The sequence below is a fragment of the Roseateles toxinivorans genome, assembly GCF_004362525.1.
Classification (GTDB): Bacteria; Pseudomonadota; Gammaproteobacteria; order Burkholderiales; family Burkholderiaceae_C; genus Paucibacter; species Paucibacter toxinivorans.
Map to the genome: position 1 here is coordinate 1 of NZ_SNXS01000011.1, position 56,045 is coordinate 56,045.

General features: G+C 67.7%; 52 protein-coding genes (1 of these 52 running past the window's edge). 21 read left to right on the plus strand and 31 right to left on the minus strand.

The window, feature by feature from the left end; all coding sequences use genetic code 11:
* Positions 1-160: 160 nt before the first annotated feature.
* Positions 161-1,402, plus strand: coding sequence for a DEAD/DEAH box helicase (locus tag DES47_RS24655; RefSeq protein WP_133703439.1), 1,242 nt, complete (start codon positions 161-163; stop codon positions 1,400-1,402).
* Positions 1,403-1,417: 15 nt separating this feature from the next.
* Here the strand turns inward: DES47_RS24655 and DES47_RS29050 are convergent, their stop codons facing one another.
* Both DES47_RS29050 and DES47_RS24665 read right to left on the minus strand, forming a co-directional pair.
* Entirely contained in the window at positions 1,418-2,344 is a 927-nt protein-coding gene (locus tag DES47_RS29050; RefSeq protein WP_208115109.1) for a PEP-CTERM sorting domain-containing protein, read from the minus strand.
* Positions 2,345-2,485: 141 nt separating this feature from the next.
* Positions 2,486-3,355 (minus strand): RDD family protein, encoded by an 870-nt coding sequence (locus DES47_RS24665; protein ID WP_133703440.1) that lies wholly within the window; start codon positions 3,353-3,355, stop codon positions 2,486-2,488.
* A 93-nt stretch (positions 3,356-3,448) separates the two neighbouring features.
* Here DES47_RS24665 and DES47_RS24670 point away from each other — a divergent pair, with 93 nt between their 5' ends.
* Entirely contained in the window at positions 3,449-4,411 is a 963-nt protein-coding gene (locus DES47_RS24670; RefSeq protein ID WP_166652155.1) for a TIGR02285 family protein, read from the plus strand.
* Between the two features lie 267 nt (positions 4,412-4,678).
* On the opposite strand, the gene DES47_RS24675 is transcribed toward DES47_RS24670, so the two are convergent.
* Positions 4,679-6,154, minus strand: a complete 1,476-nt coding sequence (locus DES47_RS24675; RefSeq protein WP_133703442.1) for an alpha/beta hydrolase family protein — start codon at positions 6,152-6,154, stop codon at positions 4,679-4,681.
* Between the two features lie 193 nt (positions 6,155-6,347).
* On the opposite strand from DES47_RS24675, the gene DES47_RS24680 reads away from it, so the two are divergent.
* The gene (locus tag DES47_RS24680) at positions 6,348-7,112 is read left to right on the plus strand and encodes an SDR family oxidoreductase (RefSeq protein ID WP_133703443.1); all 765 of its coding nucleotides are present in this window, start codon (positions 6,348-6,350) and stop codon (positions 7,110-7,112) included.
* Positions 7,113-7,124: 12 nt separating this feature from the next.
* Here DES47_RS24680 and DES47_RS24685 read toward each other — a convergent pair whose 3' ends face one another.
* The gene (locus DES47_RS24685) at positions 7,125-7,637 is read right to left on the minus strand and encodes a hypothetical protein (protein ID WP_133703444.1); all 513 of its coding nucleotides are present in this window, start codon (positions 7,635-7,637) and stop codon (positions 7,125-7,127) included.
* Between the two features lie 83 nt (positions 7,638-7,720).
* On the minus strand, positions 7,721-8,317 hold the full coding sequence (locus tag DES47_RS24690; protein ID WP_133703445.1) for a short chain dehydrogenase: 597 nt from the start codon (positions 8,315-8,317) through the stop codon (positions 7,721-7,723).
* Positions 8,318-8,426: 109 nt separating this feature from the next.
* Between DES47_RS24690 and DES47_RS24695 the strand changes: the two genes are divergently transcribed.
* Positions 8,427-9,314, plus strand: a complete 888-nt coding sequence (locus tag DES47_RS24695; RefSeq protein WP_133703446.1) for a LysR family transcriptional regulator — start codon at positions 8,427-8,429, stop codon at positions 9,312-9,314.
* Between the two features lies 1 nt (position 9,315).
* Here DES47_RS24695 and DES47_RS24700 read toward each other — a convergent pair whose 3' ends face one another.
* Positions 9,316-10,611, minus strand: coding sequence for an acetyl-CoA hydrolase/transferase family protein (locus DES47_RS24700; protein ID WP_133703447.1), 1,296 nt, complete (start codon positions 10,609-10,611; stop codon positions 9,316-9,318).
* Positions 10,612-10,726: 115 nt separating this feature from the next.
* Here DES47_RS24700 and DES47_RS24705 point away from each other — a divergent pair, with 115 nt between their 5' ends.
* Complete coding sequence (locus tag DES47_RS24705) at positions 10,727-11,233, plus strand: hypothetical protein (RefSeq protein WP_133703448.1); 507 nt, start codon at positions 10,727-10,729, stop codon at positions 11,231-11,233.
* Between the two features lie 40 nt (positions 11,234-11,273).
* Here DES47_RS24705 and DES47_RS24710 read toward each other — a convergent pair whose 3' ends face one another.
* The 5 genes from DES47_RS24710 to DES47_RS24730 all read right to left on the minus strand — a co-directional run bounded on the left by DES47_RS24710 (position 11,274) and on the right by DES47_RS24730 (position 17,315).
* Positions 11,274-13,643: a putative bifunctional diguanylate cyclase/phosphodiesterase gene (locus tag DES47_RS24710; RefSeq protein WP_133703449.1), complete on the minus strand. Its 2,370-nt coding sequence runs from the start codon at positions 13,641-13,643 to the stop codon at positions 11,274-11,276.
* Positions 13,644-13,796: 153 nt separating this feature from the next.
* Positions 13,797-14,375: a PqiC family protein gene (locus DES47_RS24715; RefSeq protein WP_166652156.1), complete on the minus strand. Its 579-nt coding sequence runs from the start codon at positions 14,373-14,375 to the stop codon at positions 13,797-13,799.
* A gap of 32 nt (positions 14,376-14,407) precedes the next feature.
* The gene (locus DES47_RS24720; RefSeq protein ID WP_133703451.1) at positions 14,408-15,445 is read right to left on the minus strand and encodes an MlaD family protein; all 1,038 of its coding nucleotides are present in this window, start codon (positions 15,443-15,445) and stop codon (positions 14,408-14,410) included.
* Positions 15,442-16,206, minus strand: coding sequence for an ABC transporter ATP-binding protein (locus DES47_RS24725; RefSeq protein WP_133703452.1), 765 nt, complete (start codon positions 16,204-16,206; stop codon positions 15,442-15,444). Before DES47_RS24725 ends, DES47_RS24720 begins: the two co-directional genes overlap by 4 nt.
* A complete protein-coding gene (locus DES47_RS24730) occupies positions 16,206-17,315 on the minus strand; it encodes an MlaE family ABC transporter permease (protein WP_133703453.1) in 1,110 nt (369 codons plus the stop codon). Before DES47_RS24730 ends, DES47_RS24725 begins: the two co-directional genes overlap by 1 nt.
* A 143-nt stretch (positions 17,316-17,458) precedes the next feature.
* Between DES47_RS24730 and DES47_RS29055 the strand changes: the two genes are divergently transcribed.
* The 3 genes from DES47_RS29055 (at position 17,459) to DES47_RS24745 (ending at position 21,468) form a co-directional block, all read left to right on the plus strand.
* Positions 17,459-19,519: an RDD family protein gene (locus DES47_RS29055; protein WP_208115110.1), complete on the plus strand. Its 2,061-nt coding sequence runs from the start codon at positions 17,459-17,461 to the stop codon at positions 19,517-19,519.
* 57 nt (positions 19,520-19,576) lie between these two features.
* A complete protein-coding gene (locus DES47_RS24740; RefSeq protein ID WP_166652157.1) occupies positions 19,577-20,632 on the plus strand; it encodes an alpha/beta hydrolase in 1,056 nt (351 codons plus the stop codon).
* A 326-nt stretch (positions 20,633-20,958) separates the two neighbouring features.
* Positions 20,959-21,468, plus strand: a complete 510-nt coding sequence (locus DES47_RS24745) for a HAMP domain-containing protein (protein WP_243748455.1) — start codon at positions 20,959-20,961, stop codon at positions 21,466-21,468.
* Here the strand turns inward: DES47_RS24745 and DES47_RS24750 are convergent.
* Both DES47_RS24750 and ppk2 read right to left on the minus strand, forming a co-directional pair.
* Positions 21,458-21,931 (minus strand): tellurite resistance TerB family protein, encoded by a 474-nt coding sequence (locus DES47_RS24750; RefSeq protein WP_133703456.1) that lies wholly within the window; start codon positions 21,929-21,931, stop codon positions 21,458-21,460. The two genes, DES47_RS24745 and DES47_RS24750, sit on opposite strands and share 11 nt — an antisense overlap.
* Positions 21,932-22,183: 252 nt before the next feature.
* Positions 22,184-23,344: a polyphosphate kinase 2 gene (ppk2, locus tag DES47_RS24755; RefSeq protein ID WP_133703457.1), complete on the minus strand. Its 1,161-nt coding sequence runs from the start codon at positions 23,342-23,344 to the stop codon at positions 22,184-22,186.
* Positions 23,345-23,509: 165 nt separating this feature from the next.
* Between ppk2 and DES47_RS24760 the strand changes: the two genes are divergently transcribed.
* Together DES47_RS24760 and DES47_RS24765 are read left to right on the plus strand one after the other, a co-directional pair.
* Positions 23,510-24,475: a helix-turn-helix transcriptional regulator gene (locus DES47_RS24760; RefSeq protein WP_133703458.1), complete on the plus strand. Its 966-nt coding sequence runs from the start codon at positions 23,510-23,512 to the stop codon at positions 24,473-24,475.
* 62 nt (positions 24,476-24,537) lie between these two features.
* On the plus strand, positions 24,538-25,107 hold the full coding sequence (locus DES47_RS24765; protein WP_133703459.1) for a hypothetical protein: 570 nt from the start codon (positions 24,538-24,540) through the stop codon (positions 25,105-25,107).
* 30 nt (positions 25,108-25,137) lie between these two features.
* On the opposite strand, the gene DES47_RS24770 is transcribed toward DES47_RS24765, so the two are convergent.
* Positions 25,138-25,647 carry a PEP-CTERM sorting domain-containing protein gene (locus tag DES47_RS24770; RefSeq protein WP_133703460.1) on the minus strand — a complete coding sequence of 170 codons (510 nt, stop codon included), beginning with the start codon at positions 25,645-25,647 and terminating at the stop codon, positions 25,138-25,140.
* A 265-nt stretch (positions 25,648-25,912) separates the two neighbouring features.
* Between DES47_RS24770 and DES47_RS24775 the strand changes: the two genes are divergently transcribed.
* Together DES47_RS24775 and DES47_RS24780 are read left to right on the plus strand one after the other, a co-directional pair.
* Complete coding sequence (locus DES47_RS24775) at positions 25,913-26,311, plus strand: PPC domain-containing DNA-binding protein (RefSeq protein ID WP_133703461.1); 399 nt, start codon at positions 25,913-25,915, stop codon at positions 26,309-26,311.
* A 104-nt stretch (positions 26,312-26,415) separates the two neighbouring features.
* Positions 26,416-27,066, plus strand: a complete 651-nt coding sequence (locus tag DES47_RS24780; protein ID WP_166652158.1) for a DUF642 domain-containing protein — start codon at positions 26,416-26,418, stop codon at positions 27,064-27,066.
* Positions 27,067-27,157: 91 nt separating this feature from the next.
* Here the strand turns inward: DES47_RS24780 and DES47_RS24785 are convergent, their stop codons facing one another.
* From DES47_RS24785 to glpD, 7 genes are all read right to left on the minus strand, one after another.
* A complete protein-coding gene (locus DES47_RS24785) occupies positions 27,158-28,888 on the minus strand; it encodes an ABC transporter substrate-binding protein (protein ID WP_133703463.1) in 1,731 nt (576 codons plus the stop codon).
* A gap of 94 nt (positions 28,889-28,982) precedes the next feature.
* Positions 28,983-29,291 (minus strand): DUF2160 domain-containing protein, encoded by a 309-nt coding sequence (locus DES47_RS24790; protein WP_133703464.1) that lies wholly within the window; start codon positions 29,289-29,291, stop codon positions 28,983-28,985.
* A gap of 59 nt (positions 29,292-29,350) precedes the next feature.
* Positions 29,351-30,163 (minus strand): carbohydrate ABC transporter permease, encoded by an 813-nt coding sequence (locus DES47_RS24795; protein ID WP_133703465.1) that lies wholly within the window; start codon positions 30,161-30,163, stop codon positions 29,351-29,353.
* Positions 30,156-31,046, minus strand: coding sequence for a carbohydrate ABC transporter permease (locus tag DES47_RS24800; protein WP_133703466.1), 891 nt, complete (start codon positions 31,044-31,046; stop codon positions 30,156-30,158). The genes DES47_RS24795 and DES47_RS24800 overlap by 8 nt, the downstream gene beginning before the upstream one ends.
* 91 nt (positions 31,047-31,137) lie before the next feature.
* Positions 31,138-32,214 carry an ABC transporter ATP-binding protein gene (locus DES47_RS24805; protein ID WP_133703467.1) on the minus strand — a complete coding sequence of 359 codons (1,077 nt, stop codon included), beginning with the start codon at positions 32,212-32,214 and terminating at the stop codon, positions 31,138-31,140.
* Positions 32,214-33,287 (minus strand): ABC transporter ATP-binding protein, encoded by a 1,074-nt coding sequence (locus DES47_RS24810; protein ID WP_133703468.1) that lies wholly within the window; start codon positions 33,285-33,287, stop codon positions 32,214-32,216. The genes DES47_RS24805 and DES47_RS24810 overlap by 1 nt, the downstream gene beginning before the upstream one ends.
* Before the next feature lie 19 nt (positions 33,288-33,306).
* Positions 33,307-34,881 (minus strand): glycerol-3-phosphate dehydrogenase, encoded by a 1,575-nt coding sequence (glpD, locus tag DES47_RS24815; protein WP_208115111.1) that lies wholly within the window; start codon positions 34,879-34,881, stop codon positions 33,307-33,309.
* 183 nt (positions 34,882-35,064) lie between these two features.
* Between glpD and DES47_RS24820 the strand changes: the two genes are divergently transcribed.
* Both DES47_RS24820 and glpK read left to right on the plus strand, forming a co-directional pair.
* Positions 35,065-35,829, plus strand: a complete 765-nt coding sequence (locus tag DES47_RS24820; protein ID WP_133703469.1) for a DeoR/GlpR family DNA-binding transcription regulator — start codon at positions 35,065-35,067, stop codon at positions 35,827-35,829.
* A gap of 97 nt (positions 35,830-35,926) precedes the next feature.
* Positions 35,927-37,420 (plus strand): glycerol kinase GlpK, encoded by a 1,494-nt coding sequence (glpK, locus tag DES47_RS24825; RefSeq protein ID WP_133703470.1) that lies wholly within the window; start codon positions 35,927-35,929, stop codon positions 37,418-37,420.
* A 4-nt stretch (positions 37,421-37,424) separates the two neighbouring features.
* Here the strand turns inward: glpK and DES47_RS24830 are convergent, their stop codons facing one another.
* Positions 37,425-40,256: an ATP-binding protein gene (locus tag DES47_RS24830; RefSeq protein ID WP_243748453.1), complete on the minus strand. Its 2,832-nt coding sequence runs from the start codon at positions 40,254-40,256 to the stop codon at positions 37,425-37,427.
* A 118-nt stretch (positions 40,257-40,374) separates the two neighbouring features.
* Between DES47_RS24830 and DES47_RS24835 the strand changes: the two genes are divergently transcribed.
* Positions 40,375-41,199 (plus strand): DUF5694 domain-containing protein, encoded by an 825-nt coding sequence (locus DES47_RS24835; RefSeq protein WP_133703471.1) that lies wholly within the window; start codon positions 40,375-40,377, stop codon positions 41,197-41,199.
* Here DES47_RS24835 and sodC read toward each other — a convergent pair.
* The 4 genes from sodC to DES47_RS24855 form a co-directional block, all read right to left on the minus strand.
* Positions 41,189-41,728, minus strand: coding sequence for a superoxide dismutase family protein (sodC, locus tag DES47_RS24840; RefSeq protein WP_133703472.1), 540 nt, complete (start codon positions 41,726-41,728; stop codon positions 41,189-41,191). The two genes, DES47_RS24835 and sodC, sit on opposite strands and share 11 nt — an antisense overlap.
* Positions 41,729-41,817: 89 nt before the next feature.
* On the minus strand, positions 41,818-43,287 hold the full coding sequence (locus DES47_RS24845) for a M16 family metallopeptidase (RefSeq protein ID WP_133703473.1): 1,470 nt from the start codon (positions 43,285-43,287) through the stop codon (positions 41,818-41,820).
* A complete protein-coding gene (locus DES47_RS24850; protein WP_208115112.1) occupies positions 43,284-44,675 on the minus strand; it encodes a M16 family metallopeptidase in 1,392 nt (463 codons plus the stop codon). Before DES47_RS24850 ends, DES47_RS24845 begins: the two co-directional genes overlap by 4 nt.
* Positions 44,656-45,951 (minus strand): FAD-binding domain-containing protein, encoded by a 1,296-nt coding sequence (locus tag DES47_RS24855; RefSeq protein WP_133703474.1) that lies wholly within the window; start codon positions 45,949-45,951, stop codon positions 44,656-44,658. Before DES47_RS24855 ends, DES47_RS24850 begins: the two co-directional genes overlap by 20 nt.
* 95 nt (positions 45,952-46,046) lie before the next feature.
* On the opposite strand from DES47_RS24855, the gene DES47_RS24860 reads away from it, so the two are divergent.
* The 4 genes from DES47_RS24860 to DES47_RS24875 all read left to right on the plus strand — a co-directional run bounded on the left by DES47_RS24860 (position 46,047) and on the right by DES47_RS24875 (position 49,017).
* Positions 46,047-46,853, plus strand: coding sequence for a hypothetical protein (locus DES47_RS24860; RefSeq protein ID WP_133703475.1), 807 nt, complete (start codon positions 46,047-46,049; stop codon positions 46,851-46,853).
* Between the two features lie 66 nt (positions 46,854-46,919).
* Entirely contained in the window at positions 46,920-47,294 is a 375-nt protein-coding gene (locus DES47_RS24865; RefSeq protein ID WP_133703538.1) for a YciI family protein, read from the plus strand.
* A gap of 104 nt (positions 47,295-47,398) precedes the next feature.
* Positions 47,399-48,010, plus strand: coding sequence for a lysozyme inhibitor LprI family protein (locus tag DES47_RS24870; protein WP_133703476.1), 612 nt, complete (start codon positions 47,399-47,401; stop codon positions 48,008-48,010).
* 80 nt (positions 48,011-48,090) lie between these two features.
* Positions 48,091-49,017, plus strand: coding sequence for a pyridoxal-phosphate dependent enzyme (locus tag DES47_RS24875; protein ID WP_133703477.1), 927 nt, complete (start codon positions 48,091-48,093; stop codon positions 49,015-49,017).
* Here the strand turns inward: DES47_RS24875 and ftrA are convergent.
* Entirely contained in the window at positions 48,995-49,969 is a 975-nt protein-coding gene (ftrA, locus tag DES47_RS24880; RefSeq protein ID WP_133703478.1) for a transcriptional regulator FtrA, read from the minus strand. The genes DES47_RS24875 and ftrA overlap by 23 nt on opposite strands.
* 102 nt (positions 49,970-50,071) lie before the next feature.
* On the opposite strand from ftrA, the gene DES47_RS24885 reads away from it, so the two are divergent.
* Entirely contained in the window at positions 50,072-50,473 is a 402-nt protein-coding gene (locus tag DES47_RS24885) for a rhodanese-like domain-containing protein (RefSeq protein ID WP_133703479.1), read from the plus strand.
* A 64-nt stretch (positions 50,474-50,537) separates the two neighbouring features.
* The gene (locus tag DES47_RS24890; RefSeq protein WP_133703480.1) at positions 50,538-50,732 is read left to right on the plus strand and encodes a YgaP family membrane protein; all 195 of its coding nucleotides are present in this window, start codon (positions 50,538-50,540) and stop codon (positions 50,730-50,732) included.
* Here the strand turns inward: DES47_RS24890 and DES47_RS24895 are convergent, their stop codons facing one another.
* The 4 genes from DES47_RS24895 to DES47_RS24910 all read right to left on the minus strand — a co-directional run.
* Positions 50,733-51,821 (minus strand): acyltransferase family protein, encoded by a 1,089-nt coding sequence (locus DES47_RS24895; protein WP_133703481.1) that lies wholly within the window; start codon positions 51,819-51,821, stop codon positions 50,733-50,735.
* Positions 51,822-51,918: 97 nt separating this feature from the next.
* The gene (locus DES47_RS24900; RefSeq protein ID WP_133703482.1) at positions 51,919-53,634 is read right to left on the minus strand and encodes a class I adenylate-forming enzyme family protein; all 1,716 of its coding nucleotides are present in this window, start codon (positions 53,632-53,634) and stop codon (positions 51,919-51,921) included.
* Positions 53,631-54,866 (minus strand): acetyl-CoA acetyltransferase, encoded by a 1,236-nt coding sequence (locus DES47_RS24905; RefSeq protein ID WP_133703483.1) that lies wholly within the window; start codon positions 54,864-54,866, stop codon positions 53,631-53,633. The genes DES47_RS24900 and DES47_RS24905 overlap by 4 nt, the downstream gene beginning before the upstream one ends.
* Positions 54,863-56,045, minus strand: partial view of a carotenoid oxygenase family protein gene (locus tag DES47_RS24910; RefSeq protein WP_133703484.1) — the 3' portion only. It continues 299 nt past the right edge of the window; the window shows 1,183 of its 1,482 coding nt (coding positions 300-1,482); the start codon falls outside the window, past its right edge — the gene reads right to left on this strand; the stop codon is at positions 54,863-54,865. Before DES47_RS24910 ends, DES47_RS24905 begins: the two co-directional genes overlap by 4 nt.

The window sequence follows — 56,045 nt, forward strand, 5'->3', positions numbered from 1 at the left end:
CGGCAAAACCAAGTGCCGCTAGCGCAGCGGGCTTCAACATTCCACTTCAGGTCGGGGCCAGCACCGATGACTGCGCTTTGTGCAGACCTTCCCTAGGTCCGTCCTCCGGGTTTGCGACAATCCACGGTTTGCCGCGCCCTGCGGCCCCTATGGAACAGTCATGTCATTCGCTTCCCTTGGTTTGACCTCGGCCCTGCTGCGTGCCGTGGGCGAGCATGGCTACCAGGAGCCCACGCCCGTTCAGACCGAGGCCATTCCGCCGGCCCTGCGTGGCGCCGATGTGCTGGCCAGCGCCCAGACCGGCACCGGCAAGACGGCCGCCTTCGGCCTGCCGCTGCTGCAGCGCTTTGTCCAGCAGGGCCGGCTGGAGGGCGCGCGCCGCACCCAGGCCTTGATACTGGTGCCGACGCGCGAGCTGGCCCTGCAGGTCGGCGAGTTCCTGACTGACGTCGGCCGCTTTCTGCTCAACCGGCCGAAGGTGGCGGTGGTGTTCGGCGGCGTCTCGATCAATCCGCAGATGATGGCCCTGCGCGGTGGCGCCGATGTGGTGGTGGCCACGCCGGGCCGGCTGCTGGACCTGGTCGATCACAACGCGCTGAGCCTGGGCGCCGTCAGCCTGCTGGTGCTGGACGAAGCCGACAAACTCTTGAATCTGGGCTTTGCCGACGAGTGGGCGCGCATCCAGGCGCTGCTGCCGGCGCGGCGCCAGAACCTGTTCTTCTCGGCCACCTTCCCGCCCGAGGTGCAGGCGCTGGCACAGACCCTGCTGCTTGATCCAGTCCGTATCGACATCGCCCCCGAACCAGTGGCCGAGATCGTGCAGCGCGCCATCGAGGTGGACGTACCGCGCCGCACCCAGCTGCTGCGCCATCTGATCGAGAGCCAGAATTGGACCCAGGTGCTGGTGTTCGTGGCTACGAAATACGCCAGCGGGCTCGTGGCCGACAAGCTGGGCCGCGCCGGCATACAGGCCGCCAGCCTGCATGGCGACCTGAGCCAGGGCGGGCGGGTGGACGCACTGGAGGACTTCAAGGCCGGCCAGGTGCGCGTGCTGGTGGCCACCGACGTGGCCGCGCGGGGCCTGGACATCTCCAAGCTGCCGGTGGTCGTCAACTACGACCTGCCGCGCGCTGCGGCCGACTACACCCACCGCATCGGCCGCACCGGCCGCGCGGGCCAGGCCGGCCTGGCGGTGAGCTTCATCAGCGCCGGCACCGAGGGGCATTTCCGCCTGATCGAGAAGCGCCAGCAGCAGCGCGTGCCGCGCGAGCAGATCGCCGGCTTCGAGCCGGTGGAAGTCGCCACGCCGGACCAGGCGGTGGGCGGCGTCAAGGGAGCTCGCAAGAGCAAGAAGGACAAGCTGCGCGAGGCGGCCGCAGCCGCTCCAGCTCGCAAGTCCTGACCCCCCGAGGGTTGGTCAGGCGCGGGTCTTGCTGCCGCGGCGCAGCGCCGCCAGGCCCAGCAGACCGGCCAGCATCAGCGCATAGCTGCCGGGCTCGGGCACCGGCGCCGCGGCCACCATGGCGATGCCGCCATTGAAGCTCAGGCCATTGCTGCCCACCGGCAGGTCGGGGTCGCCGATGCGCGGGGGCAGCGGCTGAATGACGATGTTCTCGCCACCGGTGCGCGTCACCAGCGACCAGGCGGTCTGGTCCGGGCCCAGCACCTTGCCGGCCTCGGCCTCGAAGCTGAAGCCCTTGCCGTAGCAGGCCTCGTGCCACAGGCTCAGGCCGCACTCGGAGCCGCCGTAGCCGGGGTAGGTGTACTCCTGCGTCATGTAGTCGGAGAGCTGGTCGCGTGTCAACCATTCCCCCTGAGGCCGGATACCGCTCTGCTCCATATGGCTGATCAGGTCGCCGCCGGGCGCCAGGCTGTCATCGACATACCACTGCATCACGCGGTAGGGATTGTCGAAGCGGCTGTCGCCGGTGGTGTTGGTCCAGCTCGATGGGTTGGCCGCCGTGTCGATGAAACGGTAGGACCAGCCCTGGGGCGACTGGATCGTCTCCTGCTTGATTGCGCCATAGGCATAGGCGCTGAGGATGGGCACCTCGTAGGTCTTGATGAAAGGCGTGTCGGTGCGCCAGTCATGGCGGATCACCTGCGGGTTGCCGCCCAGGTCGGTATAGCTTTCCTGAAGGGCGGCGGTGCCCAGATTGATGACCGCATACTGGAACAGCTTGGTCGTGGCCGAGATGTCCTCGGTGAACCAGACGGTGGCGTACTCCTGCGTGTAGGCCCCGGCGTTCGGAAACGGCTCGGTGACGGCAACGGCGGCATGGCTCTGCGAAGCAGCGACGGCGGCCAAGGTGGCCAGCAGTGTGCGGCTGAAGATCGAATGCATGTAACTCCCTGATTGAATGTCTCGCGCACCCGACAAACCGGGTGAGGCGCGAGGATTCTGCAGGGCCGGGCGGCCTTCGCCTATCCCCTGTATGAGGTTAGTGGCACGTCAATCAATTCGCAGCCAGGCGATTTCAGGGGGTCAGGTCTCGTCATTGGCCGCCGCGTCCAGCGCCAGCCGGCGCGGGTCGCGGGTGTTGATGACCACGGTGTGGGCGGTCTTGTCCTGCAGGGTCTGGCGGTTGGCGTCCCAGAAGATCTGCACAAAACCCATCATGCCGGTGGCGATGCCGGCGGCATAGCCGCCGTAGCGCTTGACGCAGGTCATCAGGGTCAGCGGCTTGCCGGTCAGCTCGACCACCTGCAGGCCCAGCAGGCGCTTGCCAGGCGTCTGGCCGGGCCAGGCCAGCGGCAGCAGAGAGAAATAGGCCAGGGCCCAGGCGTAGCTGAGGCCAAAGGCATCCAGCAGTTTGCGCACCTCTTCACGCAGGCTGAAGGCCTTGGGCTTGCGGGCCTGGGCCAACTGGGCTTCCAGCTCGGCGATGCGCCGCCGCTGACCATCGTCCCTGGCCCCGGCCGAGGCTGCAGATGCGGCGAGCGGGGCTTCGATATCGTCCGCCTCGTCTGCGTCACCGACCGGGGCGCTGGCGGCCGTGCGTGCCTTGCTGGGTGCCGCGACGCGTTGATGCAGATCGTCCCAGAGCTGCTGCGCCGCCAGCGCCAGCAGCAGCGCGATGGCCACCCACACGGCCAGGCGCCGACGGGCCACCGGCTGGCCGCGCCGCAAGCGCGGCCACATCAGCAGCACGAAGGCGACCAGAAGGAAGACATTGCCCAGCTCGGAGACCAGCGCCAGCAGGCCCAGATCGATGGTCATCGCCAGCGCCCGCTGGCGCGGCGTGGCCAACGGCAGGCCCAGCAGCTGCGGGGCGACGTTGAGGTCGTCGGGCGTGATCCAGGCACGCGGATCGTGGGCGGGAGCCGAGGCGGGGGTAGTAGGGGTGGGTAGCACGGCGACGGGCCAGCAGCAGCGAGGGGCCCTACTTTAGACTCGTGGACTAGACCGTGGGCAATGCCATGGCCCCGCCCCGTCACCGAGGATCGCATGAGCTGCTGCCCCCTGCCCGCCCCGCGCGAGAAATACGCTCCGTCGTCACGCCGACTGCTGCTGCTCGCGGGCCTGGCCCTGGCGCTGGCCCTGCCGCTTGCCGGCCCGGTCAAGGCCAGGCCCGGTGATGCGCCGGACAAGCTGATCGAGTGGAATGTGTCGGACTGGCCGCCCTTCTTCGTGTTCCGGCAGGGCCAGCTGCCGGTGACGGCCCAGGACCTGGGTGGTGGCGCCATCGACGGCTTTCTGCGCTTGGTGATCACGCGCCTGCCGCAGTACCAGCACCGCTTTGTATCCATGACCGGGGCCCGCGCCGAGGTCGAGCGCAAGGCCGGCCGTGGCCTGTGCTCGCCGAGCTCGATGCGCACGGCGGAGCGGCTGAAGGAGCGCTTCTTCACCCCGGCCATGCCCACGCTGCCGCTGCAGCTGGTGCTCAGGCGCGACCGGCTGCCCTTGATTGCCGGCGGCAAGGGCTCGGTCTCGCTGCAGCAGCTGACGCGCCGCGACGATGTGCAGGGCCTGGTGATGAGCAACCGCCAGTACGGCCAGGCGCTGGCCCAGTGGGTCAAGCCCGCGCCCGACTCGAACGTCCGAAGCCTGGTGGCGCCACGGGCCGGCAATCTGCTGGCCATGCTGGCGGCCGGCCGCATGGACTACACGCTGGAGTACCCGATGATTGTGGAATACCACCAACGCCAGCAGGGGCGGACCGGCGATCTCGTCACCCTGCCGATCGACGAACTGGGCGAGCCGCCGCTGGGCTACTTCTCCTGCACCCGCAACGCCTGGGGCAAGGCGGTGATCGCCGATATCGACGGCGCGCTGCGCCAGGTGGCGCGCCTGCCCGAGGCGCGCCAGGTCTATGGCCCCTGGATGAGCGAGGCGCTGCGCGCCGGCCATCAGGACCGCATCGACCGCTTCTTCGATCAGCGGGCACGCGGCGGGCCGATGATCGAGTAGGGGCTCAGGGCGCATGGCGCACAAGCGGGTGGCAACGACTTAAGTTCAAGGCGCTGGCGGTCGCCCTCCTGATACGTGACGGCATTGCCGTCGGCAGCCATCTGAGCCAGGCCAAGGCCCAGCGCACCGACCTGATCTGCCAGGACGGCCGGATGGTGCGCGGCGACGGCAGCCTGCTCGACTGGATGTTCGAGGATGCTCACTTCATCTGCACCGATTGGCGGACCTTGCAGGCCGCCGATCAGGCGCAGCTGAAATGACGCGCGTTCAGGGACAGGCCGGGTACTTGGCCTGGAAGCCCGCACGGGTGGCCGGCGCGGTGTAGTCCTCCAGGCTGGGCGTGTTGTTGGTGAACTTGCAGCCGTAGGTCGGGGCGGCCACGATGGCCGCGGTCACCACATCATCGCCCTCCGGCTTGGCCCCGCCGGCCTCCCACTTGACCATGGCGTCGAAGGCCGAGGTCGCCTCGGCCGCGGTGAAGGCGCAATGGCCGACATCGCGGATGGCTCGCTGCACCAGCCACTTGTCCGTGCCCTTGGCCTTGGCGCGCTCGTAGAACACCTGCTCCATCTTGAAGGGCACGAACAGGTCACCCAGCGTGTGGATGCTGACCACCGGCACGTCGAAGTCGGCGCCGGTGACGGGGATGAAGCGCAGGCCGTCGCGGCGGCGGCGGTTGGCGTCGGCCGTCGGCGAGATCTTGAAGATGCCGGCGTTGAAGGCAGCGTCAACGGCGGTGGCGCTGTCACTGCTGCCGTCGATCTTGTAGACCAGGGCCGTGGTGTCCAGGATGTTGTGGTTCAGGATGCCGCTGATCGTGCCGTCGCCGCCGAGTGACGACCAGATGCTGCCCTGGTGGCTTGCACTGGCCCAACCTTCCGCATAGAAGGGTCGCGGGCCGCCGCTGAGGTGCATGACGGCCGTCTTCAGCTTGTCACCCTGGGCATTCGAGACGGTCGGGAAGGTGGACCACAACGCCGCCTGAATCGTCGGCGCGATGGTGGCGAAATCATTGGACGGGAAGCGTGTCATCGGCACGCCGGCCAGGGCCTGCGCCACCACCTGGTAGCCGGCAAAGTAGTTGAACAGCTCGTTGTCGCCCACCACGCCGCACATCGGCACGGCGCCGGCATAGCGGACCTTGTTGTTGGCGAAGCTGCGCGCCTCGATATCGATGGCGGCAGCAGTGATATGGCCACCCATGGACACGCCGGTGATGAAGTACTTGCTGGGCGTGGCCAGCGTGCGGCCCTTGGCGGCGGCGATGCTGACGAAGTTCAGCGCCAGCGCATTGGTGTCTTCGACGCCGGCGCGCACGTCGTAGTAGTTCTTCGTGTAGCTGGACGCGGCCCAGGCATAGCCATTGGCCAGCAGATAGCGCCGCATGATGGGGTTGCCCACCGTCAGATTCGGCCCGGTGCCGGCATAGCCATGGGCCCACATCACCAGCTTGCCGTTCCAGCCGGTCTGCGGCACCTCGATGCGGTAGGCCGCGCCGTTGAGCACGCCGGTCCAGCGATCGGTCTCGACGGCGGCACCGGGCAGGGCCGCGAACGTGGCCTCGACCACCGGAGTGAAGACGCGGGCATCCTGCGGGCGCGTCTCCTCGGGTACCGGTGGAGCCGGCGGAGCGACGACCGGCGGAGCGGGACGGTCATCACTGCCGCCGCCGCAGGCGGCAAGGGTGGCCAGGAACAGCGAACCCAGGGCCAGACGGCCCCGTTGCGAGAGCGAGTCGTTCATGCTTGTCTCCTTGAGCGGCTGCGTGGCCACTGCGGTTGTTGGTCGCCCAGACTAATTCCGCACGCCTGTGCGCAACGTCACCTAGGTGACTTGAAACCGTCCGTGAAAACCAGAAGCTGGCACCTTGGCGACTGTGTCGCCGCCCGGTGCCGCCGATACTGAAATCTACTCCCCGATCGCTCAGGACACATCAATGAACACGCTCTTCTCGCTTCAAGGCCGCATCGCCCTGGTCACCGGCGGCTCGCGCGGCATCGGCCGCATGATTGCCGCGGGCTTTCTGCAGCAGGGCGCCAGGGTCTATATCTCGGCGCGCAAGGCCGAGGCCTGCGACGCCACCGCCGCCGAGCTGTCGGGCTTGGGCGAGTGCATCTCGCTGCCGGCCGATGTGTCCACGGCCGAGGGCGTGGCGGCCCTGGTCGGTGCGCTGGCGGCCCGCGAGAGCCGGCTCGACATCCTGGTCAACAACGCCGGTGCCGCCTGGGGCGCGCCGTTTGACGAGTTCCCCGAGAAGGGCTGGGACAAGGTGGTGGACCTGAACATGAAGACGCCCTTCTTCCTGACCCAGGCGCTGCACGGGATGCTCAAGGCGGGCGCCGCCGCGCGACCGGCCAAGGTGATCAATATTGCCTCGATCGACGGCCAGACGGTCAATCCGCTGGAGACCTATTCCTATGCTGCGAGCAAGGCCGGCCTGATCCATCTGAGCAAGCGCATGGCGCTGCGCCTGATCGAAGACGGCATCGTCGTCAACGCGATCTGCCCCGGGGCCTTTGCCAGCGAAATGAACAAGGACGCCCGCGACCATGGCGAGGCCGTGGCCGCCCGCATACCGGCCAGGCGGGTCGGTGTCGATGACGATATGGCGGCGGCCGCCATCTACCTGGCTTCCCGCGCGGGCGACTACGTGGTGGGCACGACCCTGACGGTGGACGGCGGCGTGAACCTGGTGCGCTGAGGCTCTCCGGCCCTACTCGGTGTCCTTGCCCCATGGCAGGGCCGCCGAGACCTTGCGCTCGGCACCCTTGCGGGTGCGCAGCACCGCCTCGAAGGCCTGGTTGGCGCCATTGACCAGGCTGGTCAGGAGGCCGGCCAGATCGTCCTGGCTCAGCGTGTCGGCGTCGCGGCGGAACTGCTTGATGGCCAGGGCCAGCCGTTCACGCGGTATCGGCACATGGGTGGCCGCGACCACGAACATGGTGCTGAACAGGTCGGGGAACATCGCACTCAGCGCCTTGATGCGCTGCAGCGACTGGGCCGGCGTGTTGCGCGCACCAGGGGCGATCCAGCCCACATCGTCGGGGCCGCTGTCCATGCGCGCCTGCAGGCAGTGGATATGGGCCAGCAGGTACTCGCAGTCGCCGGCCTGGGCGGCCTGCTCGGCGGCCGAGGCACTGCCCCCTTCGGCGGCATAACGTTGCTGCGCCAGCATGGCCAGCGCAGCTTCGAGTTCCGGCAAGCTGGGTGCCTGCGAATCGGCCATATGACCACCTGCGGAAGTGCTGCTATTCAGGCAGCTTCGGCCTTCGGCAGGAATTCTTGACCGGTTCCTGCCGCCAGGCATGCTCACAGCACCCGGAACACCCGCCCGGTCTGGGCGCCCTCGACGCTGCGCTGGTAGGCCAGGCCCACGCGTGCTGCCGGCACTGTCTCGAAACCCTGGAAATAGGGACCGTAGGTGGACACCGACTCGGTCAGCAGGGTCGGGCTGACGGCATTGATGCGGATGCCGCGCGGCAGTTCGATCGCTGCGGCCGCGACAAAGGCCTCAATCGCCCCGTTCACCGCCGTGGCGCTTGCGCCGAAGCGTATCGGGTCCGTGGCCAGCACGCCGCTGGTCAGGGTGATGGAGCCGCCATCGTTCAAATGGCGATGGCCCAGCGTGGCCAGTTGCACCTGGCCCAGCAGCTTGTCCTGCAGGCCCAGGTTGAACTGCTCGGCCGTCATCTCGGTCAGCGGGCCGAAATGCACATTGCCGGCGGTGCAGATGATGGCGTCCACCCGGCCGACCTCCGCCAGCAGGGCCGCCACGCTGCCCGGCCGGGCCAGATCGACGCGGTGCTGGCCGCTGTTGCGCCCGGCGGTGATCAGTTCATGCGCGCCCAGTGCGCCGGTGGCAGCCTGGCCCAGGGTGCCGCTGGCGCCGATCAACAGAATCCTCATGGTGTTTCCCTCAGTGAATGAATGACAGAGACACCATTGTTTTGAAAACCTTCAAACTCATAAAGTAGCGATACATTCATGGACTACAAAGCATAGGTTCGCAATCAACATGGACAAGCTACGCTGCATGGAGGTCATGGTGGCCGTGGTCGAGGCCGGCAGCTTTGCCGGGGCGGCGCGGCAGTTGAATATCTCGGCGGTAATGGTGGGCAAGCACATCCAGCAGCTGGAGGCTCATCTGGGTGCGCGCCTGCTGGCCCGCAGCACGCGCAGCCGGCACAGCCTCAGCGAGGTCGGCGCAGCGTTCTACGAGGACAGCAAGCGGGTGCTGGAGCAGGTGCGATGGGCCGAGTCGGCCGTGGAGCGCAGCCGCGCGGCGCCCCAGGGTCTGCTGCGCATCAGCGCACCGATCACGCTGGGCGGCCAGCTGATTGCGCCGCTGGTCGCGCAATACCTGCTGCAGCACGAGCAGGTGCGGGTGGACCTGCAGCTCAGCGACAGCGTGGTCGATCTGGCCGGCGACGGCATCGACGCCGCCGTGCGCATCGGCCAGGTCGTCGACGAGGGCCTGGTGGCGCGGCCGCTGAAGCCGTACCGCATGGTGATTGCCGCCGCCCCCGCCTACCTGGCCCGGCACGGCCAGCCCAGGCGAGCAGCCGAGCTGGCGCAGCACAGCTGCCTGAGCCATTCGGTCTGGCAGCGCCGCAACGAATGGACCCTGTTCGATGGCCAGGAGGCGCTGCGCTGGCCGGAGGTGGCGCGCTTCAGCTGCAACCAGGGCGACGGCCTGCGCACCGCGGCGCTGCAGGGCCTGGGGCTGATCATGCAGCCCGAGGTGCTGCTGGCCGACGACCTGGCCGCCGGCCGCCTGGTGGCGGTGCTGCAGGGCAGCTCACCGCCGCCGCGGCCGGTGCACCTGCTCTATGCCGCCGACCGCCGCCAGCTGCCCAAGCTGAGCCGCTTCATCGAGCATCTGGTCGGCGCGCTGGGCAGCTGACTCACAGCAGGTTGATGCGCCGGGCCGCCTCGCGCAGCTCGGCACGAAAATCTGGGTGGGCAATCGAGATCATCTCCAGCGCCCGCTGCTTGCCCGACTTGCCGCGCAGCTGAGCCACGCCGAACTCGCTGACCACATAGTTGATGTCGTTCTTGCCGGTGGTCTGGTGGGTGCCGGGCGTCAGGGTCGGCACGATGCGGCTGATGGTGTCGTCCTTGGCCGTGGCCGGCAGCACGATGAAGGCCTTGCCACCGCGCGAGCGGTTGGCGGCGCGCACAAAGTCCACCTGGCCGCCAGTGCCCGAGTAGGGCGCGGGGCCCAGGCTTTCGGAGCCGCACTGGCCCAGCAGGTCGATCTGCAGGGTCGCGTTGATGGCCATCAGCTTGTCGTTCCGGCCGGCCAGATAGGGGTCATTGGTAAAGTCCACCGGATGCATCTCCAGGCCCGGGTTGCGGTCCATATAGCGATACAGCTTTTGCGACCCCAGCGCGAAGGTGGCGATGCACTTGCCGGGCAGATAGCTCTTCCTGCGATTGGTCACCGCGCCGGCCTCGATCAGGGTCAGGATGCCGTCGCCAATCATCTCGGTGTGTATGCCCAGGTCCTGCTTGTGCACCAGCTGCATCACCACCGCGTCGGGAATGCCGCCGTAGCCGATCTGCAAGGTGGAGCCGTCATCGATCATGTCGGCCACGTATTTGCCTATGGCCTGCTGCACCGGCCCGATCTTGGGCAGGCCGACCTCCATCACCGGCTCGCTGCTCTCCACCAGGGCCGCAACCTGGGAGATATGCACATGACAGGCACCAAAGGCAAAGGGCACATTGGGGTTGACCTCCAAGACCACGGCCCGCGCCTTGGCGACCGCCGCCATCGTGTAGTCGGCGCCCAGGCTCAGCGAGAAATAGCCATGGGCATCCATCGGTGACGCCATCGCGAACACCACATCGGCGGCGACCTGTCCACGCTCGATCAGTGCCGGGATCTCGGAGAAGTAGTTGGGGATGAAGTCCACCCAGCCGGCCTGGCCGCCGGGACGCGAGGCGGCGCCGTAGAAAAAGGCGACATGGCGCACATGATCGACCGTCTCGGGGTCAAAGTAGCCGAACTTGCGAACAGCCAGGATCTGCCCGACCTTGACGTCATGAAACCGCCGCCGCTGCTCGGACAGCTCCGTCAACAGGGTCGGAGGCTCACCAACGCCGGTGGGCACGATGATGAAGTCGCCGTCGCGGACCTGGGTGATCGCGTCCGCGGCGCTGACGAGTTTCTGGCGGTACTGCTGCTGGGCTGACATGGGCGAATCTCCTGATGGGCTTTGGACCAGTGTGGCAGCCCTGCCTGACCAGAGCTTGACCGCCGCGTTTGCCGGAGAATGACCGGGTCGCGCCCATCGATCCAAGGAGTAAGCCATGCACCGTCGGTCCGCATTGATTCTTTCCCTGGCCTTGTCCTTGGGACTCGGCGCCTGCGCCCATCTGGGCCGCGACCCGCAGCTGTCACCCGCACTCAGCACCGGCGACGACGTGGTCGCGCGCTACGGCCCGCCGGCAAGGATCTGGACGAACGCGGACGGCGGCCGCACGCTGGAGTACTCGCAGCAGCCCTGGGGCACCAGCTGCTATATGGTCCGGCTCGGGCCGGACGGCAGGATGATCAGCATCGAGGACACCCTGCTCTATGCCAGCCGCTTCAGCATTGAGCCCGGCATGACACCCGAGCAGGTCAGCCGCTTGCTGGGCCGGGAGCGCAGCCGCGTGTTCTTCAGCCTCAGCCGCGAAGACGTCTGGGACTGGAACGTGATGCCCGACCAGAGCGGCTACAAGCTGCGCTTCAACGTCCATTTCAAGAACGGCACGGTGTTCCGGCTGAGCCAGAGCACGGTGTTCCCGGACAAATTCTTCCCGTTCGAGGATTGAGCCGGCCACAGGCCATCGCGAGGCGGGGCCCCGGGCCTGCTCAGCCGCCGGCTTCGAGCGGCATCGCCGCGGTAGCGTCGCCACCCGCGACCGGGCGCTCCAGCTGGGCCGGCCAAAGAGCCAGGAACTCAAGCACCTGCGGCGGCGTCATCGGCCTGGCCAGCCAATAGCCCTGCACCGAGTCACAGTCATAGCGCTGCAGCATCTCGGCCTGAGCGGCGTCTTCGACGCCCTCGGCCACGATCTTCATATCCAGTGTGCGTGCCAGGCTGACGATGGTTTTCACGATCGCCCGGGCATCTCGCCGCGACAGCAGTTCGAGCACGAAGCTGCGGTCAATCTTCAGCGTGTCGAAGGGAAAGCGCCGCAGATAGGCCAGTGAGGAGTAGCCGGTGCCGAAGTCATCCAAGGCAATGCGCAGGCCCAGGGCCTGCAGCGCATGCAGCACCTGCATCGTGGCCTGGGTTTCGTTGAGAAACACCGATTCGGTGATCTCCAGCTCCAAGGCCACCGCCGGGAGGCCGCTGGCTTGCAGCGCCGCCTCGACGCTGCGGCACAGCTCGTGGGACATTGCCTGCACCGGCGAGACATTGACCGCCACGGTCAGCCCGGCGGGCCATTGCATCGCCTCCAGGCAGGCCTGCTTGACGACCCAGGCGCCGATTTCGCCGATCAGACCGCACTCCTCGGCCACCGGCACAAACTCCCCGGGCGGCACCGCACCCAGTTCGGGATGCGTCCAGCGCAGCAGCGCCTCGAAACCCTTCACCCGCCAATCGCCCAGACTGACCTGCGGCTGGAAGTGCAAGGACAGCTCCTGGCGCTGCAGGGCGCCGCGCAAGGCCTGCTCAACCGCCAGGCGGCGTCGCGTCACGGCAGCCATCTGCGGAGCGAAGAATCGAAAGTCACCACGCCCGGCCGATTTGGCCGCGTACAGCGCCAGGTCGGCATTGTTCAGCAGGACGTCGATCGCGGTGCCGTCCTTGGGCGCCATCGCCACGCCGATGCTGATGCGTGCCACCACATGGGCGCCCTGTACCTCACAGGGCAGCTGCACGCCATCGAGCAGTCTGCGGGTCAGCAGATCGGCCTCGGCACGGGACGAGACGTCCCGCAGGATCACCGCGAATTCGTCACCGCCCAGGCGCGCCACGGTGTCGCTGCGCCGGGTGCAGGCCTGCAGGCGCCGCGCCACCTCCTGCAGCAACGCGTCGCCCGCGGCATGACCATGCGTGTCGTTGACGATCTTGAAATGGTCAAGGTCCATGCCCAGCACGGCAAACGGAACCATTTCGCCAAAGGCCGGCGTCAACAGCTGCTCGAGCTGGCTGCGGAACTGATGGCGGTTGGCCAGTCCGGTCAGCGCATCAAAGTGCGCCATCCAGTTGAGTTGTCGGTTCGCCTGCTGTGCCTCGGTCACGTCGCTGGCCACGCCGCGCCAACCGGCATGGCGGCCGTTCGCGTCGACCAGCGGCTTGGCGCTAAGCGACCACCAGTGCGTGCGCCGCCCCTGCACCACGGCCAGCATCTGGTCGCGAAACGGCACGCGCCCGGCCGCGTGCAGGCGCAATGCCGACAGGTGCTCGGCTGCAAATTCGTCATCGGCAGGCAGCTTGCGCTCCAGCAACTCGAACACCGGCAGCGTCGCAAGCTGGTCGATCGGAATGGCAAACAGGGCGGCGAGCCGCGGCGTGACATGACACAGCCTCCCCTGGGCATCGATTTCCCAGAGCAGATCGCTGGCGTTCTCCTCGAAGTCGCGCAGCAGCAGGCCGATCAGCTCGTTTTGCCGCGCCGCCTCGGCCTCGGCCATCAGGCGGGCGCCAAACAGGCGCGCGGTGGACCACACGCTGGCGACCACGATCATCATGTAGATCAGCAGCAGTGCCCCCACCGGCAGCGCCAGCGGGAAATCGGCCAGGAACAGCGACAGCGCGGCGCCCAGCCCGACTATCAGCACATAGGCGGTGCCGGCTGCGGGCGTGGTCGCCAGGGCAAAGCCGCCAGCGCACATCATGCCGGTGGTGATGGTGGCTATCAGCAACTGCCCTGGGCCGTCGCTATCGGGAAACAGCGCCAGCGGCAAGGCCGCCCACAGCGCCCCCAGCAAGGCGGCATGGTGGGTGGCGCGTCGCAGCGCGCGAGGTGATGCGCTCAGCCAGGTGGGCCGACTGCGCAAGCGCAGCCACGCGCGCACGCCAAGGACCACCACCCCTGCGATGGCCAGCGACCAGAACAGCAGGAACAGCGCGTGTCCGCCCGCGTGGAACGTGAGCAGTATCAGGCCCACGTTGAGCGCGTTGGCGACCATCGTCAGCGGCGTCAGGCGCAGCACGGCCTGCAACTGACGCGCACGGAACAGGCTGGCGACCGGCTCGGCAGCCTCATAGGGCCGGAACCGCTCCTTCAAGCGCCGAACCGAATGTCGGTCGAGCAAGCGAGCGAACGAATCAGAGGTCAACGCTGCTCCGAAAATGCTAATTTCGAACATCTTCGCACTTTGGACGCCGGCGTGGGCCGGGATTCGCGCGCATTTGTGCCGCTTGTCAGGCCGACCTCGGTGTCAATCGGCCCGGCGCTGGATGTCCTGTGCCAGCTGCCACAGCGCGGCGCGATGGGCGCTGACCAGGGCATCGGGTGTGGCCTCGGCGCTGGGCACCTCGATGCGGCCATCGAACACCTGGGCGGGGCTCTTGCCGCTGGGGTCTATCAGCATCCAGCGCGCCGCCAGCACCACACCCAGGCCGTCGGCACGGGCCTCGAGCTGCTGGATCTCGACGCGCAGCTGGCGGCCCACCACCACGCCGGGCGGCACCGGTGCGCGCCAGACCTGATCGGCACCGCGCAAGCGTGCCAGGTCTTGCTGCAGCAGGCGCGGCACCGCATCGCGCAGCGGCTCGGCCCAGCGATGGCCGGTCAGCGCCGTCAGGCCCGCCTGGCCGCTGGGGCGCAGCAGCGCGTCGCGGTCCAGGTATTCGGGCAACTGCACGGCGCCCAGCGCCCAGCGCTCGCCGGCGCCGGCAGTGATCTGCAAGGCCGGGCCCGGTGGGTCGGCGCGCAGCTGGTAGAGCTGCACCGGTGGCGAGCTGCTGCAGGCGTTCACCAGCAGCAACAGGGCAACAGACAACAAACGGGTCGGCATGGTCATCGTCCATCCGGTTGAAGGTGGGATCATCAGCGCCGCCCCTTGATCACGGCCTCGGGCTGCTGATCCAGGGTCTCGGCCAGCTCGCGCAGGGCGCGCGCGGCCTTGGCCACATCCTGCAGGCTGCGCTGCAGCTGCTGGTTCAACGGTGCCTCGTTGGCGGTGGTGTCGCGCAGGGCGGCGGCGGTCAGCGCCAGCTCGTCGGCAGCGCGTCGCAGGCTCTGCACCAGCGGCGCGTCGGGGCCAAGGGTGCCGGACACGCCCTGGGCGGTATCGGCGATGCGCCGGGCCGAGCTGCCGACGCTGCTGGCCGCCTGCCCGACCTCCAGCAAGGCCTGGCGGGCGGTGTCGGTCGCGTTCTGCGCACTGCCCAGCAGCGGCTCGGCGCGGCGGTCGAGCTTCTCGGTCAGGCTGCGCAGCCGCGCGGTGATGGCGGCCATGTCCTTGACCGCCTGGTTCAGCTCGGCACTGCCCAGCAGCTCGCGCCCCGAGCTGGCAATGGCCGAGATATCGCTGACCAGTCGCTTGAAGTCCAGCTCATTGACCTGGTTCTGCAATTCCTGCAGGCCAGTGAAGATGGTCGGAATCTCGGCGTCGGGGTCATTGCCATTGACGCGGCGGGCCGGCTTGTCGGGGCGAAAATCCAGGTCGACATAAAGCTGGCCGGTGAGCAGGCTCTGCATGGCCAGCTGCGCGCGCAGGCCGCGTTCGACCATGCCCGGCAGGGCCAGCGCCGGATCGTCGGACTTGTTGCCGCCGCTGACATTGCGCAGCATGTCGCGATCCAGCTCGGCGGTGACCGGGATGATCACCGTGCTGGTGGACTTGTCATAGGCCAGGCCGATGGACTTGACGCTGCCCAGGCGCACGCCGCGGAACACCACCGGCGCGCCCACCTGCAGGCCGTAGATCGATCCGCCGAAATGCATCACCACCTGCTGCTTGCGCACCAGCAGCTGGCCGCCGGCGAGCAGGAAGACGGTGACGAACAGCAGGGCCAGGGCGCCGACGACGAACAGGCCCAGCAGCGCCGGATTGATCTTGCGATGCCGGGGCAGCGCCGTCATGCCCGCGCTCCACGGCGCATGAACTCGCGCACATGCTCGGGGCCATGCTCCAGCAGGGCGCGCGGTGAGTCCAGCGCGATCATGGTTTTCTCCTTGGCATCCAGAAACAGGGCGCGGTCGGCGACCGCGAAAATGCTGTCCAGCTCATGGGTGACCATCACCACCGTCGTGCCCAGATGATGGCGCAGATTCAGTATCAGCTCGTCAAGCCGGGCCGAGGTCAACGGGTCCAGGCCGGCCGAGGGCTCATCGAGGAAGAGCAGCGGCGGGTCCAGCGCCATCGCGCGGGCAATCGCGGCGCGCTTCTTCATGCCGCCGCTGAGGTCGGCCGGCGAGACATCGAAGCTGCCGGAGAGCCCGACCAGGGCCAGCTTGAAACGGGCCACCGTCTCGATCTCGCCCTCGTCGAGCTCCGTGAACTCGCGCAGCGGCAGCATCACGTTCTCGCCCACCGTCATCGAGCTCCACAGCGCGCCGGCCTGGAACATCACGCCGAAGCTGCGGCGCAGTGCGTCCATCTGATCATCATCGGCCTCACCCAGATCGACCTCGCCGTAATGGATGCTGCCGCGGGCCGCCCGGTGCAGGCCGATCAGATGGCGCAGCAGGGTGCTCTTGCCGCAGCCGCTGCCGCCCATCAGGACCAGGATCTCGCCGGCGCGCACATCGAAGCTCAGATCGCGCTGGATGATCTTGCGCCCATAGGCCATGGTCAGGTCACGGACCTGTATCAGCGGTGCTACGCTCGTGCCCCCGTCCATCACCAGTCCAGCCGCTGGAACATCATCGTCAGCGCCGAGGCAGCGACGACGATCCAGACAATCGCCTGCACCACGGCGGCGGTGGTGGCGTCACCGACCGCCTGGGCGCTGCGCCCGGCATTGAGCCCCTGCCGGCAGCCGGCCAGCGCGACCAGCACTGCATAGACCGTGCCCTTGAGCAGGCCTATGCCCAGGTGCGACAGGGTCAGCGAATCGCGGCAGTGCACCAGGTACTCGATCGGTTCGACGTCATAGATGCCCACGGCCACCAGCAGACCGGCCAGCATGCCGACCAGGGCCGCATAGGTGGTCAGCAGCGGCGCCACCAGCAGCATCGCCAGCACCCGCGGCAGCACCAGATGCTCGACCGGATTCAGGCCCATGGACTGCAGCGCATCGATCTCCTCGTTGGCCTGCATGCTGCCCAGCTGGGCGGCGAACGCCGCGCCGACGCGGCCGGCCAGGATGATGCCGGTCATCAGCGCGGCGATCTCGCGCACCACACCGATGGTGACCAGGTCGGCCATATAGATCTGCGCGCCAAAGCGCTGCAGCTGGGCCGCCCCCATATAGGCCAGGATCAGGCCGACCAGAAAGCTGACCAGCGAAACGATACCGAGGCTGGACGGGCCGGTGGCCTGCAGCTGGTGCATGAAGTCGGCCTTGCGCATGGCGGTGCGGCCGCGCAGCGCCCGCGCAGCAGCCTGCAGCACCTCGCCGACGAAGCGCAAGGTGGTCTGCCCCCGGTCCAGGCGCTCGGCCCATTGCAACCCGATGCGGGACAGCAGCCTCGAACGCGGAGCGGGCGCAGCGCTGGCAAGCCCCGACCCCGCCAGCGCCAGCACCTCGCGAAGGCCCTCGGGCAGGCCGGCGGGGTCGAGCCTGGCGCCGCGACCGGCCAGGGCCCACAGGGCCGAGGCCAGACCGCTATCGAAGTGGGTTAGGTCTTGCGTGTCCACCCTCAGCTGCTGCCCCGCCGCCAGCCCAGCAGGCGGCGCCGGCAGGCTGGCCCGGCCACGCCAGTCGCCCGCCAAGCGCAGCAGGGCGCCATCGGACAGGGCTTCCCAGGCGGCACTGGGCGGTGGATCGGACGCGGCTTCGGTCGGCATGCGTTGGCGCTTGGGCAAGCAGCAAAGGGCTGGAGCAATGGGCTCGACTCTATACGCTGAAACAGGTCAACGCGTGAATTTTCAGGCTGGCATTGCGCCGCAAACATCGCTAGAGTCGGCCCCAAAAACTGCGGGAGGACAAGATGGCAAAGCCCATCGCGTTCGGCATCGTCATGGATGCCGAGGACGACGATATGCAGACGCGACCGCCGCCGTTTCAGGCGCCACCACCTGCCAGCCGGCCTGCACCACCGGCCCGGCAACCCGCCGGGATGGCCGCACGCCTGTGCGCGTTCCTGCTGGACGCCCTGCTGATGCTGGCGCTGAGCGCGCCGCTGATGTGGCTGGCCTATCGCGAACCGATCGCGCGGCTGGATGATGTTCGGCCGCTGAGCATGGCCATCAACTGGCTGCTCCCAGGTCTGATCTGCATCCTGTTCTGGTGCTGGCAGGGGGCCACGCCGGGCAAGCTGCTGGCCGGCATCCGCGTCATCGACATGCGCACCGGCGCCAGGCCGGGCCTGTGGCAAAGCCTGCTGCGCTGGCTGGGCTACTTTGTGTCGGCACTGCCGCTGGGACTGGGCCTGTTGTGGGCGGCCATCGATCCCGACAAGCGTGCCTGGCACGACCGCCTGGCCGGCACCCAGGTGGTGCGGCGCCGCCCGCGCAACAACGACGAGCCGGGCTATTTCGCCGCCCACTGGCGAGGCGAGCAAAGCCTGGTCCAAAGCTTCTGGCTCAACAATATGCTGCTGTCGGTGCCGCTGGCCTTTGCGCTGACCGGCCTGATGACCTGGATCAGCATGAAGGGCGAGGCCTTGCAGGCGGGCAGCATCGCGATGCTGATCGGCTGGCCGCTGATGCTGATCGTCGATGTCTGGTGCATCGTTGGCGCCTGGCGGGCCGCAGCGGCCTACCGCCGGATCGGCGGCTCGGCGCTGTGGGCCAACCTGGCCCGGCTGTGCCTGGCTCTGGGGGCGCTGCAGACGCTGGCCTCGGCTCTGATCGGATTCGCCCCGCAGTCGGGCGAGTTCCTGCAGATGGCGCGAGGCATCGACCCGATCGGACAGGCGGTGCTGAAGCTCTCGGACGATGGCCGCACACTGCGCCTGGAGGGCCCCATCGGCATGGGCGATGCGACACGGTTGCAGCGCCTGCTGACCACCGCGCCGCAGCCGGTGCGTCTGGTCGAACTGGCCTCGCCGGGGGGCCGGGTCCATGAGGCCGAGCGCATGGTGGCGCTGGTGCGCAAGGTCGGGGCCGATACCCGGGCGGTCGGCGGCTGCGAGAGTGCCTGCACGCTGGTGTTCCTGGCCGGCACCCAACGCCAGCTGATGCCCGGGGCGCAGCTGGGCTTTCACCGCGCCTCCAGCGGCACCTACAACCCGGTGTTCGACGAGGTGGCCAATCAACACCTGGCCGGCACCTACCGCGACATGGGCCTGCCCGAATCGTTCATCAGCCGCACTCTGCGCACGCCCGCGCACAGCATGTGGTACCCGGCCAGCGAGGAGCTGGCCTCCCATGCACTGATCGCCGCCCTGCCGCAGACACTGGATGTGACCCTGCCCGATGGCGACAGCGTGTCGACGATAGACTTCAAGGAGGCGCTGCGCGGCAATCCGGCCTGGTACCGGCTGGAAATGCGCTACCCCGGCCTGCTGACGACGGCAGCCGCCCGCATGCAACAGGCCCGCGCCGCCGGCGGCGGCGAAGCGGCCCAGCAGGGCGCCGCACTGGAGGTACTGGCCGGTCATATGCCCGAGCTGTTGCTGGGCGGCCCGCCGGAGCTGCGCCATCGCTATCTGCTGGTACTGAAAGCCCAGCTGCAAGCCGCCCAGACCGGCGGCGGCGGCCTGTGCCAGGCTTTGCTCGCCGGCCAGCTGAACCAGCGCCGGCACCTGCCCGTCGAGCTTCAGGCCAGGGAGACGGCCTGGCTGATCGCCGCCGCCGACGCGCCGGCGATGCGACGCCTGCCCGCCCCACCCAGCGCGCTCGAACTGGAGGTAGTGCGGCGCGACCTGAGCGTCCCGGTGCCGGGCCTGCTGCAGGGCGTCTGGGCGCCGGCCTCGGCTCAGGCCCCACGTCCCTGCGAGCAGGTGATACGGGCACTGAATGAGGTCGCGGCGCTGCCCGCGGCGCAGCGCGAGCTGGCGCAGCGGCTGATGTTCCAGCGCCTGGAGGCCCCACGTCTGCAGTCCTGAGGATTGATGCGGCCGCCGCGAGGGATGACACTGTCCGGTCCGACCTTGGAGACCATCATGCTCATCCTCAGCAACCGCGAACTGACCTTGCCGGGCGACGCCTTCGGCACCAGCTTTCAACCGGGCGCAGACGCCCTCAGCATGGCCTCGGCAGCGCGCAGCGGCGGCGGCTGGCAGCTCGCTTCGGCGCAGGCGTCGGTCAAGGACGATGCGGTGATCCATGCGCTGCTGCCGCTGTTCCAGGGGCCGAAGCCGGTGCTGGTCTGGCTGCATGGCAATAGCAACACGCCGACCGATTGCTTCGAGCGCTGCGAGCGCCTCGGCCAGCTCTACGGGCTCGAGGTGGTCGGCTTCTCCTGGCCCTCGGAGGGCCTGCTGCCGGACGGCACCGAGCTGCCACGCCTGCCGCCGGCCCCCATGGCCGCAGAGGACGAGAACGCCCTCGCCGCGGTCAAGACCGACAACCGCAGCGAAGGCCCCGCGCAACGCATCCTGCGGCGCTACCGCCAGGCCAAGCTCAACGCCCAGGACTCGACCGATGCGCTGGCCCGATTTCTGCGCCTCGTGGCCGTGGCTCGGCTGTATGCCAATCAGCAGCCCTTCACGCTGGGCGTGCACAGCCTGGGCGTCCACTTTCTGCAGAACTGCCTGCAGGTGGCGGGCGCCACCGAATCGGTCGGCACCGCCCACAACATCGCCCTGCTGGCGCCCTGCGCCCGCGCCGAGGGCCATCTGTCCTGGCTGCGCACCTTGCAGCCCAAGGGCCAGGTGTTCGTGACCTATAACAAGGGCGACTCGGTGCTGTTCGGCGCCTTTGTGGCCGATGGCCAGCAACTCAAGCTAGGCACCGACCCCGGCTCGGCGCGGCTGGCGGCGCCCAATGTCCGCTACATCAGCTTCAGCAATGCCAAGGTCGATGCGGGGGGCCACGGCTATTTTGTGATGAGCGGCATGCCGGCCAGGACCAAGAAACTGTTCAAGCGCATCCTGGGCTCGGAGCGCGACATCCAGGGCACCGAGTTCCCGCGCCAGGTCTATCCGATTGGCTGCGATGGCGACGGTGTGACCTGCTATATGGCCAAGCCCGAGGCCGAACCGGCCGACGGCAGCTGAACCGCTCCCCGGGATTCTGCCGGGGTGCGCGGCCCGGCAATCCGGGCTATCGTGGGTCGGCCTGACCACCACCAATGCGGTGCGCGTGCAGGCCGCAGCCATCAGCACCGACCCGGCCGTGGACGCTGCCTTCAAGGCCGACATTGCCGCCGCGATTGCCGAGATATCGACCGTGCAGCAGGCGATCGAGAAGATGGAGCTCGACAGCTGGAGGAGGCGACAAGGCCAAGGCCCAGGAGGCCTTGGCCGAGCAGCGCCAGGGCACCCTGCGCATCGCCAGCGTCGTGGTGGTGGTGATCGTGCTGCTGCTGGCGGGCGGCGCGCTGATGCTGACACGCTCGATCCAGCGGCCGCTGACCCAGGCCATACAGGTGGCCGATCGGATTGCCGCGGGCGACCTCAGCACCCGCGTGCAGCTCACGCAGGCCGATGAGTTCGGCCACCTGCTGCGGGCACTGGAAAGAATGGCCCAGCAGCTGAGCAGCGTGGTCGGCGAGGTGGCCCAGCGCAGCGCCGCTGCCGCGCGGGAGATCAAGACACTGATCGGGGCCTCGGTCGAGCGGGTCGAGTCGGGCGCCGGCCTGGTGACGCAGACCGGTGCGGTAATGGAGGAGATCGTCAGCAGCGTCAAGCGGGTCACCGACCCGATCGGCGAGATTGCCTCGGCGGCGACCGAGCAGCGCGACGGCATCGCGCAGGTCAATGTAGCGGTGAGCAATCTCGACCAGATGACGCAGCAGAACGCGGCGCTGGTGGAGCAGTCAGCAGCGGCCGCGCAGTCGCTGCGCGAGCAGGCTCAGCGGCTGGCCGAGGTGGTGTCGGTGTTCAAGGTTTAGCGCCCTCGGCCTCGGCCTGGGCACGCAGCCGCGCATTCACGTAAGCCCCCTGCGGCACATGCAGCAGGTCGGCCACACGCCACAGCACATGGCGCTCGTGCTCGTTGAGGTGCCCGTCGGCATAGGCGACGCGCCACATGTGCTCGATCATGCGCAGCCGTTGCGGCATCTCGAACCGCTCCTTGATGCGCGAGGTGAAGCTGAACAGATCGGTGGAGGCCTTGGCCGTGACCTCGGCCAGTTCGGCCAGGCGTGCCGCCTCGTCATCGGCAAGGCCGAACTTGTCGCGCAAGGCAGCCAGCACCGCCTCGCGCTCGCCGGCATGGAAGCTGGCGTCGGCACGCATCACCTCGACCAGCATCACCGCCGTGGCCAGTTGCAGCAGATGCTCATCATTGGCAGGACCGGCGCCCGCTCCGGGCGGCATCAGGCTGTCGAACAGGTCTTTGAGGGTTTTCAGCATGGGCCCATGATGGCATGACCTTCGGTCCAAGACATCACCCCGCCTTGGCGTCCCATCCTGACGCAGGCGCACCGCGATGGTGCCCTCCTGCACCTCTTGCTCGGTGCAAGTTTGCCCACAAAGCGGCGGCAATCAAAAAAAAAGCCCCAGGCTTGTGACCTGAGGCTTGAATCCACTCTAGAGGCAGTGGAGGAGACAACTGAAGATGAGCAGATTTAGCAGCTTCCGTGCCAGGTCTGAACCCCTCCGGCCTCAGGCGCCCGCACCCGCCAGCTGATCGTCACCCCGGCTGGGCACCAACGAGGGCCGGCCGACGATCAGCGGGTCCACCGGGCCTAGCGACGTCAGGTCCTTGGCGCCGTAGGGCATGCGGTGCAGCAGATAGCGCAGGGCGTTGAGCCGAGCGCGCTTCTTGCAGTCGCTCTTGATCACCGTCCAGGGCGCGTCAGAGGTGTCGCAGTGCAGGAACATCGCCTCCTTGGCGCGCGTGTAATCGTCCCATTTGTCGAGCGAGGCCAGATCGATCGGACTCAGCTTCCATTGCTTGAGCGGGTGCAGCTTGCGCTCCTTGAAGCGACGACGCTGCTCCTCCCGGCTGACCGAGAACCAGAACTTGAACAGGTGCACGCCACTGCGCACCAGATGGCGCTCGAACTCGGGCGTCTGGCGCATGAACTCGTCATATTCGGCGTCCGAGCAGAAGCCCATCACCCGTTCCACGCCGGAGCGGTTGTACCAGCTGCGGTCAAACAGAACGATCTCGCCGCGCGTCGGCAGATGCTGGATATAGCGCTGGAAGTACCACTGGCCGCGCTCGACCTCGCTGGGCTTCTCCAGCGCCACAACCCGGGCGCCGCGCGGGTTGAGGTGCTCCATCAGGCGCTTGATCGTGCCGCCCTTGCCTGCGGCATCGCGGCCCTCGAACAGGATCACCACCCGGGCGCCGGTTTCCTTGACCCAGGCCTGCAGCTTCAGCAACTCGACCTGCAGCCGGTACTTCTGCCGCTCGTAGCTGCGGCGTGACAGCAGGTTCTGGTACGGATAGCGCCCGTCGCGCCAGCCGGGGGCCAGGTCGGTGTCAGGGTCAATGCCGTCGGCCGGCTTGGGTTCGCGCTCGAACAGCACCCGCTTGAGCGCCTTCACGTCGTCGGGCGAGGCCCCTGCCATCAAGGTCTTCAGCTCCGCCAGCACGGCACCCGGCTTGTCGCCGACGGCATGACCGGCCAGCACATCGGACAGGGCCATGGCCTGCTCGGTGCGAGCGCCTGTGGTGGCGCGCGAAATGGTGTCGGCCTCGATATCGCGTCGGCGCCGCAGGGGCGCGGTGTCGCCAGCGGCCACCGATCTCGCCCTCACCCGGGGCCGGGCCTTGGGCTTGAGCTGGGGGCTGGAATCGGTCGGTGTTCTGGCCATGCATGACTCCTGTGACAAGCAGATGAAGCTGTCATGATCTCGCCACAGCAGCCCCTCCTGTGTTGAGCCAAATCAAGCCCGGCGGCCGGCATGGCCCATGAAGCGACACAGCCACGTTCGCAATAGCTGACAGCCGATGTCAGCTATTTGTGGCAGGCTGCCCTCATGCAAGCCAGCCGCCTTCTGTCCATCCTGCTCAAGCTGCAAACGCAGGGACGGCTATCGGCCGCGGCGCTGGCCGAGGCCTTCGAGGTCTCGGTGCGGACGATTTACCGTGACATCGACGCGCTCAGCGCCGCCGGTGTGCCCATCTATGCCGACAAGGGCCGCCATGGCGGCTTTGCGCTGCGCGATGGCTATCACACGCGACTCACCGGGCTGGACCGGCCCGAGGCGCAAAGCCTCTTTCTGTCCGGCGTGCCCTTCGCAGCCGATCAGCTGGGATTGGGCGGTGCGCTGGACTCGACCCGGCTGAAGCTGCTGGCCGCCCTGCCCGAGGCGGCGCGGCAGGAGGCCGAAAAGGTGGCCTCGCGCTTCCACCTCGACCCGGTGGCCTGGTATCAGGGGCCGGATGAGCAGGGCCTGCTGCCCGAACTGGCGGCGGCCGTGTGGCTGCAGCGCGGCGTGGAGATGCGCTATGACAGCTGGAAGGGCCTGGTGGAGCGGGACGTGGCGCCGCTGGGCCTGGTGCTCAAGGGGGGGCTCTGGTACTTCGTGGCCGCCACCGAAGAACGGGCGCGCACCTACCGCGTGGCCAGCATCGTGGCGCTGACGGTGCAGGACAGCCCGGCTCCGCCACCGCCCGCCGGCTTCGAGCTGAAGCGCTACTGGGAGGCCTTCGCCCGCGACTTCGAAGCTCGGATGCAGGCCGCAAGCGCGGTGGTGCGGGCGCGGCCCGCAGGTCTGCGCGAGCTGGCCCGGCAGAGTCATGCAATTGCCCGGGCGGTCGCCGCGGCGCAGCCGCCCGATGCCGAGGGCTGGCAGCGCCTGCGCATCCCTATCGAGTCGGTCGAGGCGGCGGTGGGCCAGTTGCTGCGCCTGGGGCCGGATGTCGAGGCGCTGGAGCCGCCCGAGCTGCGCACGGCCCTGCGACAGGCCGTTTTGAACCTGAATGGGCTCTACGGCGAATAGCTGACCTTCGATGTCAGCATTGGCGGCGCAGCATCCAGGCTCCACAAACTAGAGGAGCTTTCATGGACAACGCCACCGTCACCGAAGTTCAACGCCGCACTGTGCTGCAACTGGCCGCCGGATTGGCTACCGCCGGATCAGCCGCGCTGAACACGGTCAGGGCCGCCGCAATCGCCCCCACGCCCACCGGCAAGCCCGGCGACTTCGACTTCCTGAGCGGCCACTGGAAGATCAAGAACCGCCGCCTGAAGGACGGCGCCTGGGACGAGTTCGACAGCGAGGCCAGTGTCCACGCCATCCTGGGCGGGGTCATCAGCGTCGAGGAGTTGCGCATTCCGGCCCGCAACTTCAGCGGCATGGGCCTGCGCATGCTCGATGTCGAGCGCAAGCTCTGGGCCGATTACTGGGTCAACGGCAAGAGCGGCGTGCTCGCGCCACCGCCGGCATGGGGCAGCTTTGTCGACGGCCGCGGCACCTGGGACAGTGATGAGACCGACGCCGACAAGCCCATCATCGTGCGCGGCGTCTGGGACCAGATCACGCCCACATCCTGCCGCTGGTTCCAGGCGGTGTCGCGCGACGATGGCAAGACCTGGCAGGAGAACTGGGTGATGCACTGGACGCGGGCTTGAGGCTCGCGCTCGGCCTCCTGTCGGCGGCCACTATTCGCCCTTCAACACGCGCCGGTACCCGCCCAACATCAACAGACCCAAGCCCATGAAGCCCCAAGTCGCTGGTTCGGGTACCGACGACACCGTCAAGGTTGAGGGTGCGTTGAAGGTCTGCAAGGTCGTGTCGTACACCCCAGGCTTCCATAGAGCAAGCTGGTCAAAGTAGAAGATCGGTCCGCCGCTACCCCAATCGAAAAGAAACACCATCTCGCCTGGGACTCCCGAGTGGCCAGAAGCCATCGCGTCAACATGCACATCGACGCCAACGCAGGCACGATACGCGGTGCTGCAACTCAGCATGTTGTCGACCGGCACCGAGTAGTCCGCCAAGAGTGGAGTTTCGAGAAGGTAGCTGAATGTGACGGGTACAACGTCGCGCACGCCGTTTTTGTCAATGTCGAGCGTGGCCTGCCCAACAAAGTCGTAGCGCAGTGCTGCTTGAGCGATGCATGCATTGCCAAGCAAGAGCATCAACCCCAAAGACTTCTTCAAATTGCTCAAAACATCCTCCCTCTTCAGGATCTATTCGTTCAATGTCAAATCTTCGCGAGCAAACCCCTAGCGCAGCACAACTGCACAGGCATTTGATCGCACAAAGGCATCCTGACCCGTCTGAGTCGCGTGGGCCATTTGGACATACCCTAGCCGCATGACCGAGGGTCAGTCCTTGTTGCGCTCAAATCAGAGCGAGGCGGTGCTGGCGAGTACGCTTGCTTCGGGTAATGTCGGTCGGTATGCGACCCCAGACTTCCGCTAGGCTCTCCCCATGAAACCTCTACCCCTGCGCCTGCTCCCCGGTGACGATCTGCGCGCCGCGCTGCAGCGCGTGCTGCAGGCCCAGGGTTGCCAGGCGGCCTTTGTGTTGTCCGGCATAGGCAGCCTGTCGCAGACGCGCTTGCGGCTGGCCGGTGCCGATGACTTCCTCGCGATTGACGGCGAGGTCGAAATCCTGACCCTGGCCGGCAGCCTGTCGCCCGACGGCGTGCACCTGCATATGAGCGTGGCAGATGCCACCGGCCGTGTGGTCGGTGGGCATGTGACGGCAGGATGCAAGGTACGCACGACGGCCGAGGTCTTGCTGGCGCTGCTGCCGAGCTGGCAGTTCGCACGCGAGTTCGATGCCGCCACCGGCTATGCCGAGTTGCGAATCGGCCCGCGTGATTGATATCCGAAGTGAGCCCCCTGTTTGCGGGGTTACCGGCCCGGCACGCAGTTCTTAGGATGGGGTTTGCCGAGCCTATCGCTCACCCACTGCGTCAGGAGACCCCCATGAAGCCCACTCGCCTCGCCCTCATCCTGGCGCTCAGCCTCGCCGCCTCGGCACAGGCCGCACCGCTGACCAACGGCAGCCTGGAGTCCGGCGCCGCCGGCTTCATCCAGTCGGTGAACAGCGGCAACACGGCTAATAGCTGGACCGTCAGCCTGGCCAATATCGAGTATGTGAAGGCTGGCTATGCCAGCAGTGGCGATGTCGTCGGCCCGGCCCAGGACGGCGACTGGTTTGTGGACCTGAACGGCACCCAGGGCCCCGGCCGCATCAGCCAGAGCTTCGATACCGTCGCCGGCCAGTGGTACCGGATCGACTACTACATATCCGGCAATGCCGGGCCCAATGGCAGCACCAGCGGCGGCAGCAAGACCTTGAACGCGCTGTGGAATGGTGGCGTGGCCGACAGCGCCAGCTACCTGCACCAGGTGGGCGACAAATGGAGCAACAACCGCTGGGAGGCCCATTCCTTCCTGGCGCAGGCGGTGGGCGCCAGCAGCACGCTGGGCTTCCAGAGCACCTCGTTCACCTATTCGGCGGCAGGCCCCTTCATCGACGCGATCACCGTCACCGCCGTGCCCGAGCCCGGCACCTATGCACTGATGCTGGTTGGCCTGGGCCTGATTGGCTTCGCCAAGCGCCGCCGCGGCTGAACACCAAGGTCCGACAAGGCAAACGGCCGCACTGCCCTGGGGGCAATGCGGCCGTTGTACGTTCAGACGGTCGAAGGCGGCTGAAAGCGGTTCAGCGCACCTTGCCATCCTTCCAGGCATTGAGCAGCTTGTCATAGGCGATCGTCTCGCCCTTGGGCTTTTCATTCGCCAGCTTGGCCCAGGGCGCGCCCTTGTCGGAGAGCCACTTCTTGGCGTCTTCCTTCTTGTTCAGCTTGGGCGGGCATTGCGCCATGCCGGCGCGCTCCAGGCGGCTCATCACCTGGTCCATTTCCTCGGCCAGAGTGTCCATCGCGCCCTGGGGCGTCTTCTCGCCGGTGACGGCCTGGGCCACGTTCTTCCACCACAGCTGGGCCAGCTTCGGATAGTCGGGAACGTTGGTGCCGGTGGGCGTCCAGGCCACACGGGCCGGGCTGCGATAGAACTCGACCAGGCCGCCCAGCTTGGGCGCCATGTCCGTCATCGCCTTGGAGCGGATGTCGGACTCGCGGATCGGCGTCAGGCCGACGATGGTCTTCTTCAGCGAGGTCGTCTTGGCGGTGACGAACTGGGCGTAGAGCCAGGCCGCGGCCACCTTGTTGGCGTCATGGTCCTTGAAGAAGGTCCAGGAGCCCACGTCCTGGTAGCCGTTCTGCATGCCCTGCTTCCAGTACGGGCCGTTGGGGCCGGGGGCCATGCGCCACTTCGGTGTGCCGTCGGCATTGACGACCGGCAGGCCGGCCTTGGTCATGTCGGCGGTGAAGGCGGTGTACCAGAAGATCTGCTGCGCGATCTGGCCCTGGGCGGGTACCGGGCCGGCCTCGCCGAAGGTCATGCCCGAGGCTTCCTTCGGTGCGTACTTCTTCATCCAGTCCACATACTTGGTCAGCGCATAGACGGCCGCCGGCGAGTTGGTCGCGCCGCCGCGGCTGACCGAGGCGCCGACCGGCGTGCACTTGTCGGCCGCGACGCGAATGCCCCATTCATCGACCGGCATGCCGTTGGGGATGCCGATGTCGGCGGTGCCGGCCATCGACAACCAGGCATCGGTGAAACGCCAGCCCAGGCTCGGGTCCTTCTTGCCGTAGTCCATATGGCCATAGATCGGCTTGCCGTCAATCGTCTTGACGTCTTCGCTGAAGAAGGCGGCGATGTCTTCATAGGCGCTCCAGTTCAGCGGCACGCCCAGGTCATAGCCGTACTTGGCCTTGAACTTGGTCTTCAGGTCCTCGCGGGCGAACAGATCGGCACGGAACCAGTACAGATTGGCGAACTGCTGGTCGGGCAGCTGGTAGAGCTTGCCGTCCGGCGCCGTGGTGAAGCTGGTGCCGATGAAGTCCTTGATGTCCAGCCCGGGATTGGTCCACTCCTTGCCTGCGCCGGCCATATAGTCGGTCAGGTTCATGATCTTGCCGTAGCGGTAGTGCGTGCCGATCAGGTCGGAGTCGCTGATCCAGCCGTCATAGATGGACTTGCCCGACTGCATCGAGGTCTGCAGCTTCTCGACCACGTCGCCTTCCTGGATCAGGTCGTGCTTGACCTTGATACCGGTGATCTCGGTGAAGGCCTTGGCCAGCGTCTTGCTCTCGTACTCGTGCGTGGTGATGGTCTCGGACACGACCGAGATCTCCTTCACGCCCTTGGCCTGCAGCTTCTTGGCCGCCTCGATGAACCACTTCATCTCGGCGATCTGCTGGTCCTTGGTCAGGGTCGAGGGCTGGAACTCGCTGTCCACCCACTTCTTGGCTTCCGCCTCGCCGGCCCATGCATGGCCCGCCACCGCGCACGCGGCCGCCAGGGCCAGTGCTGTGTAGTGCATCTTCATGTGTCTCGTCTCCTGTTGTCTGTCATGCGCTTCCCCCGGGTGCAGCGAGGATTCCACGGCCCCGGGGAAGCACCGGGCCGGATTCCTTTTGTATTTATCCGCGTCGCATCACGAAGGCCAGGGCAAACATCGACAGCACGAAGCTGATCCAGATGCTGGGCTCCTGCTCCAGCCCGAACCAAGCCATGAACTTGCCGGCCAGGCCAATGAAGATCAGATTGATATAGGCCGCCGTCAGCAGCCCCACAAAGAGCCGGTCACCGCGCGTCGTCTGCATGGGCAGAAAGCCCTTGCGCATCGTCGTCGGCGACTTGATTTCCCACACCGTCATGCCAATCAGCATCAGCACGATGCAGCTGAAGAACACGGCGACCGGTGTCGTCCAAACCATCCAGTCAAACACAAATACCTCCAATCAGTTGAGGACAGAGCTTGCTGCGCAAGGTCTGTCCCACAAAGTCTTCAGACACGCCCCATCGCAAAGCCCTTGGCGATGTAATGCCGGACGAACCAGATCACGATCGCACCGGGAACAATCGTCAGCACCCCAGCGGCTGCAAGCGTTGCCCAGTCCATGCCCGAGGCCGAGACCGTGCGCGTCATCGTCGCCACGATGGGCTTGGCATTGACGCTGGTCAGGGTGCGGGCCAGCAGCAACTCCACCCACGAGAACATGAAGCAGAAGAAGACCGCCACGCCAACCCCGGCCTTGATCAGTGGCAGGAAGATGGTCAGGAAGAAGCGCGGGAAGGAGTAGCCGTCGATATACGCCGTCTCGTCGATCTCACGCGGAATGCCGCTCATGAAACCTTCCAGAATCCACACCGCCAGCGGCACATTGAACAGCAGATGGGCCAGGGCCACGGCGATATGCGTGTCCATCAGCCCCAGGGTCGAATAGAGCTGGAAGAAGGGCAAGAGGAAGACGGCCGGCGGCGTCATCCGGTTCGTCAGCAGCCAGAAGAACACATGCTTGTCGCCCAGGAATGAATAGCGCGAGAAGGCATAGGCCGCCGGCAGGGCCACGGTGATGGAGATCACACAGTTGATGGCCACATAGGTCAGGCTGTTCAGATAGCCCGAGTACCAGGAGGCATCGGTGAAGATGGTCTTGTAGTTGTCCCAGGTGAAGTGCTGCGGGAAGAACGAGAAGCTGGACAGGATCTCCGCATTCGTCTTGAAGCTCATGTTCACCATCCAGTAGATGGGCAACAGTGCGAAGACGATGTAGCAGAACAGAAAGATCGTCCGCTTTTGGAAGGGCTGCTTAACCATGGCTGGCCTCCGTCTTGTCGGCCGTGCCCACCGCCTGCATCCAGTTGTAGAGCATGAAGCACAGCAACAGAATGATCAGGAAGTAGATCAGCGAGAAGGCTGCGGCCGGGCCTAGGTCGAACTGGCCGACCGCCTTTTGCGTCAGGTACTGCGACAGAAAGGTCGTCGCATTGCCGGGCCCGCCGCCGGTCAGCACAAAGGGCTCGGTGTAGATCATGAAGCTGTCCATGAAACGCAGGAGCACGGCAATCATCAGCACGCCGCGCATCTTGGGCAGTTGGATGTAGCGGAACACGGCGAATTTCGACGCGCCGTCGATGCGAGCCGCCTGGTAGTAGGCATCGGGTATCGAGCGCAAGCCGGCGTAGCCCAGCAGCGCCACCAGCGGCGTCCAGTGCCAGACGTCCATCAACAGCACGGTCAGCCAGGCATGCAGCGCATTGCCGGTGTAGCTGTAGTCGAAGCCCAGCTTTTGCAGGGTGGCCCCCATCAGGCCGATGTCGGCGCGGCCGAAGATCTGCCAGATCGTGCCCACCACGTTCCATGGGATCAACAGCGACAGCGCCACGATCACCAGCACGACCGAGGCCTTCCAGCCCTGGGCGGGCATGGACAGCGCCAGCATGACGCCCAGCGGAATCTCCACCGCCAGCACCGAGCAGGAGAACACCATCTGCCGCCACAGCGCCTCATGCAGGTCCTGGTCGCGCATCACAGCGGCAAACCATTCGGTGCCGACGAAGACGCGGCGCTCGGGCGAGATGATGTCCTGCACCGAGTAGTTGACGACGGTCATCAAGGGCAGGATGGCCGAGAAGGCCACGCAAAGAAACACCGGCAGAATCAACCACCACGCCTTCTGGTTGACCGGCTTGGTAGTCATGTCTGCCCCTCGTCTGCGGCGTACCGCATCCGATCCCCCGAGGGGATCTCGCCCGCCTTGGGGCGGCCCGGCGTCGGGCTCGCAATCGTGCTCATGCCAGCAACTCCTCATTCTTGTAAAAGCAGCTGTGCGTGCCCAGCACCTGGAACCAGGCCTGCTCGCCGGCCTTGGGCTGGGCCTGATCGGGCGCCAGCCGCGCCTTCAGCACCTGTTCACCGATGCGGGCCGTCACCAGCACATAGGTGCCGATGTCCTGCACCTGGGTCACCTGCACCGGCAACGAACCCGGCGCCCCGGCGGCGGTCAGCGCCACATACTCGGGGCGCACGCCCAGCTTCAGATCGCCCTCCGGCAGATGCAGGCCCTTGTCCAGGGCCAGGAATTGACCGGCAATCTGCAGCTGGCCGTTCTTGGCGATGACGGGCAGGAAGTTCATGCCCGGCGAGCCGATGAAGTGGCCGACGAAGGTGTGCTGCGGCCGCTCGAACAGCGCCTCGGCGCTGCCCACCTGGACGGCGCGGCCGCGAGTCATCACCACCACCTGGTCGGCGAAGGTCAGCGCCTCGACCTGGTCATGGGTGACGTAGATCAAAGTCAGCTTCAGCTCGTGGTGGATCTGCTTGAGCTTGCGGCGCAGCTGCCATTTCAGGTGCGGATCAATCACCGTCAGCGGCTCGTCGAACAGCACGGCCGAGACATCGGAGCGCACCAGGCCGCGCCCCAGGCTGATCTTCTGCTTGGCGTCGGCGCTGAGGTTGGCGGCGCGCTGGTCCAGCTGGCCACTCATCTCCAGCATCTCGGCAATCACGCCGACGCGCTGCTTGATCTGTGCCTCCGGCACCTTGCGATTGCGCAGCGGGAAGGCGAGATTCTCGGCCACCGTCATCGTGTCGTAGATCACCGGGAACTGGAACACCTGGGCGATATTGCGCGCCTGCGGTGACGAAGCGGTGACATCAACCCCGTCGAACTTCACCGTGCCATGCGAGGGCTGCAGCAGGCCCGACATGATGTTGAGCATCGTCGTCTTGCCGCAGCCCGAGGGGCCCAGCAGCGCATAGGCACCGCCATCGGCAAACGTCATCTTCAGCGGCAGCAAGGCGTAGTCGCTGTCTTCCTTCGGGTTGGGCCCATAGGCATGGGCCAGGTCCAGATCAATGCGTGCCATCAGCGCTGCCCTCCCTTCTTCGGTGCCAGGAGCAGATCGCCCTGGGCATCGAACACATAGACCTGCGCCGGATTCAGGTGCAGGGTCAGCGCCGCGCCAAGGTCAAAGAAGTGCACGCCGGTCAGTTGAGCCACCACTTCGCCCACCGCGGTGGACAGGTGGACGAAGGTATCGGAGCCGGATATCTCGGCCAACTCGACATGGCCGTCAAGTGCCATGTCGCCCGGCGCTGCGGTCAGGCGTAGCGCGCTGGCACGCACGCCCAGGGTCAGTGCTTGCGAACCGGCCGTCGGCACATCGATATTCAAGACCGCGCCGGACTTCAGGCGCAGGCCCTCGTTCTGACGGGTGGCCGCGAGCAGATTCATCGGCGGGTCGCTGAAGGCCCGCGCCACGCGCAGCGATTTCGGGAAGTGGAAGACCTCGGCCGTCGGCCCGTACTGCAGCAGCTCGCCGGCGTCCATCACCGCCGTGTAGCCGCCCAGCAGCAGAGCCTCGCCCGGCTCGGTGGTGGCGTAGATCACGGTCGAGTCGCTGGCGGCGAACAGCTGCGTCAGCTCCTCGCGCAATTCCTCGCGCAGCTTGTAGTCGAGGTTGACCAAGGGCTCGTCCAGCAACATCAGCGGCGCGCCCTTGGCCAGCGCGCGGGCCAGGGCCACGCGCTGCTGCTGGCCGCCGGACAGCTCGGCCGGCAGGCGCTGCAGAAACATCTCGATATGCAGCTTGGCGGCCAGCTCCTGCACGCGGGCGGCAACGTTCTTGTCGCCGCGCAGCTTCATCGGCGAGGCAATGTTGTCGGCCACCGTCATCGCCGGGTAGTTGATGAACTGCTGATAGACCATGGCCACATTGCGCTCGCGCACCGGCATGCCGGTGACATCGACGCCATCGACACTGACCGTGCCATGGCTGGGCACATCCAGTCCGGCCATGATGCGCATCAGGCTGGTCTTGCCGGCCTGGGTCGCGCCCAGCAGCACGGTCACCGCGCCGGGCACGGGCTCCAGGCTCATGTCGTACAGCCAGGTGGCGGGGCCGACCTTTTTGCTGATGCCTTGCAGATTCAGATGCATGGCTGCTGCTTCGAACGCGTCACGCGGCCGCTCCTTGGTTTGATAGGGTCATCCATTGCCTCACGGCCTCGCGCTGGGCTTCCGTGTAGTGCAGGCCCAGCTTGGAGCGACGCCACAACACATCGTCGGCGCTGCTCACCCATTCCTCGCGCTGCAGATAGTGCAGCTCGATTTCGTACAGGCCCGGGGCCACCTCTTGCCCAAGATCGGCAAGCGACTGGGATGCGGCGATCAGATGGTCGATGCGCGAGCCATAGGCCCGTGCCCACCGGCGCGCCACATCGGCCGGCAGCCAGGGATGGCGCGTTTGGACGGCGGCCACAAAGCGCTCGAAGTCGGTGTCAGGCCGCTGCGCCGCGCCGATCCAACCGGACAGGTCGCCGCCGGGCAGAAACGCACCCTGTGTCCAGGCCGCGCGGCGCTGGCCCAGCATGTCACCGAGCAGATCGGCGGCGTCTTCGGCCAGCTTGCGGAAGGTGGTGATCTTGCCGCCCCAGACGCTCAGTAGCGGCGCGCCGTCGCGCTGCGGCTCGAGCAGATAGTCGCGGGTCACCGCCGACGGATCGCCCGAGGCATCGTCCAGCAGCGGGCGCACGCCGGCATAGCTCCAAACCACATCGTCATTGCTGATCGGCTGCTTGAAGTAGCGCGAGGCCTGCTCGCACAAGTACGCCTGCTCGTCGGCGGCAATGCGCGCCACGCCGGGGTCGCCCTGCAGCTCGACGTCGGTGGTGCCTATCAGCGTGAAGTCGCGCTCGTAGGGGATCGCGAAGATGATGCGCTTGTCGGGGTTCTGGAAGATGTAGGCGTGGTCATGCTCGAAGGCGCGCTTGACGATGATGTGGCTGCCCTTGACCAGGCGCAGGCTCTTGGTGGCCAGTGTCTCGCCTCGCGCCGGCCGCGCCACGCCGCGCAGGAATGACTCGGCCCAGGGGCCGGCGGCATTGACCAGCGCTCGGGCACGGACGGTTCTCTTGTTTCCCTGAGCATTCTGCAAGGTGGCCGTCCAGCCCTCGGCATCGCGCTGCGCCTCGACGCAGGCGGTGCGCGTCAGTATGGTCGCGCCATGGCGTTGCGCGTCCAGCGCGTTCAGCAGCACCAGGCGGGCGTCGTCCACCCAGCCATCGGAATAGACAAAGCCCCGTGTGTATTGCGACTTCAGCGGCGCGCCCAGCGGGCTGCTGCGCAGATCGACGCCATTGGAGCCCGGCAGCACCTCGCGGCGGGCCAGATGGTCGTACATGAACAGGCCGATGCGGATCATCCAGGCCGGGCGCATCGCCGCGTCATGGGGCATCACGAAACGCAGCGGCCACATGATGTGGGGTGCGCTCTTCAGCAGCACCTCGCGCTCCTGCAAGGCCTTGCGCACCAGCGAGAACTCGTAGTACTCGAGATAGCGCAGCCCGCCGTGTATCAGCTTGGTCGAGGACGACGAGGTGTGCGAGGCCAGGTCGTCGCGCTCGACCAGCAAGACCTTCCAGCCCCGGCCGGCCATGTCACGGGCGATGCCTGCGCCATTGATGCCGCCGCCGACGACAAGCACGTCGTAGGCATCGGGCGCGGTGGGCTGTGGGTCGAGTTGGGCACTCAAGGGCTGTCTCCGTAGCGAATTTTGGTTCGCTATTGTGTTCTTCTTTTTTCTTTTTAACTCCTTTTGGTTCGTTTTATCGCAGGGTTTTCCCTCGATGTGATTCGTTTCGGTTCGCTTTAGGCTAGCCAACAAACCAAAACGGTGCGTCCGGCCCCGCTCCGCGGCCCCCTACACTCTCGTTCCATGATTCCCAATCCCCGTCAGAACGACCTGCTGCAGGAGGTACGCGCCCGCGGTTCGGTCAGCGTCGAGGCGCTGGCCGAGAAGTTCGGCGTGACCCTGCAGACGGTGCGCCGCGATGTGCAGCGCATGGCCGAGGCCGGCCTGGTGGCGCGCTTTCACGGCGGTGTGCGCGTGCCGTCCAGCACCACCGAGAACATTGCCTATCGCCAGCGTCAGGCGCTGCAGGCCGATGGCAAGGCGCGCATCGCCAAGGCGATCGCGGCGCGCATTCCGGCCGGCAGCTCGCTGTTCCTGAACCTGGGCACGACCACCGAGGCGGTGGCCCGCGAGCTGCTGCACCACAAGGGCCTGCGCGTCATCACCAACAACCTGAATGTGGCCACCATCCTCAGCGACAACACCGATTGCGAGCTGGTGATGGTGGGTGGCACGGTGCGCGCCCGCGACCGCGGCGTGGTTGGCGAGGCGGCGGTGGACTTCATCCGCCAGTTCAAGGTGGACATCGGCCTGGTCGGCATCTCGGGCATAGAGGCCGACGGCACCCTGCGCGACTTCGACTACCGCGAGGTGATGGTGGCCCGCGCCATCATCGAACACTCGCGCCAGGTCTGGCTGGCCGCCGACCACAGCAAATTCAACCGCCCGGCCATGGCCGAGGTGGCGCAGCTGCAACAGCTGGACCTCTTGATCACCGACGAGGCGCCGCCGGAGCCCTTCCCTGCCCTGCTCAATGATGCAGGGGTGGAGCTGGTCGTTGCCGATTGAACGGATCGCTCCCGGATTGCATCCGGGCTACAACTGACCCGTAGCCCGGATGCAATCCGGGGCCATACCGCCACAAGAACCGCCCACGGAGACCCTGATGACCTATCTCCTCGCCCTCGACCAAGGCACGTCCAGCTCCCGCTCCATCGTGTTCGACGCCCAAGGCCATATCGTCGCGATGGCGCAACGCGAGTTCCGCCAGATCTTCCCGCAGCCGGGCTGGGTCGAGCACGACGCGACGGAAATCTGGCACAGCCAGCTGGCCACGGCGCGCGAGGTGCTGACCAAGGCCGGGCTGAAGGCCGGCGATATCCACGCCCTGGGCATCACCAACCAGCGCGAAACCACTGTGGTGTGGAGTCGCAAGACCGGCCTGCCCATCTATTCGGCAATCGTCTGGCAGGACCGCCGCGCCGAGCCCACCTGCGCGGCGCTGCGCGAACAGGGCCTGACCCCGGTGGTGCAGCGCAAGACCGGCCTCGTCATCGACGCCTATTTCTCCGGCACCAAGCTCAAGTGGATTCTCGACAACGTGGCCGGCGCCCGCGAGCAGGCGGCGCGCGGCGAGCTGGCCTTCGGCACGATCGACTCCTGGCTGGTCTGGCAGCTGACGAATGGCCAGGTCCATGCCACCGATGTCAGCAATGCCTCGCGCACGATGCTGTTCAATGTGCACAGCAACGAATGGGATGCCGAGCTGCTGCAGGCGCTGGACATTCCGCCCGAGGTGCTGCCCGCAGTCCACCCATCCGCCCACGACTTCGGCCGCGTGGCCGCCGAGCATCTGGGCGGCGAGATCGAGATAGGCGGCATTGCCGGCGACCAGCAATCGGCCCTGTTCGGCCAGGCCTGCTTCAAGGCCGGCATGGCCAAGAACACCTATGGCACCGGCTGCTTCATGCTGATGCACACCGGCGCGCAGTTCCAGAGCTCGGGCAATGGGTTGATCACCACCAGCGCGGCGCAGGCCTCGCGCACGCCCGAGTTCGCGCTGGAGGGCAGCGTCTTCATCGGCGGCGCCGTCGTGCAGTGGCTGCGCGATGGTCTTCAAGCGATCAAGGGCAGCGGCGAGGTGCAGGGCCTGGCCGAAAGCGTGCCCGATGCCGGCGGCGTGATGTTCGTGCCGGCCTTCACCGGCCTGGGCGCGCCCTACTGGAATGCCGAGGCGCGCGGAACAATCGTCGGCCTGACCCGCGGCTCCACCGTCGCCCACATTGCTCGCGCCGCGCTGGAATCGATCGCCTTCCAGAGCGCAGCCCTGTTGCTGGCGATGAGCCGTGATGCGGTGGCGGCCGGCGGCGCACCGGTATCTGAGCTGCGCGTCGATGGCGGCGCCTGCGTCAACAACCTGCTGATGCAGTTCCAGGCTGATCTGCTGGGCATTCCGGTGGTGCGACCCAAGGTGATAGAGACCACCGCGCTGGGCGCGGCCTATCTGGCCGGCCTGTCGACCGGGCTGTACGGCAATCTGGACGAGCTGAGCCGCCACTGGCAGGCCGAGCGGGTGTTCCACCCGACGATGCCGCGCGAGCGCGCGCAGGAGCTGATGGCGCAGTGGGAGCGCGCCGTGCGGCAGACCACGGCAACCTGAGGCCTCAGCTTGCCAGGCCGGCTGCGGGGTTCTCGACCTGCGGCGCCTGCAGCGCCAAGGTCATCACGAACCGGCTGCCCTGGCCCGGCTCGCTGCTCACGCTGAGCTCGCCGCCGAACAGCGAGGTGACGATGTTGTAGCTGATGGACAGGCCCAGGCCGCTGCCGCCCCGGCCCATCTTGGTGGTGAAGAAGGGCTCGAACACGCGGGGCAGATGGTGGGCGGCAATGCCGGCGCCGTTGTCGCTGAAGCACAGCTCGACGCGGTCGTCCTTCAGCGCCCTGGCCGTCAGCCGCATCTGCCCGCCCTCGCGGCCATCGAAGGCATGGATCAGGGCGTTGTTGATCAGATTCGTCAGCACCTGGCAAAAAGGCCCCGGATAGCCGTCGAGCCAGATGCCCTCGGGTATGTCCAGCGTGATCTGGTGGCCGGCATTGCGCAGCCGCCCCATCATCATCGCCACCGCGTCCTGGCTGGTCTTGGCCAGGTCGAAGCGGCGGCGCTGGGCGCTGCTGCGGTCCACCGCCACCTGCTTGAAGCTGTCCACCAGCTCGGCAGCGTCCTGCAATCCCCTGACGAGAAAGCGCGAGGCCTGCTTCACATCGCCGAAAAAGACGTTCAGCTCGCTGCGACGCAGCGTCTGCGCGCCGGCGCGATGCTCCACCGCCTCGGTCTTCTGCAGCAGGGTGCTGGCCATCAACAGGCCGTTGCCTATCGGCGTGTTGAGCTCATGGGCCACGCCGGCCACCAGGGAGCCCAGCGCCGCCAGCTTCTCCTGCTCGACCAGCCGGCCCTGCGCGTCCTGCAGGCGCTGGTAGGCGCTGGCATTGTCCAGGGCGATGGCGGTGTAGGCGCTGAGGGTGCGGAAGATCAGCCACTCGTGCTCGGCATAGGCCTGGGCGCGCGGCGACTGGGTGGTGATGACGCCCAGCACCCGCTGGTCCACCAGCAGCGGTGCGAACATCGCGCTGCGAGTGGGCATGGTGCCGGGCATCTGGTTGGGGTCGCTGCCATCACCTGCCAGCTCGACCGCCACCTCGCGGCGTTCCCGCACGCAGCGGGCGGCATAGGAGTCGGGATCATCGAGCGCGATATGGTCCGGCGGCAGGCGCAGGCCCTGCTCGACATCGAACACCGAGCTGAGCTGCCGGCCATCGGCGTCGAGCAGATAGATGGCAAAGCTGCTGGCATCGAGCAGCGCATGGACATGGCGGTTCAGGGTCTCGAACACCGAGGCCGACTCCAGGTGCGCGGTGATCTCCTGGCCGATCACGCCCAGCTTCTCCAGGGTCAGGCTGTTGCGCTGCAGCAGGTCGGCACGCGCCGCCTCGGCCTCGCGCAACTGGCGCTGGTGCTGGGCCTCGGCCTTGGCGCTCTCGGACAGGAAGCGCAGCTCCATCGCCATCAGCCTGTCGGTGGCCTCGCGGCTGTGCGTCTTCTCGCGCGCCGCCGAGGCCTCGCACTCGGTCGCATAGGCCTGCTCGTAGCGGCCCAGCCGGGCGTACTCGGCCGCCAGCGTGGCCAGCAGGTCGATGGGCACCTGGTAGCCGGCAATACCTCTGGCCAGGGCCAGCGCCTGGTCCAGGCAGGTCAGCACGCCCCGCTCAGTCGAGGCATCGGACCCGCCCGGCCGGACTCCGCGCACATGGGCCAGCATCTGCAGGGCCTCGATCTGATGGACGGGCGCGTCGGCCTGCAGCGCCAGATCCAGGGCCTGCTGGGCCACCGCCTCGGCCAGCTCATGCAGGCCCAGACTCAGCAGCGCGTGGGCACGGCCGCGCTGCGTGCGCAGACGCAGATCGGAGGCGATCTCGCCCCGGTCCAGCTCATCGAGCAGGCTCAGCGCCTGGGCAAAGTCGGCCCGGTCCAGCGCCAGATCCACGCGGTAGCACAGCGCCACGGCGTAGTTGCGGGAGCCGCGCACCGGCGCCAGACAGGGCATGGCCTCGTCCAGCAGCGCCTGGGCCAGTTCCAGGCGGCCGAGCTTGCGCAGGGTCTCGCCCATCTGCATCAGGCAGCCGCCGATGCGCAGCTGCCAGCCGGTGGGACGGGCCAGGTCGAGGGCGCGCTGGCCCCAGTCCAGCGCGGTTTCGTAGTCGTTCAGGCTGGCGAAGGCATTGCCGTTATTGGCCGCCGCACTGATGGCGTTCTGCAACTGGCCGCTTTGCAGGGCAGCCTCGAAACCCAGCATCTGGTGGCGCACCGCCTGGGCATAGTCGGCCGCGCGGAATGCCCGGCTGCCGCGATAAAGTTCAATGGCGGCGACCGCCGCCGGATGAAGGCCCGTCGTGTCCGGCGGGAAATGCCGGGCCCAGCGCGCATCGGCCTGGCGCCAGTCGCCGAAGGTGGTGTTGCGCGCCATGGTGGCCTCGAAGATCAGCCGTCGCGTGGCGTCTCCGGCGTGCAAGGCCCCATCGATCGCCAGCTCCAGCTCACTCTGGCCCAGGGCCGTCTCGCCCAGCGCGCCATGCAGCTGGGCCAGCACCCAGTGGGTGTCGGCTCGACCGAGCGTGTCACCCAGCGCATCGAAGCCGGCGAGCGCGTCACGGGCGGCCTCGAAGCCGGCGGCGAACTCGCCGAACAATCGCCTGGCCTCGGCTTCCAGCAACTTCAGTCTTGCCTGCTGGGCGCCAGCCTCCGGGCCGGTCAGGGTCTGGCGCAGGCGGTCAGCCAGCGCCAGCGCCCGCCGCGTGTCGCGCTCGCGCAGCTGCCAGGCCAGACGAACGGTGGCGACGCCACGCTCGGCGCCGATCAGCCCGGGCAGTTCCGCCTCGAGTTGCGCCAGCGCGTCGTCGTCATCGAACAGCAGCATCGCCCACCGTGCAAGAGTGTTCACCAGAACATATCACCGTTTGCGACCGCCCGCCCCTTGCGCGGCGCAGCCTGTCGCATGCCGGCTGCGGCGGGCGGCACCGCGGTTCAACAATAGGCCCACCGCAAGCCAAGGAGACATGATGAACCACCGCAAACAGGGGCTGGCCCTGGCCCTTTGTCTGGCAGCTGCCTCGGTCGCAGCCGCTGAGGTACAGGTGATGGTGCTGGGCACCTACCACTTCGGCAATCCGGGCCAGGACGTGGTCAACACCCAGGTCGATGACGTGCTGAGCCCCAGGCGCCAGGCCGAGTTGCAGACGCTGACCCGGCGCCTGGCCGTCTTCAAGCCCGACAAGGTGATGGTGGAGCGCCGGGCGACCCCTCCAGACTCGCCGGAGCTGCCGGGCTATCTTGACTGGCGCCAGGGCAAGCATCAAACCCGGCGCAACGAGGTCGAGCAGATCGGCTTTCGTCTTGCAGACGCGCGCGGCCACACCGCCGCCTATGGCATCGATGCCGATGGCATGTTCCCCTTCCAGGCGCTGCAGGACTACGCCAGGCAGCAGGGCATGGAGCCGAAGCTGCAGGCGATGGTGGCCCTGCTGCAGCAACGCAGCAAGGACTTCGAGGCCCGGCAGCCGCGCCAGAGCATCCCCGAGCTGCTGGCCACCATAAACAGCCCGGAGGCCCTGCTGCGCGACCACCAGTTCTATACCGAGGCGCTGCACTTCGGCCAGGGAGACAAGCAGCCGGGTGCCGAGTTGCTGGGCCAGTGGTACACGCGCAATGCCCGCATCTGCGCCCGCATCGTGCAGCTGGCGCGCCCGGGCGACCGCATCGTGGTCGTCTATGGCTCGGGCCATGCCTACCTGCTGCGCCAGTGCGTGCTCGAGCAGCCGGGCTGGCGCCTGGTGGAGGCCGTGCCCTACCTGCTTGGCGACAAAACGGGGGAGATCAAGGACTGACGCCGCAGACCACCCGTGCGCCGCCACCGCCCAGCGGCGCGGGATGGTCGGCGTGGTTGTCGCCACCGGCATGGATCATCAGCGAACGGCCCGCCAGATCGGCGAGCTTGAGCCGGGGCGCCAGCACCGGTTGCTGCGCATTGCCCTGCGCGTCCACATACAGGGCGGGCAGATCGCCCAGGTGGCCCTGATGGGTCTCACTCCAGGGCGCGCCATGCTGGCCGGTCTTGTGCGGGTCGTAGTGGCCACCGGCGGCAAGGGCCGCCACCGGCTTACCATCGCGCTGCGCCGCGGCGCAGCTGGCGTTCTCATGCACATGAAAGCCATGCAGGCCGGGCGGCAGGCCCTTCAGCGCCGGAGTGAACACCAGGCCGTACTTCGACTCGCTGACCAGCACCTCGCCCACGGCAGCGCCGGGGCCACTGTCATCGGCAATGCGCATCGCAATGCTCAGCGGGCCAGCGGCCAGGCTGGCGCTGGAAAAACTCGCGGCAGCGGTCATGACCATCGCCATCGTCAATCGCTTCATCGTTGCTCCCAGTTGAAAGCCGCTCAGACGGCGGCGTCGCCCACGGTAGCACCGACCGGCGCTGCCGGCATCGATAGCCCTGATGGAGACTACCTCCCCCGCACCAGGCCCGGTGCGGCCAGATCAAGCTGGTCCATCTCGACCACCAGGGCCTTGGCGTCCAAGCCGCGCAAACCCTCACCGGCCGCCTTCAGATCACCGACGACGACGGTGCGCAGCGCCGACGCGGCCCAATGGGCGGCGGCGAACTCGCCGACCTGGGGCGCGGTGACGGCCAGCAGCTCGGGCACGGTGTTGTTCAGCTCGGCCAGCGGGCGGCCACGGTCCATCTGACCGGCCACCACCGAAGCCAGGCCTGCGGTGGACTCCAGGCTGCGGGCAAAGCCGCCGACCAGGGCCGCCTGGCGCGCGGCCAGCTCGGTGGCGTCGGGCGGGCGGGTGGCCAGGCCCGTCATCTCGGCGCGTATCAGCTCCACGACCTGTGCGGCGGTCGGGTTGTTGGTCTGGGCCTGGGCCAGCACCAGGCCGCCGACGCGGTGGCTGGCCGCGCTGCTGCCCGCGCCATAGCTGAGGCCGCGCTTGATGCGCACCTCCTGGTTCAGCCGCGCCGAATAGCCGACGCCCAGCACCGCATTGGCCACCGAGCCGATGCGGCGCGCCTGCACCTGGTCCTGCGGCACAAAGGGCGCAGCCACGGCCACGCCCGCCTGGCCAGCGCCGGGCAGATTGACCAAGACCAGGGCGCTGTCCAGCGCTTCAGCCGGCGCGGCGCTCATGCGCGGCAGCGCCATGCGGTTCGACGGCCAGGCGCCCAGCGTGCGTTCGGCCAGCGCGCGGGCCTCGGCTAGCCTGAGGTCACCGGCCAGTATCAGGGTGGTCGTTTCGGGCCTCACCCACAGCCGGTGCAGGGCGACGACGTCATCGCGCTGGATGCGCGCCAGCGTCTGCGCCGTACTCGATGCGCCATAGGCGCTGGCGCCCCAGAAGACGCGGCGGGCCACGTCCTGCGCCACCTGGGTCGGGTTGGACTGGGCCAGCTTCAGTGCGTCGAGCGCCTGGGCCCGCGTGCGCTCCAGCTCCTCGGCCGGGAAGGTGGGCGCACGCAGCAGGTCCACCAGCAGGGCCACGGCGGCGTCCAGCTTCGGCGTCGAGACGGTCAGGCCCAGCAGGCTGCTCTCCCAGCCGGCGCTGGCCGTCAGGCTGCTGCCCAGGGCCTCGGCCTCGCGGGCGATCTGGGTCGCGTCCAGCGTCTTGCCGGCGCGTTTGGCGCCCTTGGTCAGCAGGGTGGCGGTGATGCCGGCCAGGCCGGCACGCCGCGCCGGATCGGCCAGGCTGCCGACCTCGACCCGCAACAGCGCGCTGACCAGCGGCACATCGTGCCGCGCTGCCAGCACCACGCGCACGCCGTTAGTCAGGCGGAACTCCTCGATCGCCGGCACGTTGATCGCGGCGGCCGGGCCGGGCAGCGGCGGCACATCGACGCCCGGGGTCTGTGCCAGGGTGATGGCGCTCAGGCAGGCCAGGGCGATGCCCGTCAGCAGGACCTTCGGGCGGCTCATGACTTGGCGCCTTTCTTCTTCTGCGTGTAGTGGATCGTCACGCGCCTGGCGTCCAGCACATGGGTCTTGAGCACCCGCTGCACATCGGCCGCCGTGACGGCCTGCAGCTCGCTCAGCTCACGGTTGACGGCATTCGCATCACCCTGCAGCACAACCGCCTGGCCGATTGCGCTGGCGCGGCCCTGCGGCGTTTCGCGCGCCACCAGCGCGGCTGTCAGCAGGCCGGTCTTGACCTTGTCCAGCTCGGCCGCCGCGATGGGGCCGGTGGCCAGGCGCGTGATCTCGTGCATCAGCGGCGCGACCAGCTGCTCGGCCCGCTGCTTGCCGGCAGCGATGGCGAAGGCGATCAGCAGGCCGGCGTCGGCGTATTGGGCGGCCTCGAAGCCGGCGCTCTGGGCGATGTTCTGGCGGTAGACCAGGGCCTCGTTGAGCCGAGAGGACTCGCCGGCGCTGAGCAGGGCCTGGGCCACGCGCAGCGCCTTGGTGTCGGGGCTGGCGACCTTGGGCGCCTGCCAGATCAGCAGCGCCGCCGGCAGCGGCACATTGGCGCCGGTCAGCGCGACGACACGGTCCCTGGCCAGCCGCGGCTCCTGCACATTGACGCGCGGAACCGGCGTGGCGGGCCGCTGCAGGCCGCCGAAATAGCGGTCCACCCAGGCATCGAGCTGCCTGGCATCGAACCCACCGGTGACGATCAGCACCGCGTTGTCGGGCCGGTAGTAGGTGGCATGGAAGCGGCGCACATCATCCAGGGTGGCGGCATTCAGGTCTTCGATGCTGCCTATCACCGGCCGCTTGTACGGGTGGCGCTCGAAGCCCTCGGACGCCATTGCATTGAACAGCAGGCCGTAGGGCTCGGCCAGCACGCGCTGGCGGAATTCCTCCTGCACGACCAGGCGCTCGCTGTCGAAATTGGCCTGATCGACGGTCAGGCTGGACATCCGTTCTGCCTCGGCCCAGAGGATGCGCTCCAGGTGGTTGGACGGCACCAGCGCCTCGTAGCCGGTCATGTCCTCGGCGGTGAAGGCATTGTTCATGCCGCCCACGTCCTCGGTCAGGCGGTCGAACTGCTCGGCCTTCATGTGCCTGGTCGCCTTGAACATCATGTGTTCGAACAGATGGGCAAAGCCCGAACGGCCGACCGGATCGTCCTTGCCACCGACCCGGTACCAGACCTGCACACTGACCGTGGCGGCGCGCGGATCGGGGGAGGCGATGACCTGCAGGCCATTGGCCAGGGTGCGCTGGGTCAAGGGCAGCGGCGGCACGGCCAACTGGGCCCACACCGGCAGGGCCAGGGCCGAGGCGGCCAGCAGCAGGGTGCGGCGACCGATAGGCGCCACCAACCCGGATTGCATCCGGGCTACATCATTCGTCGTCGTCTTCATGGTCATCTTCGTCGAGTTCCTCGGGCTCGGCCAGGCCCAGGCCGCCCAGGCCGGGCAGCTCGGTCAACCGGCGCAGACCTGTGGTGGTGCGGGCCCAGAACTGCGAGAACGAGGCGCAGCGCTCGCCGGGCTCGCCCAGCAGGGTGGGCGGGAACTCGGTCTCCCAGCCGTCCATCTGTGCTTGCAGATAGCCGGCGATGTGCGGCGAGACCTGGCCCCGCACGCTCTTGGCCTTGGCCAGGGCGGTCTTCAGCGCCGCAGCGTCGCACAGCCAGATCTCGTCGCAGAGCCTGGCCATGCGCGTCAGCACAAAGCGCCAGCGCTGCTCGCTCCAAGGGAAGGCGCCATGGAAATCGGTCAGCAGCAGGCCGACCTTGAGCGTGCTGGGCGGCACGCGATCCGGCAGATCGCGCAGGCCCCAGGGTTGGACCAGCCAGACCTCGCGGGCGGCAGCGGCCTTGGCCTTGGGCGGCTCGACCGCCTTGCCCAGCTGGGCCACCAGCGCCTCGGGCGGTGCGGCATGCAGCTTCGGCTCAATCACGCCCTTGGCGAGTGGCTTCGTGGCCACCGCCTCGGGGCTGCGCGCGATCTGCTCCAGCGCCTCATACGAGGCATCCAGCACCGTGCCCTTGGCCGACCACTCGGCCATGCCCTTGGGCGTGAAGCGGGTCACGTTCTCCGCATTGAACAGATAGGGCTTGTGGCTGCCGGTGCCGGCCACCCATTGCCAGCTGAGGTGGTTGCTGGCCAGGTCACCGTCCAGCAGATGGCCCTGCATCCAGTCGGCGCCGGCCCGCCAGTGCACCTTGCGCAGGTGGACGATGTAGGAGGCCAGCCACATCCGCGCATGGTTGTGCAGATAGCCGCAGGCATAGAGCATGCGAACCGCGGCGTCTATCGTCGGCACGCCGGTGCGTGCCTCGCGGATGTCCAGCGGCAGCTCGGCGCCATAGGCGGCATCGGGCAGCGGGCCCTCGTGCAGCGAGCTCAGGATGCCATCGCCCTCGTGGCGCCAGACATGCTGAAAGAACTCGCGCCAGCCCAGCTCGTAGGCAAACTTGTTCTGCAGGTCCAGCTGGTGGCGTGAGTCCAGAAAACGCGCCGCCTCCGGCATGCTGATGAAACCATGGGTCAGGTAGGGCGAGATCTTGCTGACCGCGCCTCCGAGGTGGTTGCGGGTGCGGGCATAGTCGCCCGGCTTGATGGCGGCCAGACGCGCCAGGGCCGCCGTCACGGTGGGCTCGAAACGCGGCAGTTCCAGATGATTCGACTTCATAAGCTTCCAGGCCCGCAAGTGGCGGGCAAGGCGCTATTGTCGGTGCTGCCGGCACTCTGCGGCCAGGCTCATGCAATGAGCGCTAGGATGGCACCATGAACAAAGCAACTCGCTATCTGGCATTTTGGCTGCTGCTCACGGTCTTCGGTGCGGCTAGTCCCGGGGTCTCGGCGCAAGCAGCCGCCGGGCCGGACCCAGTCCCGGTTTACGCCCTGCTGTCCCTGATCGGGGACCGGCTGGATACGGTCGTGCGACGGCCGCAGACCGGATCCCTGGTGGACAACAACCTGCGCTCGTCCCTGCCGATTGCGGACCCGGTGTTCGATGATGTTGCCGTGGCTGCCGCCATCAAGGCGATTCGTCAGGCGGTGCCCAATGCGGAGTTCGCCGCGATCAACACCCGCAGTCCGGTGCTGTTCGAGAAGCAGCGAACGCTGTTCGAGGTGGCGAATGGCGTGCTGCAAATGCCTGAAGCCGTGCGCAATGTGATCCGCGAGCAGGGGGCGGGCCGGCTGGTGCTGATCGGCAAGCTGCGTGACGATGCGCAAGTCACGGTCGACAGCGGCATGATCGATGGCGCGGGCAAGCTCGAAGGACTCGGGTTCTATCTGGATGGGACCTGGGAGAGTGTCCAGAACAACGAGAACTCGGGGGCTTCTCAGGGCGGGCGCGGCTTCATCGCGCCCTATACCTACCTGCAGCTGAGTCTGGTGGACTTTCCGTCCGGTCGGGTACTGGGCAGGCGCAGCATCAAGGCCTCTCAGGCGATCGGATCGGGCCGCGCACAGCAAAGTACCGACGACCCGTGGGCCGCGCTGAACGCGGCCGAGAAGGTGCGCATGATCAACGCCCTGATCGACGGCGAGGTCGGCAAGGCGATGGCTGCGCTGATGGCACGCTAGGTTCAGCTGACATGAGCGCCCCGGATGATTTAATCAGCGCGCTCAATGCGACAACAGGGAGACGATATGGCCTATATGCTGATGATGATAGAGCCGCTGAACCAGCGCCAGACTCGCACCGAGGCCGAGGGCCGTGCCGTCTACGACCGCATGGTGCGCTTCGGCCAAGACCTCCATGAACGCGGACTGCTGATCGCCAGCGAGTCATTGCGCTCGCACACCGACGCCACCCAGCTGCAAGTGCGCAACGGCCGCATGCATCTGATCGACGGCCCCTATGCCGAAGCCAAGGAGATGGTCGGCGGCTTCTTCCTGATCAACTGCAAGACCCGCCAGGAAGCGCTGGATATTGCCGCCCAGTGCCCCGCCGCCGAGTGGTGCACGGTGGAAGTGCGCGAGACCGCACCCTGCTATGTGGAGTCGCTGGCCGCCGCCGACTGACCCGCGGAAAACCCTCAGCCACAAGCACCCGCCACGCCTTGTGCGGGCGGGTCATCCTGAGCTAGGCTCAGCCCGCCCACCCCAACAATAAGAGGAGCACCCCCATGAGACTTTGCTCGCTGAAATCCGCCGCCCTGCTGGGCTTGACGGGCCTGATGCTGACCGCCGCCGGCGCCGCCCAGGCCCAGGCCGGCGTGGCCAGCTGCGCCAAGGCCAAGCCGGGCAGCCTGGACGCCTGGCTGTGCAAGGACGAGTCGCTGATGGCGCTGGACAAGAAGATGGCGGAGACGCTGAGCGCCGCCGAGCCCATCGCCGCCAAGGAAAAGCCGCCGATGCTGAAGGCCGAACAGCGCGGCTGGGGCACCAAGTCGCGCGACGAATGCCTGAAGGCCGCTGATGCGGCGGCCTGCCTGAAGCTCAGCTACCAGCGCCGCATTGCCGAGCTGCTGGCCACCTATGCGCTGATGCCGCCGACCGCCAAGGCCAACTACCAGTGCGGCAGCAAGCCCGAGGATGTGGTCAAGACCGCGACCTTCGCCACCGACCCGCCAACGATGCTGGCCGAGTACGACGAGACCGCCTCGGTGCTCTATCTGAAGCCCGGTGCCGTGGGCACCAGCTATGCCGGCGATCAGGTCAGCTTCTTCGAGCTGGAGGGCCAGGCCAAGATCGTCTGGGGACCGGGCAGCCCGGAGTGGAAGTGCAGAAAAGAGTGACCGGCGGAAGCCCCCGCCGTAGCCCGGATGCAATCCGGGGCCCCGGATTCCATCCGGGCTACAACTGACCCGCTGCGCGCATGCCTCTGCACATCCAGACACCCCTGCTTCTTTCCGCCTCGCTCTCCACGCCAGACCAACAAATCTGGCTCAAGCTCGAAGCGCTGCAGCCACCGGGCTCGTTCAAGCTGCGCGGCATGGGCCATGCGTGCCAGACCTACCAGCAACGCGGCGCGCGGCGCTTCGTTTCGTCATCGGGCGGCAATGCCGGCATTGCGGCGGCCTATTGCGGGCGCTTGCTGGCTGTGCCGGTGACCGTCGTTGTGCCCCAGACAACGACCGCCCGGGCCAAGGAATTGATCGCCCAGCAGGGCGCCGAGCTGATCGTCCATGGCGCCTCCTGGCAGGAGGCGAATGCACTGGCCCAAAGCAGGGCGACCGGCGATGCCGCCCTGCTCCACCCCTTCGACGACCCGCTGCTGTGGCAGGGCCATGCCAGCATGATCGACGAGGTGGCGGCCAGCGGCGCGCCCAGGCCCGACGCGGTGCTGCTGTCGGTCGGCGGCGGCGGTCTGCTGAGCGGTGTGATCGAAGGCCTGCGTCGCAATGACTGGGCCGATGTACCGGTGCTGGCGGTCGAGACCGCGGGCGCCGATTCGCTGGCCCAGGCCATGGCGGCGGGCCGTCGCATTGAGCTGCCGGCCATCACCAGCATCGCCACCTCGCTGGGGGCACGCCAGGTCTGCGAGCAGGCCTTTGCACTGACGCAGAGCCACGAAGTGCAAAGCGTCGTGGTGTCCGATTTCGAGGCCGTCAGCGCCTGCCTGCGCTTCATCGACGACCAGCGGCTGCTGGTCGAGCCGGCCTGTGGCGCGGCGCTGGCCGCGGTCTACGGCCGGCATGCGGCGCTGCGGCCCTACCGGAATGTGCTGGTGATCGTCTGCGGCGGCGTCACCGCCAGCCTGGCCCAGCTGCAGCAGTGGTTCAAGGCACTGGGCCCGCAGTGACGGCCCTGCCGAAGCGCCGGCGGTAGGCGCTGGGGCTGGTGCCAGCTTTGGCGCGGAAGTGGCGGCGCAGCGATTCCTCGGAGCCGAAGCCCGCCAGTTCGGCCAGGCGCGCCATCGGCAGGTCCTGCGCCTCCAGCATGTCCTTGGCCAGGGCCACGCGCTCGCGTATCAGCCAGTCGATCGGCGACAGGCCGGTGGCCTCGCTGAACTGGCGCTGCAGGCTGCGCGGGCTCATGGCCGCCTCGTCGGCCAGCGACTGCAGGCTGTGCGGCAGGCGCGGATTGGCACGCATCCAGTCCATCAGCCGGGCCAGCCGTCCGATCTCGTCGCTCGGCATCGGTCGCGGCACGAACTGCGCCTGGCCGCCATCGCGGTGCGGTGGCAGCACCAGGCGCTGGGCGACGCGGTTGGCTATTCTGCCGCCATGGTCGCGCCGCACCAGGTGCAGCAGCATGTCCAGCCCGGCGGCCGACCCGGCGGCGGTGATGACCTGGCCCTCATCGACATAGAGTTCGTCGGGCCGCACCTTGATGGACGGAAAGCGCTGGGCCAGCAGATCGGCATAGCGCCAATGCGTGGTCGCCGACTTGCCGTCCAGCACGCCGGCCGCGGCGAGCACGAACACGCCGGAGCAAATCGAAGTGAGCCGCGCGCCGCGCTCGTAGGCCTCGGCCAGCGCCTTGACCAGGGCCGGCGGCGGCGCCTCGTGCACATCGCGCCAGCCGGGCATGACGATGGTGTCGGCCCGGGCAAGCAGGCGCAGCGTGTACGGTGCCTCGACGATCAGGCCGCCGGCAGAGCGCAGCCGGCCCCGCTCGGGCGAACAGACGGCGTAGCGGTACCAGTCGACCTCCAGCTCGGGCCTGGGCAGGGCGAACAGCTCGGCCGTGCAGGCGAACTCGAAGGTGCACAGGCGGTCGTAGGCGACGGCGGCGACGAGATGGTCTTTCATGGCGCGATGTTACCGAATCATGGCAATCACGCCACTGTCTCGTAAGGCCGCCGCTGGGCACACTGGACGCCTGTTCTTCCACCGCCCCAGCAGGAGTTCTTGATGTCCACACTTGTTACCGCCGTCGCCCCGGCCTCGTCCGCCGCCGCCCTGGCCCACTTTCAACATGGCCTGCAGTTCGAGACCGACTGCTGGGATGTGCATGACGCGCTGAGCAGCGGCCAACCCGACTTCGTGCTGCTGGACGTGCGCAGTGCCGAGCACTACGCCGCCGGCCATGTGCCCGGCGCCACCCATCTGCTGCGCGGCAAGATGATCGAGTCCCGTCTTGCCGACTATCCACCAGACACCGTCTTCGTCACCTACTGCGCCGGCCCGCATTGCAACGGCGCCCAGCGTGCCGCCATCCGCCTGGCCCAGCTGGGGCGGCCGGTGAAGATCATGATAGGCGGCATCACCGGCTGGGTGGATGAGGGCTTTGCACTGACGCAGCAGAAGTCTTGATGCACATCACATCGCAGCCCGCGGCGAGGCGCAGAATTCACTGACACACCATGAAAGGCTGATCATGAAACCCAATGTAGGCACGATAGACCGGGTCCTGCGTATCGTCGGCGGTCTGGTCCTGATCGGCCTGGCGGCCAGCGGCACCGTGGGCGTCTGGGGCTATATCGGCGTGGTGCCTCTGCTCACCGGCATCTTCCGTTTCTGCCCCGCGTATCCCCTGCTAGGCATGAACACCTGCCCCATGAAAGACCGCTGATCAGGCCCGCCTGAGGCCGGGCAAGGCCAGTCGCAGGCGGCCGGCAGGCGCCTCGATCCAGCGGTAGAACAGCAGCGCCGCCATATTGCTGAGCAGCCAGGCGGTGCCCATCGCCAGCAGCCCGGTATAGGGACGCTCGGGTTCGCCGTGGTCGAACAAGGCATTGACCAGCAGGCAGACGGGGAAGTGCACCAGGAACAGCGCGTAGGCATGGGTGCCGGCATGGGCCAGCACCGGTGTCAGCCAGCGCGCGGCGCGGCCCTCGGCCAGCAGGGGCCGACCCCGCACATGGCGCTGCTGCAGCCAGGCCAGCAACAGCGCCGTGGCCAGGGCCAGGGCGATGCGCTCGCGGAAGTCAAAGGCCAGCGCCGCCAGCACCAGCGCACCCACCAGCAGCAAGGCAGGGCGCCAGCGCGGGCTCAGGCCCTGCCAGTAGATCAGCGCACCGAGCCCGTAGCTGCCGAAGAAATACGGCGCCCACATGTCCAGCTCCGGCATCAGGTTGAACACCCACAGCGAAGCCATCACCATCGCCAGCACCAGCAGAGGGCCGATGCGCCGCGCCGCCGCCGGGCCCAGCCGGCCTGCCAGCCACAGCAGGCCGAGCAGCAGCGCGAACAGCTGAAGGTCGATGGCCACGTACCAGGCACCCACGGTCAGCGACTCATGACCGAGCACGCCGTGCAGCAGGAGCGCGTGCGCCAGCAATTGCCCGAGGCCGACAGACTCCGGCACCAGCTCCGGCAACCAGGGCGCCACCAGGGCCGAACAGGCCAGCGTCAACAGCACCGCCGCCATGAAGGGCAGCGCCAGCCGCAGATGCCGCTGCCAGAGCAGGGTCAACGGACTCGCCGCCCGCAGCTGGCCCGCAGGCGCCAGGCCCCGCGCGCACAGAAAGCCACCGACGACCAGGAACACCTGCACCGCCATGCGGCCGTACTCGTACAGCCAGTCCATCAGCCCCGGCAGCAGCATCTGCACGGTATCGGCTATCGGCCCGTAGGCGGACAGATGGTGCAGCACGATGGCTTGCGCCGCCAGGGCCTTGAGCAGGTCGAGGTGCAGCCAACGGGAGGACGAAGAACTCATGGACGGGGTGCCGCGCCAGGACGGGCCCGGCGGTAGCGCCGCAATGCTCAGCGGCGAAGGGGCGCAATTCTACGCGGCGCCTCGGCGGGCCCCCTGCTCACGGCGTTCCGCCGCCATCGAGCTGTTCACGCAGCTGGCGCTTGAGCACCTTACCCACCGGGTTGCGCGGCAGCGCGTCCAGCAGCAGCAGGCGCTCGGGCAGCTTGAACGCGGCCAGCTTCTTCTCGTCGCGCAGGAAGCTCACCAGCGCCTGCAGGTCCAGGGCCTGGCCCGGCAGCGGCACGACGCAGGCGCACAGCGTCTCGCCCAGCACCGCATCGGCAACACCGACCACCACCGCCTCGGCCACGCCGGGATGGCTGGCGATCAGCCCCTCCACCTCCTCGGCCGAGATCTTCATGCCGCCGCGCACCACCAGGTCCTTCAGCCGGCCGACATAGCGCAGGTAGCGGCACTCGGCGTCGGCAATCTCGAACAAGTCGCCGGTTCTGAAATAGCCCTGAGCGTCGAATGAACGGTCGCTGAGCGCAGGTTCGCCGAAGTACCCGCTGAACACCGTCGGCCCGGCAATGCGCAATTCGCCGGGCTCGCCAGGTTTGACGATCTCATGCCCCCCGTCCACGGAGACCAGCCGCGTCTGCACGATGTTGTTGATGGCCTCGGCCCAGGGCGGCCGACCGGGCACACCGGGCCGCGGGAAGAGCGTGGCGCGCTCGCCGGTGTCCGGGATGTCGGCGGCGCTGCCGCACATCGCCGCGCCCTCGTTGGAGCCGAAGTAATTCAGCACCTCGACGCCGTAGCGCTGGGCAAAGGTTTCAATCATCCACGGCGACAGTGGCGCGGAGCCCGAGCCGATGCGCCGCAACCGCTTGAAGTCTATGCCCTCCAGCAGCGCCTCGTGCTGCAGCAGTCGGTTCAAAATGGCCGGCGGGGCGACCGTGTATTCGATGCGCTCGTCGCGGATCTGCTGCAGGAACACCGCCAGGTCGAACGGATGGTGCTGCACCAGGGTCGCGCCCTTGAGTAGCCAGCCGACGAAGCCCGAACTCATGCCGCCCATATTGACCAGCGGGAAGGGGTTCAGGATGCGCATGCCCACGCCCATGCCGACCGAGTCGACCGTGCCCTTGGACTGCCAGTACCACTCATTGCTGCTGCGCGGCACGCCCTTGGGGTTGGCCTCGGTGCCCGAGGTCCAGCAGATCGAGACCACGTCGTCGGCGCTCAGGCCTATCGAGGCCGCATAGACGCGCATCGCGGCGATCGGCAGCTCGCCGAGCATTGCCCGGTCCGCCGCCACCGCGCCGGCCGGCACCTCGTCGCCGAACACGATCAGCGTGCGCACGCTGGCATGCCGGCCACGCAGCGCCTCCATCATCGCGCCATGGGCCTGCTTGCCGATGCGCGCGCCGGTGATCAGCGCCTTGGCGCCGGTGCTGCGCAGCGCATGTTCGATCTCGAACTCGCGATAGACGGCCGGCAGCGGCGAGAACACGATGCCCAGCCGATGGCAGGCCAGATACAGCGCCACCTGGGTGGCCGAGTTGGCCAGCTGCACGATCACGATGTCGTCGCGACGCAGGCCCTCAGCATAGAGCAGCGCGGCCAGCCGCTCGACCTCGGCGTGCAGCGCGGACCAGCTCAGCCGGCGCGGCGCGGCATCGGTCAGCGCGGCCATGTTCGGTGGGTCCACCACCGCCTCCTGCTCGGGCCCGCGCTCGACGTTGACCAGGAACATGTCCCACAGCGTGCGGGTGCTCCACAGGCCCGCACCCACCATCTGCGCAATGCGCTGCGGCTCGCAAAGAATCATCGCTGCCCCTCGACCACAAAGCTGACCACGGTGGCGCAGGAGCCACCGATATTCAACGTCTGCACGCGCCGCGCGCCCTCGATCTGGCAGGCATCGGCCGTGTCGGTGACCTGCCGCGCCGCGTCCCACACCATGCGGGCGCCGGTGGCACCGACCGGGTGGCCGCAGCCGATCAGGCCGCCGCTGAGGTTGATCGGCAGCGAGCCGCCACGCTCGATGCGGCCGTCCTCCACCGCCTGCCAGCTCTGGCCCGGCGGCGTGAGGCCGAAATGGTCGATCGCCATGTACTCGGTCATGCTGAAGCAGTCGTGCGTCTCGATGCCGTCGATGGCGTCCAGCCCGCTCACGCCGGCGCGTTGCCAGGCATGCGCTATCGCCTCGCGCACATGGGGAAACACCAGGGCCTCGCCCTGGCTGCGCGCGAGCTTGGTCCTAAGCCGCAGGCCGGCATTGCGGTGGCCCCAGCCGCTGATGCGCGCCAGCCGCTCCAGCGGCAGGCCCAGCCTTCGGGCGTGGGCCGCGGCGAAGGCGGGCGAGGCCAGCACCAGGCTGCAGGCGCCGTCGGTGATCTGGCCGCAGTCCTGCCGGCGCGTGCCGGGCTCGATCAGCGGATTGGCCTCGTCGTCGTCGCTGAAGCTGCGTTCATTGAACTGCCAGTGGCGGGTCTGCGCCAGCGGATTGAGCCGGGCGTGAGCGTAGTTGAGCTCCGCAATGCGGTTCAGGTGGCGGCGGTCCAGGCCGTAGCGCTGCTCATACTCGGCCGCCAGCACGCCGAAGGCGGCCGGCCACATGAAGCGGCAATCGATATCCTCATGGCCCTGCCAGGCGGCCGAGTTCTGATGCTGCGCGGCCACATCACCGGGCAGGTTCTTGAACTCCTCGGCGCCGACCACCAGCACGCAGTCGTAGCGCCCGGCCTCGATCTCGGCCATCGCGGCCAGCACCGCCAGCGAGGCCGAGGCGCAGGCGCCCTCGTGGCGCATGGCAGGCACGCCCCACAGCTCGGGCAGCACCTGGGCCACCATGGCGCCCAGATGGGCCTGGCCCCGGGTCAGCTCGCCGAAGGCATTGCCGACATGGATGCTGGCCACCTGCGCCGGCTCGATCCGCGCACTGGCCAGCGCACCCTGCACGCTCTCGCGCATCATGTCGGAGATGTCCTGACCCTGGCGCGACCAGGCCCTGGCGAAGTCGCTCTGATGGCCGCCGAGGATATAGGTCGGCAGGCTCACCGTGCACCCCAGCCGGCGATGCGCGAGGCGGCGATCCAGCAGCCATGGAAGCCGGTCGGGATATGGCGCGGCAGCGCCACCTGGGCGACCGGCCCGCGGGACAGGTCTCGCGCGTCGAAGATGTCCAGCGTCTGCTGCCGGGTTGCGGCATTCCACTGGAAGGCGATCACATAGCCATGGTCCTCGGACTGCGGCTCGTCGGCCGCCGCGAACCAGGGCTCCGAATACCAGCTGTGCTCGCGGTCATCCGACCAGGCGGACAGCATCTCGCCGCTGTCGAGGTCGTACTTGCGTATGCCCGGCCACTGCAGCACCACATCCTCGCGCTGGTCGCACAGATAGCCGAAGCGCGTGCGCCGGCCGGCCAGCGCGGCGTTGAAGGTCGGGAACTCGACATTGCGCTCGGCATCCAGTGGCTGCTCCTGCGTCTGGCCGGTCTTCAGGTTCATCGCCCAGCGCCACAGCCGCGCATGCTGCACCAGCTCGGCCACGTCGCGCGCGGTACGCGGGGCGTCCACCGTGCCGTCGGCCTGGCGTGCCGGCATGTAGCGGCAGCCCACCATGACGATCCAGTCGCCCCCTTCCCTACTTTCTTCCCAGGCGTTGACGACGTGATAGAGAAAGCAGGGGCTGAAGTCGAACCAGCGGATCGAGTCGCCGGCGCCATGGCGCGCGATCACGCCCAGCCGCGTGCTCATCTCCGGGTGGAACTCGATCTTGTGCCGGCCCAGCTTCAGCGCCTCGTGGTTGTGGAACAGCGGCAGGTCGTGCAGGATCGAGTAATGCTCGGTGATCGCCATGTCATGCGGCAGCCGTGGGCCGGGCAGGGCTATCGGCACATGGTGGGCCAGGCTGCCATCGGCGGCGAGCACGCCGTAACTCATATAGGGCGCCTCCAGGCCGTAGTCGAAGAACATCAGCTCGCCGGTGATCTCGTCCACCTTGGCATGGGCCGAGATCGCACCGCCGGTCTGGGTGATGGCCGCCGACTTGCCCAGCGTCTCGAGCGTGATCGGATCGAACTCCCAGGCCTCGCCCGACATGTACCAGAGCGCCAGCGCCTTGCCGGCGTGGCCCACCAGGTCGGTGTTGCCGCTGTCCTTCAGGCGCTTGTCGTCGCGGCCCTTCAGGGTCTCGCGGATGCCGTGAAAGCGCGCCTCGCCGGCCCCCTCCTCCTCG

Coding starts and splice junctions, on each gene's coding strand:
- DES47_RS24655 (WP_133703439.1), top strand. CDS start 161: ATGTCATTCGCTTCCCTTGGTTTGACCTCGGCCCTGCTGCGTGCCGTG.
- DES47_RS29050 (WP_208115109.1), bottom strand. CDS start 2,344: ATGCATTCGATCTTCAGCCGCACACTGCTGGCCACCTTGGCCGCCGTC.
- DES47_RS24670 (WP_166652155.1), top strand. CDS start 3,449: ATGAGCTGCTGCCCCCTGCCCGCCCCGCGCGAGAAATACGCTCCGTCG.
- DES47_RS24675 (WP_133703442.1), bottom strand. CDS start 6,154: ATGAACGACTCGCTCTCGCAACGGGGCCGTCTGGCCCTGGGTTCGCTG.
- DES47_RS24680 (WP_133703443.1), top strand. CDS start 6,348: ATGAACACGCTCTTCTCGCTTCAAGGCCGCATCGCCCTGGTCACCGGC.
- DES47_RS24685 (WP_133703444.1), bottom strand. CDS start 7,637: ATGGCCGATTCGCAGGCACCCAGCTTGCCGGAACTCGAAGCTGCGCTG.
- DES47_RS24690 (WP_133703445.1), bottom strand. CDS start 8,317: ATGAGGATTCTGTTGATCGGCGCCAGCGGCACCCTGGGCCAGGCTGCC.
- DES47_RS24695 (WP_133703446.1), top strand. CDS start 8,427: ATGGACAAGCTACGCTGCATGGAGGTCATGGTGGCCGTGGTCGAGGCC.
- DES47_RS24700 (WP_133703447.1), bottom strand. CDS start 10,611: ATGTCAGCCCAGCAGCAGTACCGCCAGAAACTCGTCAGCGCCGCGGAC.
- DES47_RS24705 (WP_133703448.1), top strand. CDS start 10,727: ATGCACCGTCGGTCCGCATTGATTCTTTCCCTGGCCTTGTCCTTGGGA.
- DES47_RS24715 (WP_166652156.1), bottom strand. CDS start 14,375: ATGCCGACCCGTTTGTTGTCTGTTGCCCTGTTGCTGCTGGTGAACGCC.
- DES47_RS24720 (WP_133703451.1), bottom strand. CDS start 15,445: ATGACGGCGCTGCCCCGGCATCGCAAGATCAATCCGGCGCTGCTGGGC.
- DES47_RS24725 (WP_133703452.1), bottom strand. CDS start 16,206: ATGGACGGGGGCACGAGCGTAGCACCGCTGATACAGGTCCGTGACCTG.
- DES47_RS24730 (WP_133703453.1), bottom strand. CDS start 17,315: ATGCCGACCGAAGCCGCGTCCGATCCACCGCCCAGTGCCGCCTGGGAA.
- DES47_RS29055 (WP_208115110.1), top strand. CDS start 17,459: ATGGCAAAGCCCATCGCGTTCGGCATCGTCATGGATGCCGAGGACGAC.
- DES47_RS24740 (WP_166652157.1), top strand. CDS start 19,577: ATGCTCATCCTCAGCAACCGCGAACTGACCTTGCCGGGCGACGCCTTC.
- DES47_RS24745 (WP_243748455.1), top strand. CDS start 20,959: ATGCTGACACGCTCGATCCAGCGGCCGCTGACCCAGGCCATACAGGTG.
- DES47_RS24750 (WP_133703456.1), bottom strand. CDS start 21,931: ATGCTGAAAACCCTCAAAGACCTGTTCGACAGCCTGATGCCGCCCGGA.
- ppk2 (WP_133703457.1), bottom strand. CDS start 23,344: ATGGCCAGAACACCGACCGATTCCAGCCCCCAGCTCAAGCCCAAGGCC.
- DES47_RS24760 (WP_133703458.1), top strand. CDS start 23,510: ATGCAAGCCAGCCGCCTTCTGTCCATCCTGCTCAAGCTGCAAACGCAG.
- DES47_RS24765 (WP_133703459.1), top strand. CDS start 24,538: ATGGACAACGCCACCGTCACCGAAGTTCAACGCCGCACTGTGCTGCAA.
- DES47_RS24775 (WP_133703461.1), top strand. CDS start 25,913: ATGAAACCTCTACCCCTGCGCCTGCTCCCCGGTGACGATCTGCGCGCC.
- DES47_RS24780 (WP_166652158.1), top strand. CDS start 26,416: ATGAAGCCCACTCGCCTCGCCCTCATCCTGGCGCTCAGCCTCGCCGCC.
- DES47_RS24785 (WP_133703463.1), bottom strand. CDS start 28,888: ATGAAGATGCACTACACAGCACTGGCCCTGGCGGCCGCGTGCGCGGTG.
- DES47_RS24795 (WP_133703465.1), bottom strand. CDS start 30,163: ATGGTTAAGCAGCCCTTCCAAAAGCGGACGATCTTTCTGTTCTGCTAC.
- DES47_RS24800 (WP_133703466.1), bottom strand. CDS start 31,046: ATGACTACCAAGCCGGTCAACCAGAAGGCGTGGTGGTTGATTCTGCCG.
- DES47_RS24805 (WP_133703467.1), bottom strand. CDS start 32,214: ATGGCACGCATTGATCTGGACCTGGCCCATGCCTATGGGCCCAACCCG.
- DES47_RS24810 (WP_133703468.1), bottom strand. CDS start 33,287: ATGCATCTGAATCTGCAAGGCATCAGCAAAAAGGTCGGCCCCGCCACC.
- DES47_RS24820 (WP_133703469.1), top strand. CDS start 35,065: ATGATTCCCAATCCCCGTCAGAACGACCTGCTGCAGGAGGTACGCGCC.
- glpK (WP_133703470.1), top strand. CDS start 35,927: ATGACCTATCTCCTCGCCCTCGACCAAGGCACGTCCAGCTCCCGCTCC.
- DES47_RS24835 (WP_133703471.1), top strand. CDS start 40,375: ATGAACCACCGCAAACAGGGGCTGGCCCTGGCCCTTTGTCTGGCAGCT.
- sodC (WP_133703472.1), bottom strand. CDS start 41,728: ATGAAGCGATTGACGATGGCGATGGTCATGACCGCTGCCGCGAGTTTT.
- DES47_RS24845 (WP_133703473.1), bottom strand. CDS start 43,287: ATGAGCCGCCCGAAGGTCCTGCTGACGGGCATCGCCCTGGCCTGCCTG.
- DES47_RS24850 (WP_208115112.1), bottom strand. CDS start 44,675: ATGAAGACGACGACGAATGATGTAGCCCGGATGCAATCCGGGTTGGTG.
- DES47_RS24855 (WP_133703474.1), bottom strand. CDS start 45,951: ATGAAGTCGAATCATCTGGAACTGCCGCGTTTCGAGCCCACCGTGACG.
- DES47_RS24860 (WP_133703475.1), top strand. CDS start 46,047: ATGAACAAAGCAACTCGCTATCTGGCATTTTGGCTGCTGCTCACGGTC.
- DES47_RS24865 (WP_133703538.1), top strand. CDS start 46,920: ATGGCCTATATGCTGATGATGATAGAGCCGCTGAACCAGCGCCAGACT.
- DES47_RS24870 (WP_133703476.1), top strand. CDS start 47,399: ATGAGACTTTGCTCGCTGAAATCCGCCGCCCTGCTGGGCTTGACGGGC.
- DES47_RS24875 (WP_133703477.1), top strand. CDS start 48,091: ATGCCTCTGCACATCCAGACACCCCTGCTTCTTTCCGCCTCGCTCTCC.
- ftrA (WP_133703478.1), bottom strand. CDS start 49,969: ATGAAAGACCATCTCGTCGCCGCCGTCGCCTACGACCGCCTGTGCACC.
- DES47_RS24885 (WP_133703479.1), top strand. CDS start 50,072: ATGTCCACACTTGTTACCGCCGTCGCCCCGGCCTCGTCCGCCGCCGCC.
- DES47_RS24890 (WP_133703480.1), top strand. CDS start 50,538: ATGAAACCCAATGTAGGCACGATAGACCGGGTCCTGCGTATCGTCGGC.
- DES47_RS24895 (WP_133703481.1), bottom strand. CDS start 51,821: ATGAGTTCTTCGTCCTCCCGTTGGCTGCACCTCGACCTGCTCAAGGCC.
- DES47_RS24900 (WP_133703482.1), bottom strand. CDS start 53,634: ATGATTCTTTGCGAGCCGCAGCGCATTGCGCAGATGGTGGGTGCGGGC.